Below are 57671 nucleotides of genomic sequence, written 5' to 3'. Positions count from 1 at the left end.
CAGGGCCTCATGCAGGAGTCGGCAGAGGTCGCGCGGATTCTTCAGCGACATCCGATGACGGTACAGTCCACTGCGCTCACGGCCCGGGTATGCACTCTTGCATCGTTTGCGCTCCAGGGATGTGGCGAGCTTACCGAAGCAGTAGCCCTCGCGCGGAGTGCGGCCGAATATTCGGCGAAGGTGCCCGGGCAGCCGGACCTGCAGATCGAAGCCCAGAACGCCCTCATCGCGGCGCTGGCGGACAGTGATCAGCTCGAAATCGCGTGGACAGAATGTATGGTGCTCGCCGAATTGCTTCAGCAGGGCGTGAGCACCCAGACCCGAGGCATGAGCTACTGGGCCATCGGAAATGTCGCCTACATGATGAAGCAGGTCGACGAGGGCACCAAATACCACCGCCTGGCAGCCGAAAATCTTTCCCCAACGAACGACTTGGATCTTTGGGCTCGCTTCAACCGCGCGTCGGCAGAACGCCGGCTCGCTGCGGGCGTCGTCGGCCCCGAAACACTTGAATGCATCGACCGGGCCGAGATGGCGAGCTCGATCGTCGGCGGCAGCGAACGGGACCGGGTCGAGTTGGCGCTCACACGCGCACACTGGCTCGTACTTACCGGACAGTTCGATGCAGCGATCGAGCGGCTCAAAGCCGTGACAACGCGCGAGTCCCTTATAGCAACCCATACGGCGGCAGAGGCCCGGTACCTTCTGGGACGGGCGCTCAGTGCAAGAAACAGCGAGCTGGAAGCCCTTCTCAACCTCGAAGCAAGCGAGCAGCTGTTCGATCGATCGGGCGCTCACGACCGCGCAGCAGCAGCACGCGACCTGATCCACGAGGTACAAGGCAGGTAGGCGAAGCGGCCTCCGGCTTCATACGGCGTCATGTAGCGTGCCCAAAAGCTAAGCCGGCTTGCATGATGCGGTGCTCGGTCTTGTAGAGTCGTTCCTAGGCTCTGGCCGGGCTGGGCGTTTTCCCCCATTACTCCCACCCCGGTCAGGGCCGCCTTCATTTGGCACAGGCACGCTGAGGCCAGGCGGATTGTGCGGCCGGAGTTCCTCGGTACACCGGCCTATTGGACTTTCCGGGTTTGGCCCTCCCCCGTTCCACTTCCGCCCGGTTTCCTTCCAGTCGCGCCGCGTTGCCGAGGCGGATGAAGCGTTCCGAGCCCGGTCCCGACTGCACCCCATGAGAAATAGTCTCCAACTCGAATTCCCGCCCCAATTCAAGTTGCCAATTAGGTGCTGAAGCCTCGGACATTTGAGCACTTTCGGTGCTAACGTTTCCCCCATCACACGGTGGCCATGATGTGGCTCCTGACTGTGCAGCAACCGATTGCCACTGAGTGCCGGCAATTGCCCGCGCCAGCGGCCAGTTGCTGAAAAGGCGGAGCATGGAGCAGCCGCCGTATTGATGCTGGGGGAGCATATGTATAAATCCATCGCGGTGAAGCGACCCGACGCAGTTGCCAGCCACCCGGCCTCGCACCTCCGGCGACGGCTCGCAGCAGCATCACCGCCCGTTCGGATCTCCGCGGCACCGGAACGTTCCGCCGTCCCTGCGGGGCTGACGCCCCGGGCGCAGCGTTTCGCCGCTCCGCGGCCCGGTCCCCCGGAGGCGCAGCTCAAGCCGCGGGCGTAGACGATGGGTAACGGGTTGGGGAACCGAAAGCAGCGGAGATGGTAATGACTACATTGACGGACGACGACGGCCTCGTCGCGTCGCAGGCGGATCAGCGGGCGCAGGTGGCTCCGGCTTCAGCAGCGGACCGGGATGGGATCACTGTGCTTGTCTTTCCACCGGGTGAACGGATCTCGAAGGAACTCGCCTCGGCGAAGGCAGCGCAGGCACGCGTTCTTGCGGCTGGAGTGCCGCGGCCGGTGCTCATCGACATCAGCGGGGTTACTTCGATCGACAGGGATGCCCGCGCGGTCCTCAGTGGAGCGCGTATGGCCCGGGCCATTGCCCTGGTGGGCTCGAGTCCGGTGGACCGCGTTCTCGCGGCGTTCCTCATGGGCGCCCGGACACCGGGCTGCCCTGTGGATGTGTTCGGCTCACAGGCCGAGGCACTTGCGTGGCTGCGGCCATTTCGGACTGTAACCTGAGATTGATGAGCGCACACAAAGATCCACGTCTCAGCCTCCTCGTGGATAGCATTGTTCGTCTTTCGCGTGGCGAGCTGAGCAGCCGCATCGAGCCGTCGGATGCCCGCGACGAGGTTGATGCGGTTATCACCGGCTTCAATCTCCTCGCCGAGGAGCTCGAGCAGGTGTACGACCAGTTCGAGAAGCGGGTTGAAAGCCGCACCGCAATGCTGCGCCAGGCCCACTACGACATGAAGAAAATGGCGATGTCCGATGCGCTCACCGGGCTAGCAAACCGGGTAGCCCTGATGGAAGCCTGTGAAGCCGCGCTCGTCCGCGCGGAAAACGGTGACGCACCGCCGGCCCTGATCCTCCTTGACCTTGACTCGTTCAAGAACGTCAACGACCGCTTCGGACACGACGCGGGCGACCGTGTGCTGCAGGAGGTCGCGGCGAGGCTTAACAAGGTGGTGAGGTCCAGCGACCTCGTGGCCCGCCTCGGCGGCGACGAGTTCGCCATCCTGATCCCGGCCGCGACGATGGAGGTCGCGATGCGCGTGGCGCGCAGGGCGCTTGAAGTGCTCGGGGAGATCATGGAACTTGAGGATCTTCGGGTGCACTCACGGGCGAGCATCGGGGTACGCCTCGGGGAAGCCCACCAAACCGCGGACGACATCCTGCTCGACGCCGACACCGCCATGTACGCGGCAAAGCGCGAGGGAAGAAACATCATCAAGGTCTTCGAACCGATGATGCAGTACTCGAGGCAGCTGCGCAGCCAGATGGCTTCGGAGCTGCGAGGTGCGATCGGGCGCGACGAGCTGATCCTGCACTACCAGCCGCTCGTTGAGCTTGCCACCAACCGCATCCTCGGCGTCGAGGTGCTCGTGCGGTGGCAGCACCCCGTGCGCGGACTGATCCCGCCGGATGTCTTCATTCCACTGGCCGAGGAAATCGGGGCAATCCACGACCTCGACCGCTGGGTCATGACGATGTCCCTGAACCACCTTGCCGCGTGGCGGCGTGAACTGACGCTCGACGACGACTTCCAGGTGCAGGTCAACCTCTCTGCCGTCGAGCTCAAGCAGCTCGACCTCGTCGACTTCGTGAGGTCGCTCCTGCGCGACACCGGTGTTCCCGCCGGGAGCCTCGTGATTGAGATCACCGAGACGGCGATCGTGACCCGTGGCGAGGTGGAGATGTACTCCCTCCTGAGCCTCCAGCAGCTTGGCGTGGGAATTGAGATCGACGATTTTGGAACCGGCTACTCCTCGATCAGCTACCTGCGGGAGCTTCCCGTGAGCATGGTCAAGGTTGACCGGTCCCTGCTCGTTGACCTCGACACCAAGCCCGGGCAGCTTGAGTTTGTTGCGGCAATCCTTCAACTGATCCGCGCAGCGGGGCTTGAAGCCGTTTTCGAAGGTATTGAAACCAAAGAGCAGGCCGACCAGTTGAGCGCCATCGGATGCTCAAGCGGCCAGGGCTACTACTTCAGCAAGCCCCTCCCGTACGACGAGATCACTCAGCTCCTCGCGGACCGGAAGATCCTCAACCCGGCGTCCTGAGCCTCCGGGCGCTGTTCCCCCGTTGCCGGCGGACCGCGCCCCGTGGAACGGCCGGGCCGGAGGGCCCGGCCGTCCGGATCAGACCAGGCGGGTAAGCCAGCCGTGAACGTCCTCGGCAACACCGGTCTGGATGCCGAGCAGCTGGCGCCGGATGGACATCGTTACCTCTCCGGCCTCGGAGTCGGGGGCCCCGATGATTTCCTCGCCGTCCTTGAGCAGTCCGATCGGAGTGATCACGGCGGCCGTACCGCAGGCGAAGACCTCGGCAATTTCGCCCGAAGCAATGCCATCCCGCCACTCGTCAAGGGTGATCTTGCGCTCGACGACGTTCATCCCGCGGTCACGGCCGAGCTGGATGATCGACGAACGGGTGACACCTTCAAGAATGGTTCCAGAGAGCGCGGGGGTTACGAGCGATCCATCCCGAAGGACGAAGAAGACGTTCATGCCGCCAAGCTCTTCAACCGCGTTGTCGTTGAACTGGTCGAGGAACAGAACCTGCTTGCAGCCGTTTGCCTCAGCTTCCAGCTGGGCGGCAAGGGATGCGGCGTAGTTTCCGCCGCACTTCGCGGCACCGGTCCCGCCACGCCCTGCGCGTGCGAAGTTCCGGGAAACCCAGATGGAGACGGGCTTGACCTCGCCGCCGAAGTAGTTCCCTGCGGGCGATGCGATGACGCGGAACGATACCTCCCTGGCCGGGCGCACTCCAAGGAACGCCTCGGTGGCGATCATGAAGGGGCGCAGGTAAAGGCTTTCGCCGTCGCCGGTGGGTATCCAGTCCTGGTCCGCCGCAACGAGCTGACGCAGCGACTCGAGGAAGATGTTTTCGGGAAGCTGGGGCAGCGCGAGGCGCGCGGCCGAGCGGTTGAGCCGCGCAGCGTTGGCGTCGGCCCGGAAGGTCCAGACGGAACCGTCCGCATGGCGGTACGCCTTCATTCCCTCAAAGATCTCCTGCCCGTAGTGCAGGACCGCCGCGGCGGGATCGAGCGAGATGGGTCCGTACGGTTCCAGCCGTGCATTGCTCCAGCTGCCGGTCCCTGACTCGTCGACCGAGTAGTCGACCACGGCGGTGTGGTCGGTGAAGTGGTTCCCAAAGCCGGGGTTGGCGAGGATTGCGGCGCGCTGCTCGGCGGTCTTGGGGCTTGTCGAGAGATGCTGGGCGAACTCCAGATCCGTGGCTGTCATCATTCCTCCGCGATGGCCTGCTGCTGTTCCAGGGCGTGGGTGCGTGAAACAGCTGCAGTCAGTGGTCAGCTCCGGCCGACAGCCGATGCTGGGTTAATAATTCCTAACCAGCTTAGGACACGGCGGCCGCAATAGCATCGCCCACCTCCGGCGTCGTGCGTGCCCTTCCGGCACGCCCGGCGACATCCGCTTCGACGGCCTGGTCGATGCGGTCGGCGGCTTCGTCGAAGCCAAGATGGCGCAGGAGCAATGCCGCCGAGAGGATCGCCGCTGTGGGATCGGCTTTTTGCTGGCCAGCGATGTCCGGCGCGGACCCATGGACCGGCTCGAACATCGACGGCGCAGTGCGGTCCATGTTGAGGTTGCCCGAGGCCGCCAGGCCGATCCCGCCTGTCACTGCGGCGGCGAGGTCCGTGAGGATGTCGCCGAAAAGGTTGTCAGTGACGATGACGTCGAACCGCGATGGATCAGTGACGAGGAAGATCATCGCCGCGTCGACGTGTAGATAGTCGTGGGTGACCTCGGGGTACTCGGCGGCTACGGCTTCCACCGTCCGCTTCCACAAGTGGCCGGCGTAGACGAGCACGTTGTGTTTGTGCACCAGGGTGACCTTCTTGCGCTTCCGCCCGTTCGCCCTGCGGAAGGCATCCCGCACCACCCGCTCCACGCCATGTGCCGTATTGAGGGAAACTTCGGTGGCGATCTCGTGCGGAGTGCCGGAGCGGAGGGTTCCACCGTTGCCTGCATAGGGGCCCTCGGTGCCTTCCCTGACCACCACGAAATCTATGGGTCCTGGATTCGCAAGCGGGCTTTCCACGCCGGAGTAGAGCACGGAGGGGCGAAGGTTGACGTAGTGGTCGAGCGAGAACCTCAGTTTAAGGAGAAGCTCGCGCTCGATGAGGCCCGATGGAATGCGGGAGTCGCCGGGGGCTGCACCGACGGCGCCGAAGAGGATCGCATCGTGGGTCCGCAGACGGGCGAGCGTCTCGTCCGGCAGGGTCTCCCCCGTCTTGAGCCAATGTTGGGCGCCAAGCTTGTAGTGGGTGAACTGCAGGTCAGCCGAGCCCTTGAGAACTGCCGAAAGCACCTTCACAGCTTCCGCAGTGACTTCCGGGCCAATGCCGTCACCAGGGATGACGGCGAGATCGATGCGTGGATTAGTGACAGCCATTGCATCAGGTTAGGGACGGTGCTCGGTGGCTGGACAATCAGTCTCAGCTTTTGAGACAACGTCCACCCCTTCCAGAATCGGTCAGTGCCCGCTTCGGGATGGGAAGAGCGAAACAGGTGCCGCACCGGAGCGCGGCACCTGTTTCGCTTCTCATTCTCAGGTGTTTGAAGTGCGGATTCGTTGCATCGAGCGGCCCGCGACGATCGCTGCCCCGGTCAACGCGGTGACTGCCAGTCCACCGAGCCAGGCCTGCCCTGGATCGTCGGAGGGTGCGCTCGCCGCCGTCTGGACGTTGTAGCCGGCGTTTGAGCGTACAGCTCCGGTTCCGGAAGCGGGGACAGCGGTGACTGGAACATTCGCCCTCGGTGCTACGACCGTTGGAGCGTTGACCCCGGGGGTGCCTGGTGCCCCTGGTGCTCCGGGCGCCCCCGGTGCTCCCGGCATTCCTGGTGCCCCCGGTGCTCCTGGTGCCCCCGGTGCTCCGGGTGCTCCGGGTGCCCCTGGCTCTCCGGGTGCCCCCGGTGCTCCGGGTGCCCCGGGTGCCCCCGGTGCCCCTGGCTCTCCGGGTGCCCCTGGCTCTCCGGGTGCCCCTGGCTCTCCCGGCGTCCCTGGTGAGCCCGGCGTCCCTGGTGAGCCCGGCGTCCCTGGTGAGCCCGGCGTCCCTGGTGAGCCCGGCGTCCCCGGGTGCTCGGGGTGCTCCGGGTGCTCCGGGTGCTCGGGGTGCTCGGGGTGCTCCGGGTGCTCCGGGTGCTCCGGGTGCTCCGGGTGCTCCGGGTGCTCCGGGTGCTCCGGGTGCTCCGGGTGCTCCGGGTGCTCCGGGTGCTCCGGGTGCTCCGGGTGCTCCGGGTGCTCTCCACCGGGGCAATCCGTCGTGGTACTGACCGTCGCGATGCCCATCGAGATGCCGCTCTTGTCCTTACCGTTGCCGTTGCCGTTGTTGCCGTTGCCGTTGCCGTTGTTGCCGTTGCCGTTGCCGTTGTTGCCGTTGCCGTTGCCGTTGTTGCCGTTATTGCCGTTGCCGTTGCCGTTGCCGTCCTCGCTCGGCACGGAAGGGTTCGTCACAGTGGGTTGGCACCCGGGATTGGCGGGATCCGTTGCGAAGGCGGGGGCTGCCGTCGAGGCGAGCGCGTAGCCCAGAAGCCCGACAGTTGTTAGAACACGTTTCATTGTGGTTCTCCGTCCAGATGGGAGTCTCGACTGACCACTCTGGGGCGGGAACATGACGGCTTCACGGGGTCCTGAGGCAATTGTCCCCAGGGCCAAGGGCGCTGTCGTAAAGCTTGATGTTTCCCCAGCAGAATCATCAGTTGCTTACGTTTCTCAGGCTAGGAACGGCCGCAATGAGAAGCCCGAGTGATTGGTACTCGTCTCTTGGAAGGGGTACCAAGTAGGCAGTGCCGGGTTACTCGCCAAAGGGATGCCGGGCCATAAGTAGCGATGACGATAATGCTGCGCCTGCCCGCCGCGGTGCAGGCACACATGTCCCAGACAGGAGTCCCGTCGACGCCGCGGCATTGCGCCGTCGGCCGCCGCCCGTGCTGCCCGGGCGGCATCAGAAGCTGCCCTTTTCTCCGATGGGTGGACCAATCGGAGAAATCAGCAGGACAACGGTGTCCGAACGGCCTGACACGACCCACCCCGTCGGATAGGGTGAGCGAAAGTATGGAGTGCGGAAGGGACGCCGTGAGTAGGGAAGACACAAGCTGGGCCGGGTTCGGCGGCACCGCTCTCGTAGCCGCGCCTCCGGGCAATGACATTGACGAGCTGTGCGCGATCCTTCGCGATGCCGGCTACGCGGCGGTGGTTGTTGCATCAACGACGGCGCTCCTTGGCACCCTTCGCCAAACCACGCCGGATGTCATCTTCCTCGATGCGGCCCTTGCGCCGGAGTGCGGCAGGGATCTCGCGGGAGCGGTTGAGTCCGATCACCGGCTTGCTGGCCTTCCCGTCATCCTGCTGCTCCCCGATACCGGCCTGGCGGATCCGACCGGCCCCCTGGAACAACCGGTGACCGATTTCGTTTTCCGGCCGTTCGACCGCCGCGACATCGTCCAACGTGCGGGTTCCGCCATCGCCCGTCGCCGCAATCACCGGGTGCAGCGCGAAGCAGCCTCCCTGCTGCGAGAACAGATGCGTGAAATTTCGGCAGGTATCCGGGCCACCAACAGTCCGGTCGCGATGGTGGAAAACTTCCTCCGCGGGCTCGGGCTCGCCTTGGGATCCGACTTCGTGGTCCTCCAGATTTTCGCTGACGAACGCGTTCCCGATCTGAGCTCCTCTTGGGCGCACCCATCAGCCGGACGCCTCCAGGTTCCCGCACTGGCCCGCAGTGGCCGCGCGCGGTCCCTTGCGGTGAGGCTGTGGGAGGACTCCGCTGGTGAACGGCTGCCTCTGGCCGCCAATGCCCCCGATGATTTTGACGAGGTCGATGACGAGACCGGTGCCGACACGGACGGCGACGCCATCGTATCCGGCGTCGTGCTGGCCGTCGGCGAGGGAGTAACGCCCTTCGGTCTCGTGTGGCTGATTAACAACCGGAAACCGCTCGAGTGGACGCCGGTCGAGAACTCGCTCACCCAGCACGTTCTCGGCAACTTCGCCCACGGCCTGATCCAGGGACAACTGATCACCCGGCAGCAGCAGGCCGTCGAAAAACTGCGCAGGCTCAACAAGGCCAAAAGCGACTTCGTGGGCACGGTCAACCACGAATTGCGCACTCCCCTCGCTTCGATGGCCGGCTACCTCGAGATGATCCTCGATGGATCGGGCGGGCAGCTGCCCGACGCCGCCCGCAACATGCTTGAGGCAGTGGAGCGCAACACCACACGGCTCCGCAGTCTGATCGAAAACATCACCGCACTAACGCCGACTAATGACGACGCCCTTGCGCAGTTCCCCGTCGATATCTACGGGGCCGTGTCCGACGCCGTGGCAGCCTCGCGCGCCGCAGCGGCCGCAAAGGGCCTCGAACTCTACTTCTCGGTGCCGGAGGAGAAGATCACCGTTGCCGGCAACAGGGACCAACTGCAGGAGGCGCTGGGAATCATCGTTTCGAACGCCGTGAAGTTCACTTCATCGGGCGGCCGTGTTGAGGTCAATGCCGGAAGCCGGGCCGACCGGGGCATGGTTGAGGTCGAAGTGCGCGATACCGGCATAGGCATTCCCGACGACGACCTCCCGCGGCTTTTCGACAGCTTCTACCGCGGCTCCAATGCGAATGAGACAGCAATTCCTGGTGTCGGTGTTGGGTTGGCCATCGCGAAGCGCACGCTCGAAGCACACTCCGGTTCCATATCGATCGAGTCGGCCGTCGGCCAAGGGACGAAGGTATCGGTGCTCCTGCCGGTTGGCGCAGGACCCGAACCAGCTCGGGGATGATGCCCGTTATCGACCACTGCGCATTCAGGGCAGGCTTTACATCACACCGAGCACTGGGAAGGATCGACATATGGACGTGAACGCGCAGGCATTGGAAACAACCACGACGACAGGCGGTGGCCTCGATCTGGGGACCCTCACCGGTTATCTCGATACCCACCTGCTCGGTGCGACGAACGGTGTGCGGCTCTTCAAGTCCGTCGGGCAGTCCTGGGCCGGGACGGAGCATGGGAAGGTGCTCACCGCGCTGGGGCGGGACGTCGCGAAGGAACGCGCGGGCTTGAAGAAACTCATTAAGCGGCTCGGCCACCGGCCGGGGAAGATCAAGATGGTCCTCGCCCACGCAGGTGCGCGGGTGGCGGCCGTCAATCCGCTCAACGTCCTGCGCAGCCCGTCCGGGGAAGGCGCCCAGCTTGAGCTTGAGGCCCTGCAGTCCCTGCTCCGCGGCAAGGAAGCGCTGTGGGACACCCTCCTTGTCCTCGCGGAAACTCCCGCCGGCCGCAGGGAACCGGCGCTCGATCCAGAGGCATTGAAACACCTGCTGGAGAAGGCCCGGGACCAGCAGGAGGCGGTGGCCGCGATCATGCGGCAGACCGCAGGGAAGCGTTTCCTGCTTCACTGAACGCGTTCCTCAGGGCATGAACCAACCCAGCACTGCTGCTGGCACCGTCGCTGGCCGGCCGCTGCTGCGCCCGGCGCCCGCGGTCAGTCCTCCGCGGGCTCCTCGTACTTGGGGAACACGGGAACCGGCGCGGGAAGCTCGATGCCGGCGTCGATGCGGCGTTCGATCGCGGCGAAGGTCCGCCGCTCGTCGCCGTCCTGCGTTCCCTGACCGAGGGAGGTGAGCATGCGCGCTGTGCTCCCGGGCATTACGGGCTGCGCGAGTATCGAGACGATCCGCAGCACTTCGAGGGTCACGTATAGCACGGTGTTCATGCGCTCGACGTCGGTCTTTCGCAGCACCCAGGGCTGTTGATCGGCGAAGTAGGCGTTGGTGTCGCCCAGCACGTTCCAGACAGCTTCGAGGGCACGGGAGAACTCCTGCCGGTCGAAGGCCGCGCGGCAGGTCTCGAGGAGGGACTCCGCACTTTCAAGCATTGCCGTATCTGCGGCGCTGAATTCGGCAGGCTGGGGAACCCGCCCCGCGCAGTTCTTTGCCACCATTGACAGTGAACGCTGGGCGAGGTTGCCGAAGTTGTTCGCGAGGTCGGCGTTCTTCCGCCCCACGACAGCTTCGTGGCTGTAGGAGCCGTCAGCGCCGAAAGGCACCTCCCGCAGCAGGAAGAAGCGAACGGCGTCCAGCCCGTACTGGTCGACCCAGTCCTGCGGAGCAACAACGTTGCCGAGGGACTTCGACATCTTGATGCCCTTGTTGTGCAGATGCCCGTGGATCATGATGCGCGCGGGCAGCTCGAGCCCGGCCGACATGAGGAAGGCTGGCCAGTACACCGCGTGGAACCTCGAAATGTCCTTGCCGATGATGTGGACGTCGGCCGGCCAGTACTTGCGGAAGGACTCGGAATCGGTGTCGGGGAATCCGGCGCCGGTGAGGTAGTTTGTCAGCGCATCGACCCAGACGTACATAACGTGCTTCGGGTCGCCCGGGACCGGGACACCCCAGTCAAAGGTGGTGCGGCTGATCGACAGGTCTTCGAGGCCCCGCTTGACGAAACTGATCACCTCGTTGAACCTCGGCTGCGGCGCTCCGAATTCGGGGTTCCGGGCGTAGTGGTCAAGCAGGCGGTCCTGGTAGGAGGAGAGCCGGAAGAAGTAGCTCTCCTCTTCCGTCCACGTCACTTCGGTGTCGGTCTCCTTGGCGTACCGGATCCCGTCGTCGCGCAGTTCGGTCTCGTCCTCGCCCCAGAAGGCTTCATCGCGGACGGAGTACCATCCGGCGTACTTGTCGAGGTAGATGTCGCCGTTGGCTTCCATCCGGCGCCAGATCTCGGAAGCGGCAGCGTAATGGTCGGCGTCCGTGGTGCGGATGAAACGGCTGTAGGAGGATCCGACGGCGTCGTTCATGTCCTTGAACGCCTGAGCATTGCGAGTGGCAAGCTCCCGTACGGGGATGCCCTCCTTGTCGGCGGTCTGCTGCATCTTCAACCCGTGTTCGTCGGTTCCCGTGAGGAACCGAACGTCGTATCCGTCGAGCCGCTTGAAGCGGGCGAGGGCGTCGGCTGCGATCGCCTCGTAGGCGTGGCCGATGTGCGGGACGCCGTTCGGGTAGGATATCGCGGTCGTGAGGTAGAAGGGCAGCTGCGAGGAGGTCACTGTATGAAATTACCCTGTCTGAAGTGGTTTGCCGATTTCGTCCGCCCGGCGGGCAGTCCGAGTACCACGCCCGGCCGGCCCGGACGCACGACATTCCGGGGAGCAGGACGCCTCCCCGCCGTCGGTGGACGGCGGGGAGGCGCGGCCCCGGGGACCGGCATCAGGGCTGCAGGTCTACCTCGCGAGCCACCGTCGCACCGATTTCGGCCTTGATGGCGTCGAGCACGGCCTGGGGCACTGAACTGTCGACGGTCAGGAGGGAAAGCGCCTGGCCTCCCTCCTGGTTGCGGGCAACCTGCATTCCCGCGATGTTGATGTCCTTCTCCCCCAGCAGGCGTCCGAGGGCGCCGATCACTCCGGGGCGGTCGGCATACATGATCACGAGGAGGTGCTCGCTGATGGGAATCTCGAGGTCGTAGCCGTTGACGCCCACGAGCTTCTCGATCTGCTTCGGCCCGGTGAGTGTTCCCGCAACGGAGATCTGGGAGCCGTCCGAGAGCGCACCGCGGATCCGCAGCACGTTCCGGTACTCCTCGGATTCCCCGGTGGTGATCAGCCGGGTGGCGATCCCGCGCTGCTCTGCGAGCACCGGCGCGTTCACATAGGACACCTGCTCGGAGACAACGTCGGTGAACACGCCCTTGAGGGCCGCGAGTTCAAGCGACTTCACATCGAGGGAGGCGATTTCTCCGGCCACCTCAATCTCGATGTGCGTCGGCGAGTCATGGGTCAGTGCCGTGAAGATCCGCCCCAGTTTCTCCATCAATGGAATGCCGGGGCGCACCGCCGGGTCGATCACTCCCCCGGCCACGTTGACGGCGTCGGGCACGATCTCACCGGCCAGCGCGAGGCGCACTGACTTCGCCACCGACACACCCGCCTTTTCCTGCGCCTCGACCGTTGAGGCCCCAAGGTGCGGGGTGACGATGACGTTGTCGAGTGCGAAGAAGGGAAGGTCGGTGCTCGGCTCCGCGACGAAGACGTCGACACCGGCTCCTGCGATCTGGCCCTCGGTCAGCGCGGTGAAGAGGGCTTCCTCATCGATCAGCCCGCCGCGGGCCACATTGACGACGCAGGCGGAGTTCTTCATCTTCGAGAAGGCGGCCGCACCGAGCATCCCGACGGTCTCCGGCGTCTTCGGCATGTGGATCGTGACGAAGTCCGCCTCTTCGAGAAGCTGGTCGAGGGTGACAAGCTGCACGTTGAGCTGAGCGGCGCGCGCCGAGGTCACATACGGGTCATAGGCCAGGATCTCGGTGCCGAAGCCCTGGAGCCGTGCCGCGACCAGCGCGCCGATGCGTCCAAGGCCGATGATCCCGATCTTCTTCTCATACAGCTCGGTCCCTGAGTACTTCGAGCGCTTCCACTCCCCGCCCTTGAGCGCGGCGCTTGCCTGCGGGATGTGGCGGGCGAGGCTGAGGATATGGCCAACGGTCAGTTCGGCCGCCGAGATGATGTTCGAGGTCGGCGCGTTCACCACCATGACGCCCGCCTGCGTGGCCGCGGGGATATCGACGTTGTCGAGCCCCACGCCGGCCCGGGCGATGACCTTCAGCTTGGGTGCTGCCGCGATCGCCTCGGCATCCACCCGGGTTGCGGAACGCACCAGGATCGCGTCGACGTCGGTGATCGCCGCAAGGAGCTGCGCGCGGTCGGAGCCGTCGGTGATGCGGATCTCGAAGTCCGGTCCGAGGGCGTCAACTGTTGCTGGTGAGAGCTCTTCGGCAAGGAGAACTACGGGCTTTTCCACAAGGTTCCTTCACTGCTGGGCGGGCTTGTACTTGGGCGGCGGTGGCGGATCATTGGGAATCGCTCCGCGGATGGGGGCCCGACACGCAAGGAAAGGCCGGGCTTCCACGGGACCGCATCGCTGATGCAGCCACGCTGGAAGTCCGGCCTCCCTTGGCCGAGCCGTTCAGGAGAGTTGACGCTAGCGCGCGACCGAGCCTTCGGTGTAGTCGTCGTTCGTCTTGATCCAGGAGAAGAGCTTGCGCAGTTCCCGGCCGGTCTTTTCGATCGGGTGGTCCTCGCCCTTCTTGCGCAGCGCCGCGAACTCCGGTGCTCCGGCGTCCTGGTCGTCGATGAACCGCTTGGCGAAGGCGCCGTTCTGGATGTCGGCGAGCACCGCCTTCATGTTCTCCTTGACCGACGGATCGATGACGCGCGGGCCCGAGACGTAGTCGCCGTACTCGGCGGTGTCGGAGACGCTCCACCGCTGCTTGGCGATGCCGCCTTCGACCATGAGGTCGACAATGAGCTTCAGTTCGTGGAGCACCTCGAAGTAGGCGACCTCTGGCTTGTAGCCGGCCTCGGTGAGGGTCTCGAAGCCGTACATGATCAGCTGCGAGGCACCGCCGCAGAGAACGGCCTGCTCACCGAAGAGGTCGGTTTCGGTCTCTTCGGTGAAGGTGGTTTCGATGACGCCGGCGCGGGTTCCGCCGATGGCCTTCGCGTAGGAGAGGGCAAGCTCACGGGCCTTGCCTGAAGGGTTCTGCTCGACGGCAATAAGGTCGGGCACGCCGCGGCCGGCCTCGAATTCACGCCGCACGATGTGGCCGGGCCCCTTCGGGGCCACAAGGGCGACGTCGACGTCTGCCGGCGGCTTGATGTAGCCGTAGCGGATGTTGAAGCCGTGCCCGAAGAACAGGGCGTCGCCGGCCTGGAGGTTGGGGGCGATGTCATCGGCATAGACGTGTCGCTGGACCTGGTCGGGGGTGAGGATCATGATCAGGTCCGCTTCCGCCGTGGCCTCGGCCACGGAGAGCACCCGCAGGCCCTCGGCCTCGGCCTTTGCACGTGACTTCGACCCTTCCTTAAGGCCGACGCGGACGTCGACGCCGGAGTCGCGGAGGCTGAGTGCGTGGGCGTGGCCCTGGCTGCCATAGCCGATGACGGCAACGGTGCGGCCCTGGATGATTGAAAGGTCTGCATCGTCGTCGTAGAACAACTCGGTCACGTGGATGTCTCCTCTAGTGGTGATAATCGAAAACGCTTAGTGGGAAAGACTGGCCGGTCAGGCGCTGCGAAGGGCTCGATCGCTCATTGATTTCGCACCGCGGCTGACGGCAAGGGTTCCGGATTGGACGATCTCCCGGACACCGAACGGCTCCAGCACCGACAACAGCGCCGAAAGCTTCTCCTGGGTGCCCGTCGCCTCAATGATCAACGAATCGGTTGAAACGTCCACCACGGAGGCCCGAAAAAGGTCGGCTGCCTGGGTTACCTGCAGCCTCGTTGAGGCATCAGCGCGCACCTTGACCAGGATGTGGTCACGCTGCACTGAGGATTCGGGAACGAGCTCAACAATCTTGATGACGTTGATGAGCTTGTTGAGCTGTTTGGTGACCTGCTCCAGCAGGTCACCCTCCGCCTCGACCACGACCGTCATCCGGGACATTCCCGGAATCTCGGTGGGGCCGACGGCAAGAGAATTGATGTTGAAGGCGCGGCGGGCGAAAAGGCTCGCAACCCGGGTGAGGACACCCGGAACGTCTTCGACGAGGACGGAAAGTGTATGACGCGCCATGGTTAGTCCTCCTGCTCCCACTCGGGGGTCAGATTGCGGGCGATCTGGATGAGGTCGTTGCTGACGCCGGAGGGGACCATCGGCCAGACCATCGAATCGCGGCTGACGACGAAGTCAACAACCACGGGCCGGTCGTTGATCGCAAGGGCCTGCTGGATGGTGGCGTCGATGTCCTCGTCGCGTTCGCAGCGCAGCCCCGCACACCCGTAGGCGTCGGCGAGCTTCACGAAGTCGGGAACGCGGACGGTGTTGTGTCCGGTGTTCAGGTCGGTGTTGGAGTAACGGCCCTCGTAGAACAGCGTCTGCCACTGGCGGACCATGCCCAGGGAGGAGTTGTTAATGACCGCGACCTTGATCGGAATATTGTTGATGACGCAGGTGGCCAGTTCCTGGTTGGTCATCTGGAAACAGCCGTCACCGTCGATCGCCCAGACAACGCGGTCGGGGTTGCCGACCTTCGCGCCCATGGCTGCGGGCACCGAGTAGCCCATGGTGCCCAGGCCGCCGGAGTTCAGCCAGGCGTGGGGCCGTTCGTACTTGATGAACTGCGCCGCCCACATCTGGTGCTGGCCGACGCCGGCCACGAAGACGCCCTCGGGTCCGGTGAGTTCACCGATGCGCTTGATGACCTGCTGCGGCGCGGAGTGGCCGTCGTCCGGCTGGGTGAAGCCGATCGGGTAGGTCTCGCGGAGCCGGTTGATGGTGTTCCACCAAGTGGAGATATCCGGCGCACCGGCACTGGCGTGGTGCTCCCGGACCGCCTGGATGAGTTCGGGGATGATCTCCTTGACGGAACCGACGATCGGCACGTCGGCCGTGCGGTTCTTGGAGATTTCAGCCGGGTCGATGTCGGCGTGGATGACCTTGGCGCCGGGAGCGAAGCTCGAGAGGACGCCGGTGACGCGGTCGTCGAAGCGGGCGCCGAGCGTGATCAGCAGGTCCGACTGCTGCAGGGCCGTCACGGCAGATACGGAGCCGTGCATGCCGGGCATTCCGACGTGCTGGGGGTGGGAGTCGGGGAACACGCCCCGGGCCATCAGCGTGGTCACTACCGGCGCGCCGACGAGTTCGGCGAGTTCCTTCAGCTCGGCCGAGGCGTGGGCCTTGACCACTCCGCCGCCGACATAGAACACCGGGCGCCGTGATTCAGAGATCAGACGCGCGGCCTCGCGGACCTGCTTGGCATGCCCGCGGACGACGGTGCGGTAGCCGGGGATGTCGATTTTCGGGGGCCAGGAGAAAGTCATCTTGCCCTGCTGGGCGTCCTTGGCGATATCGACAAGCACCGGACCGGGCCGGCCGGTCGAGGCGATGTGGAACGCTTCGGCGAGGACGCGGGGGATGTCGTTCGCGTTGGTGACCAGGTAGGAGTGCTTGGTGATCGGCATCGTGATGCCCACGATGTCCGCTTCCTGGAAGGCATCGGAGCCGATGACCGCGCTCGCGACCTGCCCGGTGATCGCAACGAGGGGAACCGAGTCCATGTGGGCGTCGGCGATTGCCGTGACGAGGTTTGTCGCACCCGGGCCGGAGGTCGCGATGCAGACGCCGGGGCGCCCTGTGACCATCGCGTAGCCCTGGGCGGCGTGGCCCGCACCCTGTTCGTGACGCACGAGGATGTGGCGCAGCTTCGAGGACGCCATCAGCGGATCGTACGTCGGCAGGATCGCCCCGCCGGGCAGTCCGAAAATGTCCTCGACGCCAAGCTCTTCAAGTGCCCGCACAATTGCCGCTGATCCAAGCATCTCGGTGGGCGGCACGACGTTGTTCGGTCCCCGGACGGGACTCGGCTGAGGTGCCGGCTGGCCCAGGTCCCGGCTCGGGCTTGGGGCAGCGGGCGCGGCTGGTCTTGCTGCCATCAGCGCCGGGCTGATTGGCGATCCCTTGGACATCTGCAAACTTCCTTTGGAACGGTAGTGCACTGACTTGCTCGAACAGTTGCGCGCTCTGTCTTGTGGAAACAAAAAAACCCCTCAGCCTGGTTGGCTCCGTGAGGGGTTGCGCGTGACGTTGGAATTACCAGACGGGCTTTAGGCCACGCGCTTGATAAGGACGACTCCGACGTTCACTGGCTGCATGCTTGAAGTCTCCCTTTAGAGGTGATGCAGTGTCAACAGCACCTCTTCCTGTCTCACATACTGGACACGGAAGTCCAGTTAGTGGACATTAACTGATGTGCTTCGAACGGTTCGGGCGATCGGTGCGTCGAATCCTGCGGCTTTGGTCCGGCGGAGCGCAAAGGCGCCGCGCGTTGCGGCCGACACGCCGGAACCTGCCCTCAAAGCAGCAGGATTCCGCACGGTCGGGCAGGTCCCAAGGGTGCCATGCGCCTCAGCGCGTGGCACCCTTGGGAAGTTCTAGCCGCAGTACGCCCCTTCGGAGGCCGAGTGGACGAGCTTGGCGTACTTCGCCAGGACGCCCTTGGTGTAGCGGGCGGGCAGCGGCTCCCAGCCGACCTTGCGCGCCTCGAGCTCGGCCTCGTCGACAAGCAGGTCGAAGCTCTTGTTCGGAATGTCCACACGGATGTGGTCGCCGTCGCGGATGAAGGCGATCGGTCCGCCGTCGACCGCTTCGGGGGCCACGTGCCCGATGCACAGGCCTGTGGTTCCGCCGGAGAAGCGGCCGTCGGTCACCAGGAGCACGTCCTTGCCGAGCCCGGCGCCCTTGATGGCGCCGGTGATGGCGAGCATCTCGCGCATTCCCGGGCCGCCCTTGGGGCCTTCGTAGCGGATGACGACGACATCGCCGGCCTTGATGGCGCCTTCGGCGAGCGCCGCGAGGGCTCCCTGCTCCCGCTCGAATACGCGGGCGGTCCCCTCGAAGATCGAGGCGTCGAACCCTGCGGTCTTCACGACGGCCCCTTCAGGGGCCATTGTCCCCTTGAGGATGCTGATGCCGCCGGTCTTGTGGACGGGATTGTCCATGGCGCGCAGGATCTTGCCGTCGAGGTCCGGCGGGTTGATCTCCGCGAGGTTCTCAGCGACCGTCTTGCCGGTCACCGTGAGGGCGTCGCCGTGGATGAGGCCGGCGTCGAGCAGTGCGCGCATGATGACGGGGACGCCGCCGACCTTGTCGACGTCGGTCATCACGTAACGTCCGAAGGGCTTGAGGTCGCCCAGGTGGGGAATGCGGTCGCCGATGCGGTTGAAGTCGTCAAGGGTGAGGTCGACCTCCGCTTCGCGCGCGATGGCGAGAAGGTGCAGGACGGCGTTGGTCGAGCCACCGAAGGCCATTGTGACGGCAATGGCGTTTTCGAACGCCTTGCGGGTCATGATGTCGCGGGCCGTGATGCCAAGGCGCAGCAGGTTCACCACGGCCTCGCCGGACTGGCGGGCGAAGTGGTCGCGGCGGCGGTCCGCGGAGGGCGGTGCGGCCGATCCGGGAAGGGACATGCCGAGGGCCTCGCCGATGCAGGCCATGGTGTTCGCCGTGTACATGCCGCCGCAGGCGCCTTCTCCGGGGCAGATTGCCTTTTCGATGCGCGTGAGGTCGCCGACCGACATCTTTCCGGCGGCGCAGGCTCCGACGGCCTCGAAGGCGTCGATGAGGGTGACTTCCTTCTCGGTGCCGTCTTCGAGCTTGACCCAGCCGGGCATGATCGTTCCGGCGTAAAGGAAGACGCTGGCGAGGTCGAGCCGGGCTGCTGCCATAAGCATCCCGGGCAGGGACTTGTCGCAGCCGGCCAGGAGGACTGAGCCGTCGATGCGCTCGGCCTCCATGACCGTCTCAACCGAGTCGGCAATCACTTCACGGGAGACAAGGGAGAAATGCATTCCTTCGTGGCCCATTGAGATGCCGTCGGAGACGGAGATGGTGCCGAACTGCATGGGGAACCCGCCGCCTGCGTGCACGCCCTCCTTGGCCCCCTGGGCGAGGCGGTTGAGGGAGAGGTTGCAGGGGGTGATTTCGTTCCACGAACTTGCAACGCCGATCTGCGGCTTGACGAAATCGTCATCGCCCATGCCCACGGCCCGGAGCATCCCCCGGGCGGGGGCCCGTTCGATTCCATCGGTAACTGCACGGCTTCTTGGCTTGATATCAGGGGTCGACACGCTCATGCCTGAAAGTCTATGGGTATTTCTCTTGCCGCGAAGACTTATATGACCCACCTGTTACCCAGGGGTGCCACAGGCTCGCGCTGCCCCGCACCCCCTCCGGTACAGTGGAAAACGGTGTGGCTGTTACTGCCCGCCAAGCCGTAGACCAGCGTTGGGGACCGCCTTTCTGCTGACTTCCCTATTTTTTGGCGTGATATGACTTTCGAGCCCACGAACTCCTCCGAGTACCTCCAGGGCGGTCAGGGGTTGAAAAATGCCCTGCGCCGGATCTTCGACTCGCAGATCCCCAACTACGGGGACTACAACCTCGTGTTCGCCGCGTACGAGCCGCGGTCAACAGGATCCGCCGGTGGCCCTGCCGCCGCCGGATCCTACGTGGTGGGGTACCGCTGGAAGCCCGCGGAGCTCATGGTGGCGCCGGTCCTTGTCTCGAGCATCAGCGCCGCAGGTGTTCCCGTCGAGATCAACATGACCAACCTCTCGCACGCCCGACGCCGCGCCGATTCGAGCTATGAGGTGGGAACGAGCACGGGCAGGGTGTTCCGCTTCGGCGTCAAAGACCGTCCGGTGCTTGACGTGGGGCCAGGAAACGCCATTGTCCTTGAGCAGGATGTGGACCGGGTGGACTTCGACGCTTTCATGAAGGCCTTCATCCGTATGGCCTGAGGCCGCCGCTGAGGCGCACCGCGTTACTGGCCGACCCTCCCGGCCCATGGCCCGGCTTGGACGAGGTTGGCGGGCGGCGTACCGTCCGCAAGCAGCTGCAGCTGGCGGTCCAGCAGCCGGATGATCCGAGGCCAGAACGCACCCGAGTTGCCTCCGACGTGGGGCGTGATGATGGCGCCCGGGTGCGACCACAGCGGATGCCCGGGTGGAAGAGGTTCCGGGTCTACAACGTCGAGCGCTGCCCGAAGCCTCCCGGCTTCCACTTCCCGCGTGAGTGCCGCGGTGTCAACAACCGCGCCCCGGGCGACGTTCACCACGAGGGCGCCGTCGGGAAGGGCGGCAAGGAACTCCGTGCTGATGAGCCCGCGGGTTTCCTCAGTGAGCGGCGTGATGACGATGACCACGTCATGGTGGGGTGCGAGGCGGACGAGCTCGGAGGCCGCGTGAACATGGCCCCGCTCGTCGTCGCGTGCCGACGAACCGACCCTCGTCAGGGAAAGCTCAAACGGTTCAAGGCGCCTTTCGATCTCCTGCCCGATTCCGCCGACGCCGACGAGCAGCACCCGGCGGTCGGCGAGCCCGGGGTAGCGCCGCGACTCCCACAACCCCTTCTGCTGGTTGCGCACCGCCTCGTCGATCCCGCGCAGCGAGGCGAGGGCCAGGCCCACGGCGAGTTCGGCGGTCGCCGCGGCGTGAACGCCGGCGGCGGTGGCGATGGCGACGTCGGGCCCGACGAGCCCTGCTACCCCGTCGAAGCCGGTGGTCTGGGTCTGCACAAGGCGCACCGAGGGCACCAGCGGCAGAGCCGCCCGGAGATCCGCGTTCCCGGTATACGGAAGCACGACGGCGTCGACATCCGTGAGGTCGTCAGGGTGGTGCTCGAGGTCCCACACCCTGAGCCGGAGCTGGCCGGGTGCGGGACTCAGTGCGTCGAGCAGCTCCTGGGATGGCACTGTCACCGTCCTGATCGTGGTGTCCGATGCGGTGCGGGTCTCGTTCATTCGGTCAGCCTACTGCCGGTTGGCGCGTGGATCACGAGGCCCGGAGGGCGACGCGCCTGCCGGGCCCGCAAGTTCGGGTGTGTGATCATACAGAGGGAAGCTGCCGCACCTCGCCGGCGCCCGCCACCGTTCATTGATTTGGGGAGCCGAAGCGTGGACCGCGCCATCTCGTACCTGACGTTCAATCCTGAGCAGTTCCAGAGGCTCTCGCGCCGTCGGCGGGTGCTGCTCAGTCAGCTTCCGTTGACCATGACGGCGGTGGTCCTGCTCATCGCCGGCGGGCTCCTGCGCCCGGAACTGGTTCAGGAACCGCTGCTCCAGCTCAGCATGCTGATGCATGCGGTGCTACTGGTCCTCTGCGCGGTGCTGCCGTGGAAGCGGCTTCCCGAGGCAGCGCCGCTTGCAATCCCGGTGCTGGAATTCGTTCCGATCGCGCTGATGCGCGAGGGAGCCGGCAGCGAATTCACGGCGCTCGGTTTCCTAGCCGTCTTCCCGATCATCTGGCTTGCCTCCTCGAGACTCCGGCAGGTCACCGTGATCCTCATCGGGGCTCTTGCCTCACTGGCCGTCGTGTGGGTTCCGCTCTTCGTCTCCGGCAGGCCGGTCACCGCCGAGGAGCTCACCCGGCCCATGCTGCTGCCCATCATGATCGTTGCCATCGGAATCACGGTCAGCGCCATCACTTCGGTCCTCTTCAGCCAGCAGGTGACCCTCAGGAGCAAGGATGCAGAACTGCGGGCACTGCTTGAGGCAAGCGCACTGCGCGAGCGCCTGCTTCACACGGTGGTCAACGCAGTCGACGTCGGGGTATTGGCGCTCGACCCGTCCGGAAATGAGATCCTGGCCAACAACAAGCACCGAAGCAATGCACCGACGGGAAGCGCAATAACGGCCGAAGCAGGTCTTACGATGTTCCACAAGGACGGCGTCACCGCCCTCGAACCATCCCAGGGGCCGGTCCACCGCGCCGTGGCCGGCGAGACCTTCACCGACGAAATCATCCGGGTTGCGAGCGCACCGTCGCAGAAGACCCTTTCCGTTTCGGCGTCGCGCATGACATCCGACGACGGGCGGGACGACGGCGCCGTTGTCACCTTCAGCGACGTGACTGAGCTGATGGCCGCACTCAATGCCAAACAGGCATTCATCGCCAACATCTCCCACGAGCTGAGGACACCGCTGACCTCGATTGTTGGCTATGTCGAGATGCTCGCCGGCACTAGCGGGGCGAGCCCCCAGATCACCTCCGGGCTCAACGTGGTTTCCCGTAACGCGCACCGCCTGCTCGGACTGGTTGAGGATCTGCTCGGCACGGCCAGCGGCCCAACCGAACTCGAGCCCGCGCCCACCGAGTTCATCCAGATCGTGCTCCAGAGCATGGCATCCGCCGTGCCCCGGGCAATCGAGGCAGGCATCGTCCTCGACAGCGACGTCGAGGAGGACCTCAAGGTCGTCTGCGATCCGGGGAAGATCGGCCAGGTTCTGGACAACCTCATCTCGAACGCCATCAAGTACTCCCCCGGCGGCGGAAACATCACCGTTCGAGCTTGGAAGGACGGTGAGAACGTCCACTGCAGCGTCAGCGACACCGGGATGGGCATGAACAGCGAGGACTCCTCGAACGTCTTCAGCCGGTTCTTCCGCAGCTCCGCCGCCGTCAGGGCTGCCATTCCGGGCGTCGGACTCGGGCTCGCTATCGTTCAGGAGATCATCGAGCAGCACTCGGGCCGCATCGAGTGCCGGAGCGTCCTCGGCGAGGGAACAACTTTCACCTTCTCACTCCCTCTGGCGCAGCCGTCCGACGGCGGACGGTGAGGGCCGGCCCGCCGATTTCCGGTTTGCGCGGAAATGCTGGTAGAGTTTCATGCTGTTGCGGATGACGCGGCCAAGGAAAATCGGCCGGGAAAACGCTACGCACCTCTAGCTCAATTGGCAGAGCAATTGACTCTTAATCAATGGGTTCCGGGTTCAAGTCCCGGGGGGTGCACCCACAGGAAAGCGGCTCCAACTAGGCGAAACGCCCGGTCGGAGCCGCTTTTCTTTGGCCGGGGACACAACAGCCCTGGAATATGGGTGCCGGACGCCTCCACTCCTGCTGGACCTTGACGAATGCAGGTCCGCCGCCGAACAGTTGAGAGTTCCGGTCGGGCTTTACGCCTGCCCGCGGCGCTCCCTGCTTCCCGAGGTCTCGCGCTCAGAAGGATTCCTGCCCGAGCCTTCATTCGGCCAGAGCCGCGCGGCGCTGAGGGCGCCCGCCAGGGCAAGGCCGCAGAGAACGAAGGCAGCCGCTGGCTGTCCGGCTGATGCTCCGATCCATCCCGCAATCGGGTAGGTGAGCATGAAGCAGGCGTGGGAAAGGGAGAACTGCGCGGTGAACAGATAGGAGCGGGTGCTGTCGGTGGCGGTCCTGCGCAGCAACCGGGATGACGGCGTGCTGATCATCGAGGTCCCAATACCGAGCAGCACCCACAGGCCCAGCAGGATGATCCAGAACCGGCCCTCCAGCGGGCCGGAGGTCCGCTCGGCCGAGGCGATGAGCGCCGCGCTGAAAAGCCCAACGGGCAGGATGGCACCGCCGATGAGCATGAAGGTGCGGTCGGGCATGCGTTCCAAGACCCTCGGCGCAAGGAACGCGACAAGCATTGAGCCGGCACCGTAACACGCCAGTGCGAGCGCGACATCGGTGTTTGCGCCCCCAAACAGGTCGCGGGCATACACAACGGTGTTCACCAGCACCAACGCCGTGGCCGACGCTACGACCAGGTTGAGGGCCATCAATCCGCGCAGGGTCGGCTCCCCCAGGAAGACCCTCGCCCCCAGCGTGGTGCGGTGAAGCAGCGAGCCCTGGTCCGCGGCCGCGGGAATGTGGGGAAGCCGGGTCGAGGCCACCATGCCCGCCGAGACCAGGAAGCCGGCCATAGTGCCGATGAACAAATTCGAGTAGGACGTCACCGCCAGCAGCGCTGCTGCCAACAGCGGGCTGAGAAGCGATTCAAGGTCGTAGGCAAGCCGTGACAGGGACAGGGCACGCGTGTAGTCCTTCTCGTTGGGCAGGACAACCGGGATGAGGGCCTGGAACGCGGGCGTGAACGTCGCTGAAGCGGACTGCAGGATGAACACCAGCACGTAGATCTGCCATACCTGATCAATGAACGGCAGGCCCACGGCGATGGCCGCGCGCACGAGATCGGCGCCGACCAGTACTGCCTTGCGGGGCAGGCGTTCGACAAGGGCGGCCATCACCGGAGCGACGAACACATAGGCGATCATCTTGATCAGCAAAGCGGTGCCCAGCACCGCGCCGGCCCGGCCTGCGGCAAGATCGAAAGCCAACAGGCCCAGGGCGACAGTGAGCAGTCCGGTCCCCAGAAGCGCCACGACCTGGGCGGTGAAGAGGTTGCGGTACGCGGTGGCCCGCAGGACAGAAAGCACGATCAGTTCACCGATCTGGCGCCGGAATGAATTCACCATTGTAGGCGAATGCTCTTGCACCAGTCAGTGGAGTGGACCCGGGGTGGACCCGGCGGACGCCTAGCCGCCGCTGGACTGGGCGACAACCGGAACGAACTGGTCGAGGACCGGGACGACGTACCGAATAAACAGGATGGTGCCGGATATCAGCAGGCCAAGGAGCACGCTGATTCCGATGATAATAAACGAGGAGTGCTCGGACTTGGCAAGCCGAAACAGGGGGTTCTTCATGGCGGGCTCCTATCGATATGTTGCTCCAGAGTCCGCCTCGAACTCGCTCTCCACTCTACGGGCGCCTCGCTCCTGGCACAGCGGGGCAGCCGGGGGCACAAAGAAAGTTGACAGCCGACGGCGACCGGCGGGACCATGACCCGCGCGCCAGCCAGCACCCGAACCTGCCGCCGGTTCGCCGTCCCCGTCTCCGACGACGGCAAGCACAGACAACGCCCCTAGGCAAGGGCTCTCCGCCCTCGAAAACGGTGGAAGCTCACACGGTTGCCAGGTCCTACCCTTTTCGGCATGGAAGCGATACGCCTGCAATCCGCCATAAGGGTGTGCGCCGATTGCCAATGCGCCACCCACCACGTGGTGGAGTTCGTGGATAGGTTCTCTTCGGCAGGATGGCAGTGCAGGGAACTCACGAGTGAGTGCACCCGCTGCTCGGCGCGATCGGAAGGCCGATGAACAGCAGCGCCGGAATGCGCGACAGCCCACCCTGCCGGTGCCAGCGCCGGCGTCAGTGCTAGGTGGGGTTGGTTGCACGAAGCTACCGGGAACAGTTTCCTCGTCGCGCTTCCGGCCGGACCAGCGGAAATTCCGTCATGGGCAGCCACAGCGCTGCCGCCCGAGTGCTCCCCCGGTTCGAGGAGACCGCTCAGGCGGCAGCTGAGCGGAGCCTCAGGTGATCCTTGCGGTGGATGCCGAGTCGACGCTCCTTGTCGTGTAGCCGGTCTTGGAGCCGGTGACCCGAACCTTGAGCGTGTCGTCCCGGTCGGCGCTCCAGGTGGTGTAAGTCTTCCCGGTTGCCCCCGAGATGGCCACGCCTGACCGGTACCACTGGTACTTGAGGGTGGTTCCCGAGGTCCAGGTCCCGGGATTGGCTGTAAGGGTGGATCCTGCCTTGAGGGTGCCGGTGATGGTCGGCGTGGGACCCGTGAGCGTCCCGGGAGCAACCGCGGCCGTGGCTGCCGAATACCTGCCGGTGGCCGTGTAGCCCGGCTTCGATCCCGTGACGCGGACAGTGATTGTCTTGCCGAGGTCGGCGGCGGTGAGCGTGTACTTTGCGGACGAGGCCCCGCTGATTGCAACACCGGAGCGGAACCACCTGTAGGTCAGCGTGACCGGAGCAGGACCCCACGTGCCAGGCAGGGCCGTCAGGGCAGCACCAACCTTCGCTGTTCCACTGATAGCCGGAGCACCTGCGGTGAGCGACCCGGGAGCAACCGCTGCAGTGGCTGCCGAATACCTCCCGGCTGCCATATAGCCGGGTTTCGATCCGGTGACGCGCACGGTGATTGTCTTTCCGAGGTCGGCGGCGTTGAGTGTGTACCTGGAAGCCGATGCCCCGCTGATCGCGACACCGGAGCGGTACCACCTGTAAGTCAGCGTGACCGGTGCCGGACCCCAAGTTCCGGGCAGGGCCGTCAGGGCAGCGCCGACCTTCGCGGTTCCATCGACCGACGGGGTGCCTGGGGCCAGGGTGCCCAGTTCCACGGCTGCACCTGCGTCAACGAGGCCGGTTCCGCAGCCTTGCGGGCACGAGGCGGTGAGGGGCCGCACTGTCGCCTTGAGCTTGGCTTCAATCTGGTCTGGAGTGAGCGGAACGTTCGGGTGGAGCTTATTGTTCCAACTGTGCATGAGGGCGACGACGCCTGCCACGTGCGGTGCTGCCATCGACGTGCCATCCATGAAGGCGTACTCCTCAGCACCAGGCGCTTTGGAGCCAAAGTTGTGTGTGGAGAGGACTCCGCCCCAGTATTCTCCGTTGCTCAGTCGTCTAGTCTGTCCTCCGGGCGCCGTCACATCGACTTCGGGACCGAAATTGGAGTACGGTGCCCGCGCCCCCGTGGGGCCGCTCGCGCCCACAGTAATTACGCGGTCACAGTTTCCGGGAGCGGAGCCCGCAGCGGGCCTGTTCTCGTTGCCCGCCGCCGCAATCACCGAGATGCCCCTGCTGTGAGCGAAGTCGAGGGCAGCCTGAGCAGTAGCGGGGCATGCCGTTTCCCCGCCAAGGCTCATGTTGATCACCTCGACCGGATTCGCAAGGATGGGGACGCCGGGGACATTTCCCCCCGCTGCGTAAATGACCGAATCGAAAATGTCGGACAAACGCCCGCCGCAGGGTCCGATGGCCCGGATCGGTCGAACCTTGCTTGCATAAGCCACGCCTGCGATGCCAGCCCTGTTATTGCCGAGCGCAGCTATCGTCCCCGCAACGTGGGTTCCGTGCCAAGAGGAATCCGCTTCTCCGGGGTATCCCTCGCACTGATACGCCTCGTACCAGTCGCCCTCGTCTCTAGGGTTCGGATCGCGCCCGGTACCGTCACGGGGGTCCACAGGATCCCCAGGTGATGCCGGCATGGAAATCATGTCGTACCCGGGAAGCACATTCGTGCTGAGCTCGGAGTGCGCCGTGATTCCGGTATCGATGACGGCGACGACGGCTTCGCTGCCCTGAGTGACCTTCCATGCCGACGGCGCCCGGACGCCGGTATCGCCATCGTAGAGGTTCCACTGCAGGTGGGAGTAGGTGTCGTTCAATTCCGCCCGCTGAAACAGGATGTCCGGCTCGACATAGGCAACGCCGTCCTGCGCCGTCAGGTGGTCCATCAGCTTGTCGGCCTCGGCACCTGAAAGGTTTTCCCCGGTCGTGACGATCTGGGCCCCGGTGCCGGTTGTGCGCAGTTCGCGGACACTGACGCCGAGTTCCTTCGCCGTCCGCCCGTAGGCAAGGGCCCGGCCGGGCTTGTCCTTCTTCGCATCGAACTTGACGATGAAGCGGTCGTACTTCTGGCGTTCCGGCGAGCTCTCGGAGCGCGGTGGGGATGGAACGGTAAGGGGGGTCTCGTCAGCGGCGGCCGCAGGGACGAACGCAAACGCTGAAACCAGCGCCGCGATGGTGGCAGCCGTCAGGCCGGCCAATAAACGGGGTGGGTTGCTCAAGGCGTATCCTCGGGTTCGGGCCCGATCCGGGCGGAACGAAGGGGTTGCACCGATCCGCAATCCCCCTCGCGGAGCCTACGGCAGAACCTTCACTTGTGAAACCCCTGTCACAAAATTCACAGGGGTTGCACTTTTCATCCGGCCGTGACAGTTGACCGGACCGCCTAACTCCCGAGCGGCCAGTCCAGGGCCGCGTGGAACCGCTTCTCGAACGCTGGAACCATCGTCCTAACGTAGTCGGCCGTCAGGTGGTTGTGGTCGAGATACACATAGACGTTGCCGATGACGGGCCGGCACGTTCCCTCCGGGCAGATCAGGTCGGTCATGTCGAGCAGCGGAACCTCCGCCCCGGCCTTCTTTTCGTCGAGGCGGGGGGCGTCAGCGGCAAGCTTGGACTCGAGCGGTGCGGAGCACTCGGGCGAGTCTTCCCCGTTGCGCTCCGCGCACTCCATCACGTTGAAGGGGAACCGCGGATTGTCACGCATGGTAATCAGTGGAACACCGGCATCGCGCAGGAGCCGGGCAGCCTCATCGAGGCCGGTGGTGGCGCGCTCGTCAGGCGTTTCGTATTCGGAGGTAGTGCCGAGGGTGAGTACGACGTCGGGCTTGGTCTCGACTGCGTACGCCGTTGCGGCGGCATTGAACTCGTTGCACGCGGCCGGAACACCTTCGACTTCGAGTCCGTACCGGCAACCGCCAAACACCAGCGTCCGAACCTCGTAGTTGCGCTTTTCGGCCATCGGGAGGATTGCTCCGAGCCACTGTTCGGCCTTGGAGTCGCCAATCACCAGGATCGTCTTATCGGGCGTCCCAGAGGTGAGCGCAGCCCGGCAGGCACCGGCTGTCGCCTTGCTTTGGGTGGGCCGGATCTCTTCGGGACATTTTTCGTTGAGGACGCGCCAGTCCTTGCTGCGGGTGACATCGGGGATGAGGGCCGCGTCCTCCGAGGAGCGGTCGACGAATCCCGGCAGCAGGGACATGGCACCGGGATTGTCCTTGTCGGCCTGGGCCGCCAGCCGCTGCGCCTCAAGGGTGAGCCCGCCCTGCAGTGCTGCCACTGGGGCGGCGACGATCGCGAGGGATACGAGGACTCCGAGCAGGCTCCGCAGCCGCCGTTCACCGGGTTTCGACCGGTTCCGGACCGGCGTCTCGATGAACCGGGTCGTCACGTAGGCCAGGACCAGCGAGAGCGCGATGATCGCGGCTCCACCCAGCGGACCTACCGCCTCCCGCTCGCGGTAGACGAGGAAGATCACCAGGACGGGCCAATGCCAGAGGTACAGGGCGTAGGAAATGTCGCCCAGCTTCACGAGGGGCTTGGCGGAGAGGAACCTGTCGGCACCGAACCGGCTTTCCGTGTCACCCGCCACGATGACCAGGGCCGCGGCAAGGAGCGGCCAGAGCGCGATGTAGCCCGGGAATCCGCGTTCGACGTCGAGAGCGAACCCGACCGAGAGCATCGCGGCGACTCCGAGCCATCCTGCCGCGATGCGGGCTCCGCGGGGCAGCCGCAGGTAGGGCAGCGCCAGTGCCAGGAGCGTCCCAAGAGCGAACTCCCACAACCGGGCCCGGGTGTCGAAGTAGGCGAAGGCCTGGTTGGTGTTCGTTTCGTAGATGGAGAACGCGAGGGAGAGCACGAACACCAGCCCGAACAGCAGGGCTGTCAGGCGCCGAAATCCGATTCCCGAGAGCCGGGAGAGGAGGGCGGCAGCGGCGAAGAGGAGCGGCCAGAGGAGAAACACCTGGCCCTGGATGGACAGCGACCAGAAGTGCTGGAGCGGGCTCGCCGTACTTTGATTGAAGGCACTGTAATCGACGGCCTGAGCGCCGAGCAGCCAGTTCTGGAAGTAGAAGAGCGAGGCCCACATCTGTTCCAGGATCGGGGACCACCTCGAGCGTGGGACGAACGCCACGGTGGCGGCAAGGGTGCCAAGGAGAACCACAACAACCGCCGGAAGAAGCCGCTTGAACAACCGCACCCAGTGCCGCCTCAGGCCCAGCGGTGCTCCCGACTCGACCTTCCGGACGAAGGTCAGGGTCATGAGGAACGCCGAGATGAGCAGGAAGACGTCCACGCCGCCGGAGACCTTGTCGAACCACACGTGGTAGGTCACGACCATCAGCACGGCGACTGCACGCAGGCCCTGCACCTCGGGCCGGTACGTCCGGTTCGCTGACGCGGGAGCCGAGCCCCGGCGCGCCGGCAAGGGCCTGTCTGACACCCCGCCTTCGGCGTGGTTCAACAGGTTGCTGCTCACATCGGATCCTCGGGAGTCGGAAATAGCCGGGTTGGCTGGACTCCGTCCCGATTGTCCCGTCCCCGGAAAGGCAGGGGGTGTGGGCCGGGCGTCCTTCGCCAGCACCCCAGCATAGATGACCAGCACCCTGATCAGTTACCGCATCGTTACGTGATTCCCGACACCGCCCGGCTCCTCCCCCGTGTTATTCAAGCACTGTCGGCCGTGCTGACGGCACCAAGGCATGCAGCCCCGCTGCCGAGACGTCGAGTGTTTTCGGCAGGCGGGCTGGAGGACGACCGCGCATTCCCGACCATGCCGCGGCGCTCAGCCCGACAGCCCGACAGCCCGACAGCCCGACAGCCCGACAGGCCATCAAAGCATCAGTTCGATGCTTCCTTATTGACGTCGGTCGGGGAATCGTACTCCCGGTCCGGCAGCCCCTTCAGCGTCTTCAACACTTCGTCGCCCGCCCCTGACTTCTCGGCGTGCTTGACGAGGTTCTCCTTCGAAACGGGGTAGTCGATTCCCCCGAGCGCCTTCTGGATGTCGATGGGACTTGGATTCGCCATTGATTCTTCCTTTCCTTGTGCCGGCACGGGCCGGCTGTGGTGTTGTGCTTGGCGTGTTCCTCACTGCCGGAGAACCACCGCTGCGGCGTCGACCTCCGGATCGGCCAAGCGGTGGGAAACCGACCATGACCCCGACCATCGGCGGTTCATTGAACGCCCCCGGCGGCGGGGCCGGGTGTGGCACGGATCCTGCGCACCACCGCCGACGTCGAGTGCTCGGGCACGTAGTCGAGGATCCGCACCACCCCTCCGCAGGCTTCAACGACGGCCGTCTCGGCGAGCATCTCGGGAGAATAGTCCCCGCCTTTTGCGTAAACATCCGGGCGCAGCGCTTCGATGAGCGGCACGGGGGTCTCCGTGCCGAACACCGTGACGTAATCGACGCAGCTCAGTGCGGCAATCACTCCGGCACGGTCCGCCACGGGGTTGATCGGGCGGTCCGGGCCCTTGAGCCGCCGCACTCCGGCGTCGTCATTGACCGCCACAACAAGCACGTCCCCCAGCTGCTTGGCCTGGTTCAGGTAGCCGGTGTGTCCGCGGTGCAGCACATCGAAACAGCCGTTGGTGAGCACGATCCGCTTTCCATCCGCCCTGTCCTTCCGGACCCGGCGTAGAAGTTCCCCGGCATCGAGCGCCGTGGCACCGAAGCTCCCCAGGTGCGCGGCGAGGTCGTCGGTGGAGCAGACGGAGGTGCCCGGGCGGCGCACCACCACATCGGCGCCCGCCTGCGCCAGGTCGAGCGAGGTTGTGAGCGGCAGCCCTGCCGCACGGGCCGCCGTCAGACACGCGACGAAGGTGTCCCCCGCCCCCGATGCCTGCCGTTCGGTCTCCGGCCGGGCCCAGGTGCGGTGCTCCTCTCCGTCACCGGCCACCAACACCGTACCGTCGCGGTCGAGGGTCACGACGACGGCGGCGGCTCCCGTCGCCTCAAGGAGCTGGTCGGCGTGCCTGAGGACGTCGTCCGCCCGGTCGCCGCGTGGGTCGAGCCTCACATCGAGGAGGCGGGCGGCCTCCTGCGCGTTGGGGGTGACGATGTCGGGGTGCAGCCCGGACCACGCCGCGGGGTCGTGTGCGTCGATGACCGTGAGCCGGTCCTGCCGCGAGGCGGCGAGTGCCTCCCGCACGCCGGCACGAAGCAGCCCGGTTCCGTAGTCGCAGACGAGGATCGCATCGCTTCCGGCCGCTGCTTCAGCCACGACCGCCGCCAACCGGGCGGCCGCCGCCGCGGGAATGAAGCGGGGGGTGTCATCGAGCCGCAACAGCACCTGGTCCCCACCCAGGATCCGGTACTTGGTGGTGGTGCCCACGCTTTCGTCGTCAAGGAGGAAGCGGACGTCGACCCCCGACCCGGCGAGGAGCCCGCGCAGGCGGTCGCCCGCTTCGTCGGAGCCCGTGAGACCGCAGAGGCGCACCCGTGCCCCAAGCGCCGCGAGGTTGACTGCGGTATTGGCTGCTCCGCCGGGGGCGTAGGTGCGGGTCTCGAGGTCAACCACAGGGGCGGGGGCTTCCCGGCAGAAGCGTTCGATGGTTCCGCTCCACCACCCGTCGAGCATCACGTCGCCCACGATGGTGATCGAGGGAGAGGCGTCGGCGATGGCCTGCGGAACCCAGGCCGCGAGCCCGCGGACATCGTTGAGGTGGTTCACGCGCTTCTCGTCGTTGGGGGCGCACCCATGTGAACGACCTTGACCAGGGTGAACTCATCGAGGAGCTCCGGACCGTATCCGAACCCACTGCCGCTGCGGCCGCGGGGCTGGGCCGAGCCTCCCGGCGCTCCGCCGAACACGGCGTTGACCTTCACTGTTCCAACGGGGAGCGCGGCGACGGCGCGCTGGGCGTTGGCGATTGTCGAGGTGAGCACCGTGGCGGCGAGTCCGTAGCTGCCGGCCGCGGCACGCTCCAGCCCCTCCGCGAAGCTTTCGACGACGCACACCGGGGCAACAGGGCCGAAGGTTTCCTGGCTCATGACCGTCATGTCGTCGGTGCACCCCACGAGCACTGTTGCGGGATAGTGGGCTCCGGGACCGGCCGGCACCTCACCGCCCTCGGCGACGAGCGCCCCGCGTGAGAGAGCCTCGGAAACCTGGCCGTGGACCTCGCTCCTGAGCTCCGCATCGACAAGCGGGGCGAGGGTTCCGCCGGCGTTGCGCGTGCGCGCCTGCTCCACGAGGGCCTCGGTGAAGGGCTTGGCGATGTCCGTGTGGACGTAGATGCGCTCGACGGCGGTGCAGATCTGGCCGCTGTTGCTGAACGCGCCGGTCGCTGCCTGCTCGGCCGCCCACACCGGATCGACGTCGGCGTCGACCAGCAGGGGGTCGTTGCCGCCGTTCTCGCGCACCACGTGGCACCCCGTCAGCGAAGCGGCGCGCGCAATCCGCTCCCCAGCGGCGCTCGAACCGACGTGGGCAATAACGTCGACCTCCGCCTGGGTGGTGAGCAGGGCACCAAGCCCGGCGCCGCCGGTCAGGGTGATCAGCACACCGTTGGGGAAGGACGGCGCCAGCAGTTCGCCGAGCCGGACGCCAAGGTGCGGGCAGCGCTCGCTCGGTTTGTGGACCACGGTGTTCCCGGTGACCAGGGCGGCGCCGAGCAGTCCGGCAGCCACCGCCACTGGGTCGTTCCATGGGGTCAGCACCACCGCGACGCCGCGCGGCTCGGCCACCGTGTAGTCCGAGGCGAGCACCGAACCCCGCAGGCTGTGGCCGCGGTGCAGCGGCCCCAGCTCCGCATACTGTTCGAGGGTCGACACCGCGGCGCCGATGCCTGCCAGCGCCTCCGGCACCGGCCGCCCCGTCTCGCGGGCGTTCAACTCGGCCAGGTCGTCCGCCCCGGCGGCGAGCGCGGCGGCGGCGTTCCGCAGCATCCGTCCCCGTGCCGCAGGGTCCGCCGCCGCCCACTCGGGCTGCACCGCCCGGGCCAGCGACGAGGCGATTGACGCCTGCTCCCGTGTGGAGGACGGCAGCGTCCCGACCTCGCTGCCGTCCCGCGGGTCGCTGATCGAGATTGCCGGAAAGTCTTCGAGGGAACTGGCCCGGAAGGTGGCGGTGGAGTGTGTGCTCATTGCGCTCCTCGACGTCGTCCGACCGCGGCGGCACCCCGCCCGGTTGCTACTCCAATACCCCGACATCGCGCATTTACACGGCTGAATCGGACCTGATTAAGAAATTGTGGCCCGGCCTGCCTGACCCTATGGTTTCCATCAGCGGCAAGGGAGGAGACGCGAATGGACCAGATGACGCAGGCGTCCTTTGGAGGGATGCACGAGGAGGCACGGCTTGTGGGGCCCGTGCTGCCGGGTTTCGACAACGTTGAGCGCATCGCCGTGCTGCGGGGAGGCGGGCTCGGTGACGTGTTGTTCGCCCTGCCCGGGATCGACGCGCTGCAGGGGCGCTATCCAAACGCCGAAATCACCCTGCTCGGAACCCCGCTTCACCACGCGCTCTTCACGGGAAGGCCCGGGCCGATCGCCAGGGTCGAAATCCTGCCGGTTTCCCAGGGCGTGCGTCCAGGACCCGCCGACCCGGCAGCGGTTGATGACTTCTTCGAAAGGATGAAGGCGGAGCATTTCGACCTTGCCGTGCAGATGCATGGCGGAGGCCGCAATTCGAATCCGTTCCTGCTGCGCCTTGGGGCGCGTCACACCGTGGGAACCCGCACCGATGACGCGGCAGCGCTTGAACGGACCATCCCCTACGTGTACTACCAGCACGAGGTGTTCCGGGGCCTCGAGGTGGCCGGGCTTGCCGGAGCGGCGCCGCGCTCGCTCGAGCCGCGGCTGAGCGTGAGTCGGGAGGAACTGGCTGCATCCGGCCGGTGGGTGGACGGCGATGCGCCGCTCGTAACGATCCACCCGGGGGCAACCGATCCGCGCAGGCGCTGGCCGGCGTCGTCCTTCGCGGAACTGGCTGCCCTCGTGGCTGCCGACGGAAGCCAGGTCCTGGTTGTCGGGGATGACAGCGACGTCGAAGCGGCCGAGGAGATCGTCCAGCTGAGCCTCGCGCAGGTGCCAGGCGGATCGATCCGTTCAGCTGCCGGATCCCTCCGGCTGGACGAGCTCGCTGCCGTGCTGAAGGCGAGCGCCGTGATGGTGGGAAATGACAGCGGCCCACGCCACCTCGCCCAGGCCGTCGGCACTCCGACCGTCGGTATCTACTGGATTGGCAATGTCATCAACGCGGGGGCGATGGGCCGGACCCTGCACCGGCTCCACTTCTCCTGGGTGACGAGCTGCCCTGAATGCGGACGGGACGTCACCCAGGTCGGCTGGACCGCTGAACGGTGCGAGCACGACGACTCGTTCGTCGCGTCGGTCAAGCCCGATGCGGTCCACGCCGACGTGCGGGACCTTACGGCCACGAGCCTTCTTCTTCGTGGCAGATGAGCATCTGACGCACCTCGCATCCCCGCGGCTGCGAGAGCGCAAAGAGGACCGCCTCCGCCACCCGTTCGGGATCGTTGAGCCGGGAATCGTCCTGAGGCTTGTACTGCTCGTCGCGGTCATCAAAGAACCGGGTCTTCATCCCACCGGGGATGATCGTCGTCACACCGATCTCTCCCGCGGTTTCCGCGGCGAGCGCTGAGGAGAACCCCATGACGCCGAACTTCGAGGCGCAGTAGGCCGTAGCATCGCCCACCGCCCGGATTCCCAGGGTGGAGGCGATGGTGACTACCCGTCCGTGGCTGGGCCTGAGGTACTCAAGCGCGGCGCGCACTGTGGAGACGGTGCCCAGCAGGTTGACCCCGATCACCTTCTCCCACTGCTCGGCGGGGACGTCCCCGAGTTTGCCGCAGCGGTCGATTCCGGCTGCCGTGACGACGGCGTCGAGGCCGCCGAGGGCTTCACCGGCCTGGCGGACGGCCGCGGTGACCGCGCCGCGGTCGGCCACATCCACCTCGAACGCCTTGGCCCCCTCAACCCGGCTGATGTCGAGGTCGAGGACGACCGGGGTGCCGCCCGCGTTAAGGACGGCCTGCACGACGGCCGCACCAAGTCCCGATCCGCCTCCCGTGACGAGCACCCTGCCGGGGTTGTACGGGGCCGCCGGTGGTGCGGCGTTACCGGGCCGGGCGCCTGGGACTGCTTTGTCTGTTGTTTCCTCCATGCTGTGTTTCCTTTCGGGTCAGCCGACCTTCGCGAGCGCGGCCGCGAGCTTGGTGGTGGAGCGGGCCGGATAGTAGGGAACTGTGACGGTTCTTCCGCCCCAGGTGCTCATGAGCCGCGCCTCGGGAAGGTCCGCGGCTGCGTAGTCGCCTCCCTTGACCCAGATGTCGGGCTGGAGGCGGGCAAGGGCTTCTTCGGGGGTTGATTCATCGAAGATGAAGACGGCATCGACGCATTCCAGCGCCAGCAGCAGTTCTGCCCGGTCCTCCTGCTGCATGATTGGCCGGGATTCCCCCTTGAGCCGGCGCACCGAGGCATCGGAGTTGAGGCAGACGATGAGGCAGTCGCCGAGCCCGCGGGCGGCGGCCAGGGTGCGGGCATGCCCGGCGTGAAGCAGGTCGAAGCACCCGCCAGTGGCAACCACGGTGCCGCCGGCCTCACGGGTGCGGCGGGCGGCGGTGAGCGCGTCGAGGCCGGAGACCCTCAACGGCTCCGGCGCCCTTCCGGCGAGGAGCGAACCGACACCGCCGGCGCCCAGGAAGCCCGCTGCTGCGGCGACTGCTGCCTGCACGGCCACATCGATCCCCTGCCCCTGCGCGAGTGCCACAGCGAGCGCTGCGGCGAAGCGGTCCCCTGCCCCGCACGGGTCGGCCCCGGAGATTTTCGGGGCGGGAACCACCTGCGGCAGCGCATCACCGGCTGAAACGAGTGCCCCCTGCTCCCCCATCGTTACGACAACGGCACTGGCCCGCCACCGCGTCCGCAGCCGCTCCGCCGCCTCGGCCGCGGCGCCGGTGCGGTCGCCGGCGACCGGCTCGAAACGCAGCGCTTCGGCGAAGTTCGGCGTCACCGCGGTGGTGCCCGCGATGGGTTCGGCACCGGAAGGGTGGGGATCCCACACGATCGGCACCCTGCCCACCTGGCGCGAGAGTGCCGTGCGCAGGTCTTCGTTGTGAAGGAGCCCGCGCCCGTAATCGGCGACGACGATGGCCTCGGCGCGGTCGAGGGAGGCGGCCATCGCTTCGGTGCAGGCGGGAACCTTCACCTCGCCGCATCCCTCGTCGAACCGGACGACCGGGTGGTCGGCGGCGCGCACCCGGGTCTTCACCGGAGTCGGCACGCCCGAGTCACCCGACGTCACCCGGATACCGGCGAGCTCGGCACGCAGCCTGGCAGCGGCGTCGTCGTTGGAGAGGACCGTGACCAGCTCGGTGTCGTGCCCGTCCATGTGGAGCATGCGCGCAACAAGCCCGGCGCCTCCCGGACGGCGCCGGACCGCGTCGATGTCGACGACGGGAACCGGCGCATCGGGCGAGAGGCGGCTGGCGTCACCGAAAAGGTCGACGTCGAGAAGCACGTCCCCGACCACGAGAATCTTCACTGCGCACCTCCTCGGCAGCGGCGGACCTCCGAGTCGAAGGCCCTGCAGATCGCGTGGAGGGCGATCAGATGGCCCTCCTGGGCGTTGGCCGCCCGGGCCTCGATGGCTATTGAGTCGTCGGCACACGCGGCCAGCGGGTTCGGTGCCCCACCGGTCAGCGCCCACGTGGTGATGCCCGACTGCCGGGCCGCGTTGACGGCATTGAGCAGGTTGGGGCTTTTCCCGCTGGTGCTCAGAAGCACCAGAACGTCTCCGGGCCTGCCGTGCGCGCGTACCTGGCGTGCGAAGAGCTGGTCGAACCCGTAATCGTTGGCGATGGCGGTCACTGCTGAGCTTTCGGCATGCAGCGAGATCGCCGAGAACGGTTCGCGCTCGCCGTCGAAGCGCCCAACGAGTTCCGCGGTGAGGTGCTGAGCCTCCGCGGCTGAACCTCCGTTCCCTGCCGCAAGGAGCCGGCTTCCCCCGAGGAGACGCTGAGCCAGTTCCACTCCCCACTGCGCGAGGTGCCCGGCTTCCGCGACAAGCGAATCGATCGCCGGTACCACCGCCCAAAGGTGGTCCATCACCGCCTCCAGCGGCGCGGCCGACGCCGGATCTCCGATTGGCCCCTCCCACAGCGAGGTGGCGAGGGCTTCCGTCGGGCTCACCGAATCCGCACTCATAACGCCCGCCCTCCCGTACTCTCGAGGGACCGCGCCGGGGACCGGTCGGCCTCCGCCTGGCGGCGCCTCCGCCCTGCCGTCGAACCCGCGGCCTCGCCGGGCTGTTCCACCTCCCGCAGGGCGAGGTGGTAGGCCCTTTCCGTTTCGGCAGCGACGCGGGCCCACGAGTAGCGTGCACTGACCCGCCGGTGACCGTTCCTTCCCAGCTCCAATGCCCATTCCGGCTCGGCGAGCAGCTCCATCACGGCGCCGGCTATGGCCGCCGGATCCTGAGCGGGAACGTGGAGCCCGGTGCGCCCGTCGACCACCGTGTCGACGAGGCCGCCGACCGCCGCGGCCACCACGGGGACGCCGCACGCCATGGCCTCGAGGGGAACGATTCCGAACGGCTCATACCAGGGCGCACACACGACGACGTCTGCGCTGCGCAGCACGGACGGCATCTCCTCGCGGCCCACCTGGCCGCGCAGGATCACCTGCTTCGAAATTCCAAGTTCCGCGGCAAGGGAGCGCAGACGCTGGGCCTCGGGGTCTTCGTCGAGGCGCTCGGAGTTGCCCGCACCGCCCACCAGCACAAGCTCGATGTCGGTGATGCCGCTGTCTCCGAGCATCCGCAATGCCCGAATCACAAGGTCCATCCCCTTGCGCGGGACGAGGCGGCCGACCGACACGATGCGGTGCCTCCGGCCCCGGGCCTCACTTGGCCCCGCGGGGGTGAAGAGGTCTAGGTCCACACCGCAGGGGGCGACCGAGACACGACCGCCGGGGATGCCCAGTGCCCTGAGCTCGAAGACTTCGTCGCTGCAGGTCGCCACGATGCGGTCGGCGCTCTGACCAATCCGGGTCTCGAGGCGGATGCGCTCGGCCGGGCTTGTGTCAACTGCCCCCTGGTGGCGGCGCTTCACCGCACCGAGCGCGTGGAAGGTCGAAACAACGGCAACCGGCCGTCCTGCCGTGCGGCTCCGGGCCGCCGCCTCGAGGGCGGCGAGGCCCGACATCCAAAAGTGGCTGTGGACCACGGCCGGGGGCTCCTTTCCCCAGTCCTTGAGGATTCCCTCCGAAAGCTCGCCCATGAAGGGCAGCAGGTCGTCTTTCGGGACCGGCCGCGCCGGGCCGGCGTCGATGTGCACCACCTCAAGCCCCGGCCCCGTCCGCACCCGGGCAGGAAGTCCGGGGTCGTCGCGCCGTGTATAGACGGTGACGTCGTGGCCGCGCCGCGCCAGTGCCCGGGAAAGTTCGGCAACATGGACATTCTGCCCGCCGGCATCAACTCCCCCGAGCGCCGCCAGCGGACTCGCGTGTTCCGACACCATGGATATCTTCACTGCGCTCTCCTTTCGGTACCTGCCATGGCGCTGGTGCGCCCTGCCGTCCGGGCCAGGACCTCGTCCCAGTCCTTCAGGAAGCGCCCCAGGCCGTATCGCTCAAGGGCGGCCGCCCTTGCCGCCCTTCCCCTGGAACGCGCTTCGTCCGGGTCCGCAAGCAGCCGGACGGCCATTGTGCGGAGATCCTCAATGTTGGTCGAGACGGCGCCGGCCTCGGGTGGAACCGCCCGGGCGGCTTCGGTTGTGCCGAGGGCCAGCACCGGCATGCCCAGGTGCATCGCCTCAAGCAGTGCAAGTCCCAGGGACGTCCACCGGAGTGGATGAAGATAGACCCGCGAACGCGCAAGCCGGGCGTGGAGGGCTGCGGTGGGAAGGTCGCCGCCGATCCGGAGAACGTCGGGGCGAAGACCGAGAACGCGCGGCAGGTCCGCCGTGCCCATCCCGAAGACCTCAAGGGGCGCGAGGTCGGCGAAGCGGGGCAGCAGGTCGGTCCCCGTCACCCTTCCTCTGCGGACCGGTTCGTTAACCACTACCGCTAGCTGCTCGAGCTCTCCGGTATAGAGGGGGCCGGGGTCGACGATTCCGTGTTCGATCACCGTGGTCGGTGCAACCCCGTTGTCCCAGAAGAGTTCGTTGAAGTAGCTGACGTGGACAACCGGAATGTCGTCGCGTCCGCCCAGGGGGTGGCAGGTGTTGGGGACGTCCCCCTTGGGGGTGTTGTGTTCAAGGAAAACGGCAGGCAGGTCCCGGCCCGGAGCACGGCCCAGCAGGCGCTCGCACTCGGCGATCTCCTCGGTGCGCTGGAGCACAACGACGTCGACGTCGTGGTCCGCCAGCTCCTCCGGCGCCGCTTCAATGACAGTCGCAGGCCAGTCGCGGCCGGCCCGGCCGAGACCCCACGGGCCCCGGTCCGGCGTCGTTGGCAGGATGTAGGTGTGGGGGCCGCGCACGAATGCGTCGGTCCAGCCCCCGTGGACATGCCAGAGGAGGATCCTCATTCCCGCTCCATTCCCCGCACCCGTGGCGCGGCGCTTGTGGCCCGGCCCAGGCTGCGGCGGGAGACCAACGAGGAGACGCCCGCCGTCAGCCGCTGCACCGCCTCAACGACCTCGGCCGGAGCAACCTCCGAAAGACAGGGGTGGCCGGGCACCGGGCACGCCCTGGCCCGTGTGTGCGCACAGGGCGCACCCTGATTGCCGAGCAGTTCGACAGGCACCCGGTAGGGCGCCCAGCGGACCGCCGGGACGACCGGGGAGAAGAGGCTTACAACCGGCGTGCCGACGGCGGCAGCGAGATGGGCCGGACCGGTATTGCCGGTGATCACCGCCGATGCCCCCTTCACAATTGCGCCGAGTGTTGCGAGGTCGGTCCGGCCGCCAAGGTCGAGCGCCTCGGGCCCCGCGACGGTCGCGGTGAGGTCCGTTTCGCCTGGCCCGCCGGTGACCACCACCCGGTAGCCGGCGGCTGTGAGCAGCTCGACCGCTGCCGCGTGGTGAAGCGGCGGCCAGGCCCGTGAGGGCACCGCGGCTCCGGGATGCACAACGACGTAGGGGCCGTGCCCCACTTCGGCGGGGACCGCGGGAAGGCCGGTGACCTGGAGCCGTCCGTCGTCGCCGGGAGGTAGCCGATAGCCGGCGGCGGCGGCGATCCCCAGGGCGCGTTCGGCTTCGGGCTGGTCCTCGGGGAAGTCCTCACCCGGCTTCAGCCGGACGTCGAGCAGCGACCCCGCGTAGTCGACGGAGGCGGCAGTGATCCGGGAGATCCCGGCAAAGCGCAGCAGCAGTGCGAGCGGCAGCGGTGACTGGTGGAAGGACGTGAGGATGACCGCTTCATCGGCTCCGGATCCGGCGGCGTAGGCGGTAAGGGCCGCCGCGTGCCCGGGGGTGGCGCTCGGAGGAGGATCAACGATCCACGGCGCTTCCCAGGTGAACACGTCGGCCACACCGGGAAGCAGGCGTGCGGCCGGTGTCCCCTGTCTGCTGCACACCATCACCACTTCGGTGGAACGCCCTCCGGTGCCCGCGGCCACCGCCCGGACCGCCGGCCCGGCGAGCAGGACATCCCCGGCGCTGTCGAGCCGGGCCACAAGCACGCGCCGGCTCACTGCGCCCGCCAGAGAAGTTCGACCGCCCCGGCCAGGGTGCCGGCGACCCGCGGCGCGGCACGGACCTCTTCGGGACGCGTGTGGATCGTCGGGACGAGGACCCCTACGGCTCCTGCGGCGTGGGCCGCTTCGACGTCCGCCCCGATGTCGCCGATCAGGGCCACCTCGGACGGATCGAGTCCCAGGCGGGCGCAGGCGCTGAGCACCATTCCGGGCTGCGGTTTCCGGCAGGCGCAGGCATCCGATGCGTCGTGCGGGCAGACCTCCCACACCGCGAACGGCCCGAGGAGCTGTTCAACGCGCGCGTTGACGGCGTCGACCTGCTCGCGGTCGAGGAGGCCGCGCGCAATTCCCGACTGGTTGGTCACAACACCCACCGCGATCCCCTTGAGGCGCAGGGCGTCGAGTACGGCACGTGCCCCGCTCATCGAGCGGACCTTGTCGGGGTCGCCGTTGTAGGGCACGTCGACGACGATCGTCCCGTCCCGGTCAAAGAGGACCGCTTTCGGCGCGGTTCCTCCCTCGGCATCCGTGGTGGTCATACTGGCACTGTTCCCGAGAAGCACCGGTGCTAAACACCTCCGGGGGAACTTCTTCTTCTCTTCAGGTACTCCGGGACGCCGTCCGGGGACCTCTGGCAAGATGTTGGAATGCTTCAAGACGCCGCCTCCCCGCACCGGCCCGCACCGCATGGCCGGCCGGAGTTGCTGGTCCTGCGCGCATTGAAGCTCGGTGACCTCCTCGTCGCCGTCCCCGCGCTGCGGGGGCTGCGCCGCGCGTTTCCCGACCACCACATCCGCTACGCGGCGCAGGCCTGGCTCACCCCGATCGTGGCCTTGACCGGGTGCGTGGACGAGCTGCTGCCGACCCATGGCCTCGACGAACCGCTCGCGGTCGCACCGGGATCGGTCCACATCGCCGTCAACCTTCACGGAAACGGCAGGGAGAGCCGGAGCCGGATCGAGGAGATCCGGCCCGCCCGCCGGATCGGTCACAGGGCCCCCGGGTGGCATGGGCCGCGGTGGCGCCACGGCGTCCATGAACGCGCCAGGTGGGCCGGCCTCGTCTCGTGGCACGGGATTCCGGCCGACCCCCTGGACAACCGCCTCGAGGTTCCCGCGGCCGCGAGCCCCGCCCCCGGCGCCGTCGTCATCCATGTGGGGGCCGCCTACGGCAGCCGGCTCTGGCCGGTTGAGAGGTTCGCCGCCGTGGCCCGCACACTGACAGGAGCCGGCCACCGCGTCCTGCTGACCGGAAGCACCGCCGAGCGCCCGCGGGCCCTCGCGGTCGCGGCAGCGGCGGGACTGCCGGAGGGCTCGGTGGCGGCCGGTGAACTTCCTCTTGACCGCTTCGCCGCCCTGATCGCCTCGGCCGCCCTGGTCATCTCGGCAGACACCGGAGCGGCGCACCTCGCGTCCGCCTACGGGACGCCCTCCGTTGTCTTGTTCGGTCCTGCGCCGGTCGAGGAATGGGGCCCGCCTCCGGGGCCCCACATCGTACTGACCGACGAGTCGCTGCGGCTTGGCCACACCTTCTCCGCGGAACCTGACCCTGCCCTGCTGGCGGTGACGGTCGAGCAGGTGCTCGCGGCGTCCCACCGCCTCGGCGTGTCCTGAGGGTCCGTTCAGGCGATGCGCGCGTCGCTTTCCACTTCGCCCCGTGACCGTGCGGCGGCCAAGGACGAAGCCGTGCCGGGCGCGGCTCCGAGGAGCTGCTGCTGCAGCAGGACGAGGATGCGTGCGAGCCTCCGGGAAACCTGCATCTGCGTCATGCCGAGATGCTCGCCGATCTGCTGCTGTGTCTCCTCCTTGAAATACCGCCGGTACAGCAGTTCCTTTTCTGCCGACGTCAGCGCGTTCACCGCGGCACGCAGGGAAAGGATTTCGTCGGTGCGTTCGATGCGGTCGTCATCGCTTTGCAGCGTGTCCCCCCAGCTGCGGCCCTCGAACGGCACATCGAGGGATTCCGGGCGCCGGCTGGTGCGGCAGGTGAGGGCTTCGCTCACCGCCGATTCCTCGGCGCCCAGCTCGCGTGCGAGTTCGGCGGGGTTCGGCTCCCGGCCCAGCCGCTGGGCCATGGCCGGGGCGGCGCGGGCAAGTTCAGTGCCGAGGTCCTGGAGATGGCGCGGCGGGCGGATCACCCAGCAGCAGTCCCTGAGGTACCGCTTGATCTCACCCGTGATCGTGGGGACGGCGAACGAGGCGAACGGCACACCCCGGCTCGGATTGAACCGCTGCACCGCCTTGATCAGGCCGAGGTAGGCAACCTGCCGGATATCGGCCGCGTCGGGCCCGAAGGAGGAGAAGGACCGCGCAACCGACTCGGCAATCCCAAGATGCCGCAGGGCGATGTCGTCCTGCAGGGCGTTCCGAAGCGGTCTGTCGGAGCGAGGAGCGTGCTGGTTCGGCTGCGGAAGGTGGCCCGTGGCGCGGGGTTTCGACATGCTGATCTCCGGGTCGCTGGGATTCGCCTGACTTCCTCAAGGAACCATGAGCCCGGTGACCTCGCAACGACTTTTAGGAAATCCCTACCCCAAAAAATCTTCTATTTTCTTTTCCAATGGAGTATGCGTTCTCCTGCCCGCCACAGTGCGGGTCGGCGCCGTCCGAAGGGCCGCCCGTAAGCCGCGAGGCCCCGTCCGGCGGCGCGGAAAGGGCCTGACCGAAGGCGGCCAGGGCACGCCGAAGAAACCCTTCCGGGTTCCTGACGGTGAGCGCCCTAGTTTGTGACCGATGCCGCAGGCCCTGCTGATTCGGGGCCCGTGACGGCGTCCTCGGGCAGCACCGCAGCCACCGCGGGCGAGGCCGCAGCAGCGGCCCAGTTCCAGCGGGGAGCGCCAAGTTCCTTGATGACGCTCTGCAGGTGGGTGCGGAGCTCGTCGGAAACCAGGCCGCCTCCGGCGACGAGGGTGCGCTCGATGTCGTCGGCCCGCTCAAGCACCTCGCGGCCGGCAGCGGTGATCGAAACGAGGTGGGAGCGCCGGTCAAGATCGTTGCGCACTCGGGCAACGTGGCCGCGCGCTTCAAGCCGCGAGAGGGTTTTGCCCATTGTCTGCGCCTGCACGCGGACAATCTGGGCGAGGTTCGCCTGGGTCATCGCGCCCTGGGATGCCAGGACACCCAAGGCGATGACTCCGGCGTGCGTGACCCCAATGTCCACCAACCGCTCGTTCCACGCGTGCTCAACAAGGCGAGCCGCCGTCGTCAGCAGTCGGCCGGTTGGCCATTGCTCCAGATCCGGCATGAAACAGTGCACTCCCTCTCGCTAAGCTGGTCAACGCGCCGGGATGGCGTGGACCCGTCCCCATATGATAACTAGGCGTACTGGTAGTTTTCAGTGAACCGATAGCGGACCCCAAATAAGAGGAACTTAATGACACAACGACTGTCGGCTGGAGATCATGCTCCCGACTTTACGCTCACTGACGCGTTTGGCAACTCGATGTCGCTCTCGGCGATGAAGGGGCAGAAGGTTGTCGTGTACTTTTACCCGGCCGCCGCAACCCCCGGGTGCACCACCCAGGCGTGCGACTTCCGTGACAACCTCGCCTCCCTCGCCGGCGCCGGATACAAGGTGGTCGGCATCTCCCCCGACTCACCGGAGAAGCTGCGCGCATTCGCGGACGAGGAGCAGCTCAACTTCCCGCTGCTCTCGGACGAAGACCACGCCGTTGCCGACGCGTGGGGAGCCTGGGGCGAGAAGAAGAACTACGGCAAGACATATGAGGGCCTCGTGCGGTCAACGGTTGTCGTTGACGAGTCGGGCGACGTGGCGCTGGCGCAATACAACGTCAAGGCCACCGGCCATGTGGCGAAGCTGCGGCGGGACCTCGGCCTCGACTGATTCGCGTACACTTGAGCCTGACGTTTTGCTTCGGCAGGCGTCGGCGCGCGAGTGGCGAAATTGGCAGACGCGCTGGATTTAGGTTCCAGTGTCTTCGGACGTGGGGGTTCAAGTCCCCCCTTGCGCACTTCCGACTCATCATGCCAGGCACCCCGGTCTTAGGACCGGGGTGCTTTTGCGTATGCGGCCGTTCCGGAATGCAGGTTGGCTCCGCCGCACCGCGTTCGCCGTCGTGATTTTTTTCCCCAGCCGACCCATCCCGAGTTCCCCCGTGATCGAAGTACTTCCGAGACATCGACATGATGTGTTCCACACAGCGGCTAGCCCATCAGTGCACCCCAGCAGGTCTCGTGTATTAGGAGAAAAAGTCATGGAACTTACAAAGCGCAGGAATGTATCAGCACTCGGGATCGCAGCAATCGCGTTGCTCGGCCTGACGGCATGTGGCGGCGGCCAGGAAGCCTCCGGAGGCTCCGAAGCAGCACCCGCAGATGAGAGCATGAGCTCCGAAGCAGCACCGGAAGCCACAGATTCGATGTCCTCCGAGGCATCGGGCGAGGCAATGGATCCCGCAGCGAACCTCGTGGGACCCGGCTGCGCCGACTACGCCGCGGAGGTGCCCGACGGAGCCGGATCGGTAGCCGGAATGGCGCTGGACCCCGTTGCGACCGCGGCATCGAACAACCCGATCCTGACCCAGCTCACCGCGGCTGTGTCGGGGAAGCTGAACCCCGACGTCGACCTCGTTGACACGCTCAACGGCGGCGAGTTCACCGTCTTCGCACCGGTCGACGAGGCCTTCAAGGCGCTGCCCGCCGAGACCGTCGAGACCCTCAAGACCGACGAGAAGATGCTCTCCAGCATCCTGACGTACCACGTCGTTGAGGGCCGGATGCTTCCCGCCGACCTCGAAGGCACCACCCAGACCTCGGTCCAGGGCGGCGACGTGGAGATCACCGGTTCGGGCGACGACCTGATGGTCAACGGCGCCAAGGTGATCTGCGGCGGCGTGCAGACGGCCAACGCCACCGTTTACCTGATCGACGGAGTCCTTACCCCTCCGGCGAACTAAGTACCTCCCTGGTTCAACTCCTCTAACTTGCTCCAGGGAAACCCGGAACGGGCTCCCGCACTCTCGGTGCGGGAGCCCGTTCTGATGAAGCGGCACCCGCCCTTCCGCCTCGGGCCAGGGAAGGCCGGTTCAGGGAAATCGCCTAGACTAAACTCCCAATCATCTACACGGGCCGCTGGGTCCTTCTGGAGAATCTGGCTGTGAAGATTACCGCGGGGCGTGAGCTGAGCCGCCGCGCCGCCCTGGCAATGACCGCGGCGGCGACGGCGCTGACCTTCACCGCCTGCACAGCTGCCCAGCCCTCCCCGACTCCGGCTCCGGCTCCCAGCGGCTCCGCATCGCCGACGGCGTCGGCGGCGCAGTACGACACCACCTTCACCTTTGGGGCCGCGGCGGATCCCATCGGCCTGGATCCCGCGGTGGTGAACGACACCGAGTCGTACCGTGTCACGCAGCAGGTCCTCGAAGGCCTCGTCGGCGTGGACCCGGTAACCTCCGAACCCGCACCGCTCCTTGCGCGTTCCTGGGAGGAGCGCGACGACGGGCGGGCCTACGCCTTCGAGCTGAGGAACGACGCCGTCTTCCACGACGGCGAACCCTTCGACGCGCAGGCCGTCTGCGCCAACTTCGACCGCTGGTACAACCTGCCCAAGGCGGCGAGGACCTACGCCTCGGGGCTTCCCTTCCAGACGGTGTTCAAGGCGTTCTCCGACACTCCCGAGAAGTCGTTGTACAAGTCGTGCCAGCCGCTCGGCCAGCATGAAGTCCTCATCCAGTTGACCGGCAGGATGACAGCGTTCATCCCTTCCCTCGCGCAGCCCGCCTTCGCGATGTCCTCCCCGAAAGCCCTTCAGGTCCTTGCCGCGGACGAGCCGACCGAGCCCCGCGGTTCAACCCGGGTGTCCCGGTACGCGCTCCAACCGGTCGGGACCGGCCCCTTCCGGTTCACCGGGTGGGAAGAGGGAAGGGTGGAACTCGATGCCTTCGGGAACTACTGGGGCGAACCTGGAGAAGTCGGGAAAGCCGTCTTCACCACCATCCCGCACGCCGATGCGCGCCTCCGCGCCCTGACGGCCGGGCGCATCGACGGCTACGACTTCGTGACCGTCGACAACGCCGCCCGCATCGCCCGGGAGGGGCTGCAGCTGCTGCAGCGCGATCCCTACTCCGTGCTCTACCTCGGCCTCAACCAGGACTTCCCCGGGGTCGACAACCTCAAGTTCCGCCAGGCGGTCGCCCATGCCATCGATAAGAAAAGCCTCGTCACCGGGCGATTCCTCAACGGAACCAAACCCGCCTCCCACTTCCTGCCCTCCAAGCTGGGCATCGACGGCGACGCGGTCGACGCCTACCCGCCCGACCCGGCGAAGGCCAAGGAACTCCTCAAGGAGTCTGGGTACGACGGCGCTCCGCTGCCGTTCTACTACCCGGTGAAGATCTCCCGGCCCTACCTTCCCTCGCCCGAAAAGACCTACGCGGAGCTCAGCAGGCAGTTGACGGCCGCCGGGTTCAATATCAAGCCGATGCCTGTCGAATGGAATGACGGATACCTGGACCAGGCCCGGACCAGCAAGGACCGCGCCTTCCATCTGCTTGGCTGGAGCGGAAGCTACCAGGATGCCGACAACTTCGCCGGCGCCCTCTTCGGTGGCCCCAGCGAGGAATTCGCCTTCAGGGACCACCAGCTGTTCAGCAAGGTCGCGCGGGCGAGCACCCTTCCCAACGGCGAGGAGCGCAATGCGGCCTACCTCGACATCAGCAACCAGGTGGCCGCCCGTGTCCCCGCCGTCCCCCTCGCCTTTCCCATCTCGGGGCTCGCCATGTCCCCGCGCGTCGCGGCCTATCCGGTGAGCCCGGTGATGAACGAGGTCTTCAACCGCATCGACCTCGAAGACGTTCCGAGCCCCGAGAAACCCACTGCCGAAAACTGATTTAAATAAGCATCTCCTAGCCGATAGTCTTCTAAGGCTAGGATCACGCGACTGGAGACTACGTTGACTGCACACAGCCAGGCTGAATCATCCGCAACAACAACCGACGTCGTCCTGATCGGCGGCGGAATCATGAGCGCAACCCTCGGGGCGTTCTTCAAGCAGCTCCAGCCGGACTGGGACATCTCCCTGTTCGAGCGGCTGGACCGTGCGGGCATGGAGAGCTCCGACCCGTGGAACAACGCCGGCACCGGGCACTCGGCACTCTGCGAGCTGAACTACTCCCCCGCAGCCAAGGACGGTTCGGTGGACCCTGCCAAGGCAGTGGCGATCAACGAGCAGTTCCAGGTGTCCCGCCAGTTCTGGGCCCACATGGTCTCCAACGGCCACCTCGGCGATCCGCGCAACTTCATCAACCCCGTCCCCCACATGAGCTTCGTGTGGGGCACCGCCAACGCGCAGTACCTCCGGCGCCGCTATGAGGCCCTGAGTTCCCAGCCGCTCTTTCGCACCATGGAGCACACGGAGGACCCTGCGACACTGGCCGAGTGGACGCCCCTGATCATGAAGGGCCGCAACCCGAGCCAGCCGGTCGCCGCCTCCCGGGTAGTCGGTGGCACCGACGTCGACTTCGGGTCCCTGACACGCGGACTCACGACCTACCTCGACGACAACGGCGTCGACCTCAACTACAACCACGACGTCCAGGACGTTTCCCGGGCCTCGAACGGCCGCTGGGAAGTAAAGGTCAAGAACCGCGGCACCGGGCAGTCCCGCACCATTTCCACGCGCTTCGTCTTCATCGGGGCGGGCGGTGGAGCACTCCACCTGCTGCAGCGCAGCGGCATCCCCGAAGGCAAGGGCTTCGCGGGCTTCCCCGTCTCGGGGCAGTTCCTGCGGTGCACCGATGCCGGCGTCGTCAGCCAGCACAACGCGAAGGTCTACGGGCAGGCGTCGGTTGGAGCCCCGCCCATGTCGGTACCCCACCTCGACACCCGGTACGTCAACGGCGAACGTTCCCTCCTGTTCGGCCCGTACGCCGGGTTCTCCACGAAATTCCTGAAGCGGGGCTCGTTCCTCGACCTTCCCGGCTCGATCCGCCCGTCCAACCTGGTGCCGATGCTCGCCGTGGCCAAGGACAACGTTCCCCTGACGAAGTACCTGATTTCCGAGGTGCTCAAGAACCGCGAGGACAAGAACGCGGCCCTCAACGAGTTCGTTCCTTCGGCCGACGGCGGCGCCTGGGAACTCATCACGGCCGGCCAGCGTGTACAGGTCATCAAGAAGGCCCCCAAGACGGGTGGAATTCTGCAGTTCGGAACCGAAGTCATCACCTCGGCCGACGGATCGGTGGGCGCCCTCCTCGGGGCCTCCCCCGGAGCGTCAACCGCCGCACCGATCATGGTGGAGCTCCTCAAGCGCTGCTTCCCTGAACGGATCGCGCAGTGGGAGCCGAAGCTGAAGGAGATGCTTCCCGGATACGGCGTGAAGCTCAACGAGAATGAATCGCTTGCGGAGGAAGTTCAGTCGATGACGGACCGGGTCTTGAAACTTCAGTAACGCGCGGCTGCTCCACCCGGCACCGTCAGGACCGAAAGCAGGCCCATGTTCCGACTGGCGCAGCTCTCCCTGGGCAACCGGGCGCTGATCGCCCTCATCACGATCTTCGCCGCGGTGTTCGGGGTCATCACGATGGGTTCGCTCAAGCAGGAACTCATCCCCTCACTCGAATTCCCGCGCATCACGGTCATCTCGTCGCTGCCGGGGGCCTCCCCCGAATACCTCGACAAGCAGGTCAGCAGCCCGCTCGAGAGTGCCCTCAGCGGCGTCGAGGGCCTTGAGTCGTCCTCGGCGGTCTCGCGCACCGGTGTCTCGACGGTGAACCTTGTCTTCGTCTACGGCACGAACCTCGACCGCGCCCGGGCGCAGGTGGACCGGGCCATCGCCACCGTGCGCCCGGTGCTGCCCGAGGACGTCGAGCCGCAGGCCCTGGCCGGAAGCATCAACGACCTGCCGATTGTGTTCATGGCCGTCTCCTCCGACCGCACGCTGAGCGAGTTGAACTCCGAGTTGGAGCGGCTGACAGTGCCGCGCCTACAGAAGCTCGAGGATGTCCGCTCGGCGGCCATCACCGGAGGTTCAAACCAGCACATCTCGGTCATCCCGCGCGACGGTAAACTGGAAAAAGCCGGCCTTGGCGTTGCGGACATCGTCGACACCTTCGACAGCAACGGATCCCTCTTCCCCGTCGGAACCCTCGAGGAGGACGAACGGTCCCTGAACATCCAGGCGGGATCCCCCGTCGAGGCACTCGAGGACATCCGCAGGCTGCCGGTCCTCCCCTCGGCCGACCCTGCTCCAGCCCAGGAGGGCCCCGCCCCCGCCCCGGGTGAGGCCCCGCTTCCGGGCCTTCCCGGAGGAGCGCCCCAGCTTCCCGGAGCGGTGCCGGAGATCCCTGAGGCTCCCGCGCAGCCCCCGGCCCCGCCTGCTCCCGCCGGTCCTCCCGCGACGGTGGGCGACGTGGCCGAGGTGAGCCTCACTGACGACGCCGCAACCTCGATCACCCGGACCAACGGCGTCGAGACCCTCGCGCTGACCGTCACCAAGGTGCCGGACGGAGACACGGTGCGGATCTCGCAGGCCGTCACCGAGCTCATCCCCAGCCTCGAAGCGGAGCTCGGGGACGGAGCGGACATCACCGTGGTCTTCGACCAGGCTCCGTTCATCGAGCGCTCGATCAAGGACCTCACGACCGAGGGCCTGCTCGGCCTCGCCTTCGCCGTCCTGATCATCCTCGTGTTCCTGCTCTCGGTGAGGTCAACCCTGGTCACGGCCATCTCCATCCCGCTGTCGCTACTGGTGACGTTCATTGGGCTGTATGCCTCGGGGTACTCATTGAACATCCTGACGCTTGGCGCACTCACCATCGCCATTGGCCGGGTTGTCGACGACTCGATCGTGGTCATCGAGAACATCAAGCGGCACCTGGCGTACGGCGAGGAAAAGCGCTCGGCGATCCTCACCGCCGTGCGGGAGGTCGCCGGAGCGATCACCGCGTCGACGCTGACAACCGTGGCGGTCTTCGCGCCGATCGCCTTTGTCGGCGGCCTGGCCGGCGAACTGTTCAGGCCCTTCGCCATGACCACCGGCATCGCGCTTCTTGCCTCCCTGGCGGTCTCCCTGACGATCATCCCCGTGCTCGCCTACTGGTTCCTTCCCCGGTCCTCCGGCGGGCGGAGGGGCGCGGCGGCTCCTCCCGGCCCGGCCGGTGCGTCCCTCCTCGACGAGGCCCACCGCCGGGAGCGCCGCTCCTGGCTCCAGCGCGGCTACCTTCCCGTGCTCCGCGGCACCCAGCGCCACCCCGTGTGGACCCTCACCGCGGGCGTGGTCATCCTCGCCGCCACCGCGGCAATGGTCCCGCTGCTTCAGACCAACCTGCTGGGCAACACCGGCCAGAACAGTTTCAGTGTCACGCAGACTCTCGCGCCCGGCTCGAGCCTTGAAACGACGGCCGCGGCGGCCGCCCGCACCGAAAAGGTGCTGGCGGCCAATCCCGAGGTCCGCGACGTCCAGCTGACTGTTGGAAATGCCGAAAGCGCCTTCGCGGCGCAGTTCTCGGCGGGCGCCTCCGTCGCCAGCTTCACGGTAATCACGCAGGAGGACGCCGACCAGGAGGCCCTGCAGAACTCCATCCGCGCCCAGCTGGAAAAGCTCAAGGACGCGGGGAGCTTCTCGCTCTCAAGCCAGCAGGGGGGTTTTGGAACCTCAAGCACCATCGACATCAACATCACCGCCCCCGGCTCCGCGGACCTGCAGGCAGCCAGCGACGCCGTCGAGCGCCGTCTGGCGGGCCTCGACGGCGCTGGGGAGGTAACAAGCAACCTATCCGCCGCCCAGCCGCAGATTCAGATCGCCGTGGACCGGGCAGCCGCAGTCGCCGCGGGCCTGACCGAAGGCCAGATCGCCGGGCTGCTGGGCGGCAGCATCAGTCCCATTCCCGCCGGATCGGTGCGCCTCGACGTGACCGACTACCCGGTGCTCGTGGGCGAGGGAACGAAGATCACGAGCCTTGACCAGCTGCGCGGGCTTACCATCCCGGCGGCGGCGCGGGAGATTCCGATCACCGAAGTGGCCTCGGTCGAGGAGATCCAGGTTCCGCTCACCGTGACAAGCTCCAACGGCGAGCGCACCGCCCAGGTGTCGATCACGCCTTCCGGCGACGACCTTGGTGCCCTGACCGCCGAAGTGACCGAACGCCTTGAGTCGGTGCGGCTGCCGGCCGGCGCGACGGCGACAGTCGGCGGAGCCGCTGCCGAGCAGACGGAGTCCTTCGACCAGCTCTTCCTCGCATTGTGGGCAGCGGTCGCCATCGTCTACGTCATCATGGTGGCCACCTTCAAGAGCCTGCTCCAGCCCCTGATCCTCCTTGTGTCGGTCCCGTTCGCCGCGACGGGCGCCGTGGCGCTGCTGGTGCTCACACGCATACCGCTCGGGCTGCCGTCCCTGATCGGCATGCTGATGCTTGTGGGAATCGTGGTGACGAACGCGATCGTCCTCATCGACCTCATCAACCAATACCGCCGCCCCCGGGACGGTGCGCCCGGGCTGAGCGTGGAGGAAGCCATTATCCAGGGAGCCCGGCAGCGGCTGCGCCCGATCCTGATGACCGCCCTTGCCACGATCTTCGCGCTGACCCCCATGGCGCTCGGGCTGACCGGCGAGGGCGGTTTCATCTCCCGCCCCCTCGCTGTCGTTGTGATCGGCGGCCTTGTCTCATCGACCGCCCTTACGCTCATCCTCGTTCCAGTCCTGTACCGGCTCGTGGAGGGGCGGCGGGAGCGCCGGGCCCTGCGGCGGTTGGCCGAGACCAGGCAGGAGCCCGCCTTGGATGCGGCGGCAGTGCACTGAGGCCGACGGCCGCGGCCGGTCCGGGCGCGGGAGCCCGCCGGCCGCACAAGGCGGTACAATAGATGCAAACGCATACACTTACCCGCAGCAAGTCAAGCCTCAAGGAGAACCCGTGCAGATCGGCATTTTCAGCGTTGGCGACGTGACGCCGGATCCGACAAACGGAACCGAGCCCACCGAGCACGAGCGCATCAAGGCGATGGCGGCCATCGCCAAGCATGCCGAAGAAGTTGGCCTCGACGTCTTCGCCACGGGCGAGCACCATAACCGCCCCTTCGTCCCGAGCTCCCCCACCACGCTGCTGGGGTATGTCGCGGCCCAGACCGAGCGCATCATTCTCTCGACGTCAACCACCCTGATCACCACGAACGATCCGGTGAAGATCGCCGAGGACTTCGCCATGCTCCAGCACCTCGCCGACGGCCGGGTCGACCTGATCCTGGGCCGCGGCAACACGGCGCCGGTCTACCCCTGGTTCGGCAAGAACCAGCACGACAGCGTCGAGCTGACTGTTGAGAACTACCACCTGCTGCGCCAGCTGTGGGACAACGACGTCGTGAACTGGGAAGGCAAGTTCCGCACCCCCCTGCGCAACTTCACCTCGACCCCGCGCCCCCTCGACGGCGTCGCACCCTTCGTCTGGCACGGCTCGATCCGCACCCCCCAGGTCGCCGAGATCGCCGCGTATTACGGCGACGGATTCTTCGCGAACAACATCTTCTGGCCGAAGGAGCACTACCAGCAGCTCATCGGGCTCTACCGGGAGCGCTACGCCCACTACGGCCACGGCGCGGCCGACGAGGCGATCGTGGGCCTGGGCGGGCAGTTCTACATTTCCCGCAACTCCCAGGACGCCGTCCGCAAGTTCCGGCCCTACTTCGACAACGCGCCGGTGTACGGCCACGGACCCTCCCTGGAGGAGTTCACATCGCAGACGCCGCTGACCGTGGGAAGCCCGCAGGAACTGATCGAGAAGACGCTCACCTTCCGCGAGTTCTTCGGCGACTACCAGCGCCAGCTGTTCCTGATCGACCACGCCGGCCTGCCGCTGAAGGCTGTCCTTGAGCAGCTCGACCTCTTCGGATCCGAGGTGCTTCCCACGCTGCGTGCCGAGTTCGCCAAGCGCACCCCGGCCCACGTGCCGGCCCCGCCGACTTTCGAGAACCGGCGCGCTGCGGCTGCCGGACACGTGGCGGCACACCATGGCTGAGCAGTCGGAGGTGCCCCCGATCCGCCTGACTGCCGAGGCCTGGGAGTCGTTGTTCCGTGCGCAGGTGGCGGTGATGCGGCAGATCCGCACGGATCCGGCGTTCCGGGAGCTTGGGATCAGCGAGTACGACGTGCTGTTCAACCTCAGCAGGTGCGAGTCGGGCTGGACCCGCCTCAATGAACTCAACGCGCGCCTGCTCATCAGCCAGCCCAGCCTGAGCCGCATGGTTGACCGCCTCGAGGCCAAGGGGCTGGTCAAGCGCCGGCCCGCCCAGACGGACCACCGGGGCGTCGAACTGGCCTTGACGGAGAAGGGGCGGGCGCAGCAGCGGAGCATTGGAACATCCCACGTCCGCAGGATCCACGAGACCCTTGGCCCGCTGCTCGACAGCGCCGAGCTCGAGCAGCTTCGTCAGCTGACCGACAAGATCTGCAAGGGGCTGGAGATCAACTAGCTCGCCGGGTCGTACCCGAACTCGCGGAGCTCCTGCGCGCAACGGCAGGCCACTGCGATCTTCCTCGCCCACTCGATATTGCCCGCGGATGGGCCGGACAGCAACGGTTGTGGATTGGTAAAGGCATCCGGGCGCCGCAGGGGCGGGAGACCTTACCGGGACTCTGTTCGTTAGGAGATGATGTAGATTCCGGGTACCGCGTACCGGCTGGTCCGTGATGCCCGGCAAGCAGCTGCCCCAACCGGAAGGCCCGCCAGATGCCCCCGTTCACCGCAGACGCGATCGGCAACCTCACCGGCCGCACAGCAATTATCACCGGAGCCAACAGCGGCATCGGTCTTCAGGTTGCAGCAGCCCTCGCACGGAAGGGCGCGTCCGTCGCACTCGCCTGCCGTGATGGCGGCCGGGGACGGGATGCCGAGAAGCGGGTGCGGGCGCTAAGTGGCAACAACAGCGTCGAACTGCGCCTGCTTGATCTTTCGCGGCTTGAGTCGATCCGCCGTTTCGCAGCCGAGTGGACATCACCGCTTGACCTGCTCATCAACAATGCGGGGGTGATGGCCACTCCGCGGACCCTCACCGAGGACGGCTTCGAGCAGCAGCTTGGCGTCAACCATCTTGGACATTTCGCGCTCACCGGGTTGCTGCTCGACCGCCTTCGGGAAGCCGAGCGGCCCCGGGTGGTGTCGGTCTCGAGCCTTGCGCATAAGCGCGGACGCATCAATTTCGACGACCTGCAGTCCGAACGGAAGTACCGCCGGTGGGCGGCCTACAACCAGAGCAAGCTGGCGAATCTTTACTTCACCGTTGAACTGGACAGGCGGGCACGTGCGGCAGGGTGGCCCCTGGCTGCGGTCGCCGCGCATCCCGGACTGGCCCGCACCAACCTCACGGCCGGGATGCAGCCGACGCCCGTCCTCGACATGTTCGGCGCGTTCCTGAGCCTGTTGAGCCAGTCCGACGGCGCGGGCGCACTTCCGGTCCTTTACGCAGCCACCGCGGCGGACGTTGAGGGCGGGGACTACTACGGGCCGGACGGGCCCGGCGAAACACGGGGCAATGTCCGCCTTGTTGCTCCCTCGCCGCGGGTGCTCGACCGCGGCGTCGCCGAGCGGCTCTGGAACCGCAGCGTTGAACTGACCGGTGTCGACTACGCGCCGCTGCGTCAGCCGGCCTGAGCCCCAAGCGCCGAGACGTTCCGAAAAGCCGCAACGACCGCCCGGGCGGCTGTTTCCAGCTGGTCCGTCGTCGTGGAGGAGGCCCAGGACAGCCGCAGGGCGCTCTGGGCCATCTCCGGATCGATGCCAATCGCCAGGAGCACAGCCGAGGGTTCGTCCGAGCCCGCGGCGCAGGCCGACCCGCTGGATGAGACGACGCCGAGCCGCTCGAGCTCCAGCAGCACCGCTTCTCCGCTCACGCCGGGGAAACAGAATGAGGCAAGGTTCGGCAGCCGCAGCCGTGGGTGGCCGGTCAGGCGGGCGGAGGGAATGTTCGCGCGGATGTACGTGACCAGCGAATCCCGCCGCGCCGCGGAGGTGTCGGCCGCTCCGGGCAGGTCCGCCTGGGCCAGCCGCAGGGCGGTGGCGAGACCGACGGCCCCCGCAACGTTTTCGGTGCCCGAGCGGCGCCCGCGTTCCTGGCCTCCACCGTGGAGCAGCGGCTCAAGGGGCACCCGGCCGCGCAGGTAGAGAACGCCCGAGCCCTTCGGGGCGCCGAGTTTATGGCCCGAGATGCTCAGGGCGTCGACCCCCAGCTCCCGAACGCGCAGCGGCAGCCAGCCGGCGGCCTGCACGGCGTCGGTATGGAAGTACACTCCGGCATTCCGGCAGATTTCCGCCGCCTCGGTGATGGGCTGCACCGTACCGACCTCGTTGTTCGCATACATGATCGTGCAGAGCGTGGTTTCCGGTGTCAGCAGTTCCCGCAGTGCCTCAAGTGCCACGACGCCCTCCTCGTCCACCGGCAGCAGGTCGATGCGGAAGCCATGGAACCGCCGCAGGTAGTCAAGCACCTGCCGCACCGAGGAGTGCTCCACCGCGCTTGCCACGATGTGCCGGCCCCGGGGCGCCGCGAGCGCGATGCCCTTCAGCGCGAGGTTGTTCGACTCGGTGCCGCCGGAGGTGAAGATGATCTCGGAGCTCCGGCAGCCAAGGACGCCCGCGACGTTCTTCCGGGCCGCCTCAAGCGCCTGGGCGGCCGTCTCCCCAGGCACGTGGTGGCTTGAGGGATTTCCGAAGTGCGTTGTGAGCAGCGGCGCCATTGCCTCGAGCACCTCGTGCCGGACGGGCGCGGTGGCTGCGGCGTCGAGGTAGATCATGCGGCACCTCCCGGTGCGGCAGGCTCGAGGTCGAGGCCGAGGTCGAGGGCGCGCACGCTGTGGGTCAGGGCTCCCGAAGAGATGAGGTCGACGCCGGTGCGTGCAATGCCGGCGACGGTGTCGAGCCGGACGTTTCCGCTCGCTTCAACCAGCGCGCGCCCGGCCACCTGCTGCACCCCCTCGGCGAGGTCGTGTAGCGAGAAGTTGTCGAGCAGGATCGTCTGCGCCCCCGCGGCAAGCACCGGTTCGATCTGGTCAAGCCGGTCAACCTCCACCTCGAAGTGGACAGTATGGGGAAGCCGAGCCCGGGCCGCCGCCAGCGCGCGGGTAAGCCCGGCGGGCCCGTCCTGCGACAGCAGGGCGAGATGGTTGTCCTTCGCCATCACTGCATCCGAGAGGCTGAATCGGTGGTTGGATCCCCCGCCGCACCGCACGGCGTAGCGTTCAAGGTGCCGCAGCCCCGGCGTCGTCTTGCGGGTGTCAACGATGCGCGCCGCGGTGCCGTCCACCGCCTCGACGAAGCGCCTGGTCATCGTTGCGATGCCGCTGAGGCGCTGTGCCAGGTTCAGGGCAGTCCGCTCCCCTGTGAGGATTCCCGCCGCGGGCCCGGAGACCCGTGCAAGGACGGCCCCGGCCGGAAATTCCGTGCCGTCGGCAACCTCGATATCTACGCCGATCCGTGGATCGCTCAGCCGCATTGCCGCCTCGATGACCGCGGCACCGCAGAACACTCCGCCTTCGCGGGCACGAATAGTGCCGCGTGCCACGGCTCCTTCGGGCACAAGCACCTGGCAGGTGATGTCGCCCCAGGGTGCGTCCTCGGCGAGGGACGCCGCGACGACGCGGTCAACCTCCCCTGGCACCGGCGGGGCAATCCGCGCTGCGGTCGTCGGCAGTGAATTCGATGGTGCGGTCATGGCGTTCCTTCCGCAGCGCTGCGGAATCCGCGGCTGCTGGTGAGGGGGCTGGTGGTGTCCGGCGGAACCGGCTCCTGCGGGTAGTCCGCCCGGTAGTGGGCGCC

46 protein-coding genes, 2 tRNA genes and 1 pseudogene (2 of these 49 cut by a window edge) are annotated in these 57671 nt (G+C 66.7%); 19 read left to right on the top strand and 30 right to left on the bottom strand.

Annotated elements, in window-relative coordinates:
• The 3 genes from AC4D14_RS02085 to AC4D14_RS02075 form a co-directional block, all read left to right on the top strand.
• A protein-coding gene (locus AC4D14_RS02085; RefSeq protein ID WP_490899927.1) for a hypothetical protein crosses the window boundary here: on the top strand, nucleotides 1-849 show its 3' portion. Its footprint begins 186 nt before the window's first position; 849 of the gene's 1035 nt are visible here — the last part of the coding sequence; its start codon lies off the left edge, out of view; its stop codon occupies nucleotides 847-849.
• Nucleotides 850-1680: 831 nt separating this feature from the next.
• A complete protein-coding gene (locus AC4D14_RS02080; RefSeq protein WP_490899926.1) occupies nucleotides 1681-2100 on the top strand; it encodes a DUF7793 family protein in 420 nt (139 codons plus the stop codon).
• A 5-nt stretch (nucleotides 2101-2105) separates the two neighbouring features.
• Nucleotides 2106-3644: a putative bifunctional diguanylate cyclase/phosphodiesterase gene (locus AC4D14_RS02075; protein WP_490899925.1), complete on the top strand. Its 1539-nt coding sequence runs from the start codon at nucleotides 2106-2108 to the stop codon at nucleotides 3642-3644.
• 78 nt (nucleotides 3645-3722) lie between these two features.
• On the opposite strand, the gene AC4D14_RS02070 is transcribed toward AC4D14_RS02075, so the two are convergent.
• From AC4D14_RS02070 to AC4D14_RS02060, 3 genes are all read right to left on the bottom strand, one after another.
• Nucleotides 3723-4829 (bottom strand): branched-chain amino acid aminotransferase, encoded by a 1107-nt coding sequence (locus AC4D14_RS02070; RefSeq protein ID WP_490899924.1) that lies wholly within the window; start codon nucleotides 4827-4829, stop codon nucleotides 3723-3725.
• Nucleotides 4830-4941: 112 nt separating this feature from the next.
• The gene (locus AC4D14_RS02065; protein WP_490899923.1) at nucleotides 4942-6000 is read right to left on the bottom strand and encodes a 3-isopropylmalate dehydrogenase; all 1059 of its coding nucleotides are present in this window, start codon (nucleotides 5998-6000) and stop codon (nucleotides 4942-4944) included.
• A 156-nt stretch (nucleotides 6001-6156) separates the two neighbouring features.
• Nucleotides 6157-7167 carry a hypothetical protein gene (locus tag AC4D14_RS02060; protein ID WP_490899922.1) on the bottom strand — a complete coding sequence of 337 codons (1011 nt, stop codon included), beginning with the start codon at nucleotides 7165-7167 and terminating at the stop codon, nucleotides 6157-6159.
• A 516-nt stretch (nucleotides 7168-7683) separates the two neighbouring features.
• Between AC4D14_RS02060 and AC4D14_RS02055 the strand changes: the two genes are divergently transcribed.
• Nucleotides 7684-9378: an ATP-binding response regulator gene (locus AC4D14_RS02055; protein WP_490899921.1), complete on the top strand. Its 1695-nt coding sequence runs from the start codon at nucleotides 7684-7686 to the stop codon at nucleotides 9376-9378.
• A gap of 70 nt (nucleotides 9379-9448) precedes the next feature.
• On the top strand, nucleotides 9449-10000 hold the full coding sequence (locus AC4D14_RS02050) for a hypothetical protein (protein ID WP_490899920.1): 552 nt from the start codon (nucleotides 9449-9451) through the stop codon (nucleotides 9998-10000).
• A gap of 83 nt (nucleotides 10001-10083) precedes the next feature.
• Here the strand turns inward: AC4D14_RS02050 and metG are convergent, their stop codons facing one another.
• From metG to ilvD, 6 genes are all read right to left on the bottom strand, one after another.
• Entirely contained in the window at nucleotides 10084-11649 is a 1566-nt protein-coding gene (gene metG, locus AC4D14_RS02045) for a methionine--tRNA ligase (protein WP_490899919.1), read from the bottom strand.
• A 160-nt stretch (nucleotides 11650-11809) separates the two neighbouring features.
• Nucleotides 11810-13399, bottom strand: coding sequence for a phosphoglycerate dehydrogenase (serA, locus tag AC4D14_RS02040; RefSeq protein WP_490899918.1), 1590 nt, complete (start codon nucleotides 13397-13399; stop codon nucleotides 11810-11812).
• Nucleotides 13400-13579: 180 nt separating this feature from the next.
• Nucleotides 13580-14605: a ketol-acid reductoisomerase gene (gene ilvC / locus AC4D14_RS02035; RefSeq protein ID WP_490899917.1), complete on the bottom strand. Its 1026-nt coding sequence runs from the start codon at nucleotides 14603-14605 to the stop codon at nucleotides 13580-13582.
• A gap of 57 nt (nucleotides 14606-14662) precedes the next feature.
• Nucleotides 14663-15175: an acetolactate synthase small subunit gene (ilvN, locus tag AC4D14_RS02030; RefSeq protein WP_490899916.1), complete on the bottom strand. Its 513-nt coding sequence runs from the start codon at nucleotides 15173-15175 to the stop codon at nucleotides 14663-14665.
• Nucleotides 15176-15177: 2 nt separating this feature from the next.
• Nucleotides 15178-17067, bottom strand: a complete 1890-nt coding sequence (locus tag AC4D14_RS02025; RefSeq protein WP_490899915.1) for an acetolactate synthase large subunit — start codon at nucleotides 17065-17067, stop codon at nucleotides 15178-15180.
• A 465-nt stretch (nucleotides 17068-17532) separates the two neighbouring features.
• Nucleotides 17533-19233 (bottom strand): dihydroxy-acid dehydratase, encoded by a 1701-nt coding sequence (gene ilvD / locus AC4D14_RS02020; RefSeq protein ID WP_490899914.1) that lies wholly within the window; start codon nucleotides 19231-19233, stop codon nucleotides 17533-17535.
• A 195-nt stretch (nucleotides 19234-19428) separates the two neighbouring features.
• Between ilvD and AC4D14_RS02015 the strand changes: the two genes are divergently transcribed.
• Nucleotides 19429-19899 (top strand): hypothetical protein, encoded by a 471-nt coding sequence (locus AC4D14_RS02015; protein WP_490899913.1) that lies wholly within the window; start codon nucleotides 19429-19431, stop codon nucleotides 19897-19899.
• Nucleotides 19900-19922: 23 nt separating this feature from the next.
• Here AC4D14_RS02015 and AC4D14_RS02010 read toward each other — a convergent pair whose 3' ends face one another.
• Nucleotides 19923-20900, bottom strand: coding sequence for a 2-hydroxyacid dehydrogenase (locus tag AC4D14_RS02010; RefSeq protein WP_490899912.1), 978 nt, complete (start codon nucleotides 20898-20900; stop codon nucleotides 19923-19925).
• A 153-nt stretch (nucleotides 20901-21053) separates the two neighbouring features.
• Here AC4D14_RS02010 and AC4D14_RS02005 point away from each other — a divergent pair, with 153 nt between their 5' ends.
• Both AC4D14_RS02005 and AC4D14_RS02000 read left to right on the top strand, forming a co-directional pair.
• The gene (locus tag AC4D14_RS02005; RefSeq protein WP_490899911.1) at nucleotides 21054-22715 is read left to right on the top strand and encodes a sensor histidine kinase; all 1662 of its coding nucleotides are present in this window, start codon (nucleotides 21054-21056) and stop codon (nucleotides 22713-22715) included.
• Nucleotides 22716-22814: 99 nt separating this feature from the next.
• Nucleotides 22815-22887: transfer RNA gene (locus tag AC4D14_RS02000), tRNA-Lys, on the top strand.
• 164 nt (nucleotides 22888-23051) lie between these two features.
• Here AC4D14_RS02000 and AC4D14_RS01995 read toward each other — a convergent pair.
• The 7 genes from AC4D14_RS01995 to AC4D14_RS01965 all read right to left on the bottom strand — a co-directional run bounded on the left by AC4D14_RS01995 (nucleotide 23052) and on the right by AC4D14_RS01965 (nucleotide 33403).
• Nucleotides 23052-24332, bottom strand: coding sequence for an MFS transporter (locus tag AC4D14_RS01995; RefSeq protein WP_490900471.1), 1281 nt, complete (start codon nucleotides 24330-24332; stop codon nucleotides 23052-23054).
• 99 nt (nucleotides 24333-24431) lie between these two features.
• Nucleotides 24432-24602 (bottom strand): hypothetical protein, encoded by a 171-nt coding sequence (locus AC4D14_RS01990; RefSeq protein ID WP_490899910.1) that lies wholly within the window; start codon nucleotides 24600-24602, stop codon nucleotides 24432-24434.
• Nucleotides 24603-25268: 666 nt separating this feature from the next.
• Nucleotides 25269-27533 (bottom strand): S8 family serine peptidase, encoded by a 2265-nt coding sequence (locus tag AC4D14_RS01985; protein ID WP_490899909.1) that lies wholly within the window; start codon nucleotides 27531-27533, stop codon nucleotides 25269-25271.
• A 164-nt stretch (nucleotides 27534-27697) separates the two neighbouring features.
• Nucleotides 27698-29791, bottom strand: a complete 2094-nt coding sequence (locus tag AC4D14_RS01980; protein ID WP_490899908.1) for an acyltransferase family protein — start codon at nucleotides 29789-29791, stop codon at nucleotides 27698-27700.
• A gap of 362 nt (nucleotides 29792-30153) precedes the next feature.
• The gene (locus AC4D14_RS01975) at nucleotides 30154-30342 is read right to left on the bottom strand and encodes a DUF2795 domain-containing protein (RefSeq protein ID WP_490899907.1); all 189 of its coding nucleotides are present in this window, start codon (nucleotides 30340-30342) and stop codon (nucleotides 30154-30156) included.
• A gap of 146 nt (nucleotides 30343-30488) precedes the next feature.
• Entirely contained in the window at nucleotides 30489-31988 is a 1500-nt protein-coding gene (rfaE2, locus tag AC4D14_RS01970) for a D-glycero-beta-D-manno-heptose 1-phosphate adenylyltransferase (RefSeq protein WP_490899906.1), read from the bottom strand.
• Nucleotides 31985-33403, bottom strand: a complete 1419-nt coding sequence (locus AC4D14_RS01965; protein WP_490899905.1) for an aldehyde dehydrogenase family protein — start codon at nucleotides 33401-33403, stop codon at nucleotides 31985-31987. The genes rfaE2 and AC4D14_RS01965 overlap by 4 nt, the downstream gene beginning before the upstream one ends.
• Before the next feature lie 162 nt (nucleotides 33404-33565).
• Here AC4D14_RS01965 and AC4D14_RS01960 point away from each other — a divergent pair, with 162 nt between their 5' ends.
• Nucleotides 33566-34723, top strand: a complete 1158-nt coding sequence (locus AC4D14_RS01960; RefSeq protein ID WP_490899904.1) for a glycosyltransferase family 9 protein — start codon at nucleotides 33566-33568, stop codon at nucleotides 34721-34723.
• Here the strand turns inward: AC4D14_RS01960 and AC4D14_RS01955 are convergent.
• The 7 genes from AC4D14_RS01955 to AC4D14_RS01925 form a co-directional block, all read right to left on the bottom strand.
• Nucleotides 34689-35444 carry an SDR family oxidoreductase gene (locus AC4D14_RS01955; RefSeq protein ID WP_490899903.1) on the bottom strand — a complete coding sequence of 252 codons (756 nt, stop codon included), beginning with the start codon at nucleotides 35442-35444 and terminating at the stop codon, nucleotides 34689-34691. The genes AC4D14_RS01960 and AC4D14_RS01955 overlap by 35 nt on opposite strands.
• Nucleotides 35445-35462: 18 nt before the next feature.
• Nucleotides 35463-36824, bottom strand: a complete 1362-nt coding sequence (locus AC4D14_RS01950; RefSeq protein WP_490899902.1) for a PfkB family carbohydrate kinase — start codon at nucleotides 36822-36824, stop codon at nucleotides 35463-35465.
• Nucleotides 36821-37387 carry a D-sedoheptulose-7-phosphate isomerase gene (locus AC4D14_RS01945; RefSeq protein WP_490900470.1) on the bottom strand — a complete coding sequence of 189 codons (567 nt, stop codon included), beginning with the start codon at nucleotides 37385-37387 and terminating at the stop codon, nucleotides 36821-36823. Before AC4D14_RS01945 ends, AC4D14_RS01950 begins: the two co-directional genes overlap by 4 nt.
• Before the next feature lie 95 nt (nucleotides 37388-37482).
• Nucleotides 37483-38811: a glycosyltransferase gene (locus AC4D14_RS01940; RefSeq protein ID WP_490899901.1), complete on the bottom strand. Its 1329-nt coding sequence runs from the start codon at nucleotides 38809-38811 to the stop codon at nucleotides 37483-37485.
• The gene (locus AC4D14_RS01935) at nucleotides 38808-39809 is read right to left on the bottom strand and encodes a glycosyltransferase (RefSeq protein WP_490899900.1); all 1002 of its coding nucleotides are present in this window, start codon (nucleotides 39807-39809) and stop codon (nucleotides 38808-38810) included. Before AC4D14_RS01935 ends, AC4D14_RS01940 begins: the two co-directional genes overlap by 4 nt.
• Nucleotides 39806-40915, bottom strand: coding sequence for a glycosyltransferase family 9 protein (locus AC4D14_RS01930; RefSeq protein WP_490899899.1), 1110 nt, complete (start codon nucleotides 40913-40915; stop codon nucleotides 39806-39808). The genes AC4D14_RS01935 and AC4D14_RS01930 overlap by 4 nt, the downstream gene beginning before the upstream one ends.
• Nucleotides 40912-41457 carry a D-glycero-alpha-D-manno-heptose-1,7-bisphosphate 7-phosphatase gene (locus AC4D14_RS01925; protein ID WP_490899898.1) on the bottom strand — a complete coding sequence of 182 codons (546 nt, stop codon included), beginning with the start codon at nucleotides 41455-41457 and terminating at the stop codon, nucleotides 40912-40914. The genes AC4D14_RS01930 and AC4D14_RS01925 overlap by 4 nt, the downstream gene beginning before the upstream one ends.
• 108 nt (nucleotides 41458-41565) lie before the next feature.
• On the opposite strand from AC4D14_RS01925, the gene AC4D14_RS01920 reads away from it, so the two are divergent.
• Nucleotides 41566-42531, top strand: coding sequence for a glycosyltransferase family 9 protein (locus AC4D14_RS01920; RefSeq protein ID WP_490899897.1), 966 nt, complete (start codon nucleotides 41566-41568; stop codon nucleotides 42529-42531).
• Nucleotides 42532-42539: 8 nt separating this feature from the next.
• On the opposite strand, the gene AC4D14_RS01915 is transcribed toward AC4D14_RS01920, so the two are convergent.
• Nucleotides 42540-43358, bottom strand: coding sequence for a sigma-70 family RNA polymerase sigma factor (locus AC4D14_RS01915; protein ID WP_490899896.1), 819 nt, complete (start codon nucleotides 43356-43358; stop codon nucleotides 42540-42542).
• 275 nt (nucleotides 43359-43633) lie between these two features.
• Nucleotides 43634-44158 carry a MarR family winged helix-turn-helix transcriptional regulator gene (locus AC4D14_RS01910; RefSeq protein ID WP_490899895.1) on the bottom strand — a complete coding sequence of 175 codons (525 nt, stop codon included), beginning with the start codon at nucleotides 44156-44158 and terminating at the stop codon, nucleotides 43634-43636.
• A 129-nt stretch (nucleotides 44159-44287) separates the two neighbouring features.
• On the opposite strand from AC4D14_RS01910, the gene bcp reads away from it, so the two are divergent.
• From bcp to AC4D14_RS01870, 8 genes are all read left to right on the top strand, one after another.
• The gene (bcp, locus tag AC4D14_RS01905) at nucleotides 44288-44758 is read left to right on the top strand and encodes a thioredoxin-dependent thiol peroxidase (RefSeq protein WP_490899894.1); all 471 of its coding nucleotides are present in this window, start codon (nucleotides 44288-44290) and stop codon (nucleotides 44756-44758) included.
• A gap of 45 nt (nucleotides 44759-44803) precedes the next feature.
• Nucleotides 44804-44885: transfer RNA gene (locus AC4D14_RS01900), tRNA-Leu, on the top strand.
• Between the two features lie 243 nt (nucleotides 44886-45128).
• The gene (locus AC4D14_RS01895; RefSeq protein ID WP_490899893.1) at nucleotides 45129-45830 is read left to right on the top strand and encodes a fasciclin domain-containing protein; all 702 of its coding nucleotides are present in this window, start codon (nucleotides 45129-45131) and stop codon (nucleotides 45828-45830) included.
• 200 nt (nucleotides 45831-46030) lie between these two features.
• Nucleotides 46031-47761, top strand: a complete 1731-nt coding sequence (locus tag AC4D14_RS01890) for an ABC transporter substrate-binding protein (RefSeq protein ID WP_490899892.1) — start codon at nucleotides 46031-46033, stop codon at nucleotides 47759-47761.
• Between the two features lie 63 nt (nucleotides 47762-47824).
• Nucleotides 47825-49321 (top strand): malate:quinone oxidoreductase, encoded by a 1497-nt coding sequence (locus AC4D14_RS01885; RefSeq protein WP_490899891.1) that lies wholly within the window; start codon nucleotides 47825-47827, stop codon nucleotides 49319-49321.
• 45 nt (nucleotides 49322-49366) lie between these two features.
• Nucleotides 49367-52669 (top strand): efflux RND transporter permease subunit, encoded by a 3303-nt coding sequence (locus AC4D14_RS01880; protein WP_490899890.1) that lies wholly within the window; start codon nucleotides 49367-49369, stop codon nucleotides 52667-52669.
• Nucleotides 52670-52781: 112 nt separating this feature from the next.
• Nucleotides 52782-53879, top strand: a complete 1098-nt coding sequence (locus AC4D14_RS01875) for an LLM class flavin-dependent oxidoreductase (protein WP_490899889.1) — start codon at nucleotides 52782-52784, stop codon at nucleotides 53877-53879.
• Complete coding sequence (locus AC4D14_RS01870) at nucleotides 53872-54333, top strand: MarR family winged helix-turn-helix transcriptional regulator (protein WP_490899888.1); 462 nt, start codon at nucleotides 53872-53874, stop codon at nucleotides 54331-54333. Before AC4D14_RS01875 ends, AC4D14_RS01870 begins: the two co-directional genes overlap by 8 nt.
• Here AC4D14_RS01870 and AC4D14_RS01865 read toward each other — a convergent pair.
• Nucleotides 54330-54410: pseudogene (locus AC4D14_RS01865) on the bottom strand (transcription initiation protein); the annotation flags it as partial. The gene AC4D14_RS01870 and the pseudogene AC4D14_RS01865 sit on opposite strands and share 4 nt — an antisense overlap.
• Before the next feature lie 180 nt (nucleotides 54411-54590).
• Here AC4D14_RS01865 and AC4D14_RS01860 point away from each other — a divergent pair.
• Nucleotides 54591-55511 carry an oxidoreductase gene (locus AC4D14_RS01860; protein ID WP_490899887.1) on the top strand — a complete coding sequence of 307 codons (921 nt, stop codon included), beginning with the start codon at nucleotides 54591-54593 and terminating at the stop codon, nucleotides 55509-55511.
• Here AC4D14_RS01860 and AC4D14_RS01855 read toward each other — a convergent pair.
• The 3 genes in view from AC4D14_RS01855 to nadB are tightly spaced (each overlapping or abutting the next) and all read right to left on the bottom strand, a layout consistent with a single transcriptional unit that may run on beyond the window.
• Nucleotides 55499-56650 (bottom strand): cysteine desulfurase family protein, encoded by a 1152-nt coding sequence (locus AC4D14_RS01855; protein ID WP_490899886.1) that lies wholly within the window; start codon nucleotides 56648-56650, stop codon nucleotides 55499-55501. The two genes, AC4D14_RS01860 and AC4D14_RS01855, sit on opposite strands and share 13 nt — an antisense overlap.
• The gene (nadC, locus tag AC4D14_RS01850; RefSeq protein WP_490899885.1) at nucleotides 56647-57567 is read right to left on the bottom strand and encodes a carboxylating nicotinate-nucleotide diphosphorylase; all 921 of its coding nucleotides are present in this window, start codon (nucleotides 57565-57567) and stop codon (nucleotides 56647-56649) included. Before nadC ends, AC4D14_RS01855 begins: the two co-directional genes overlap by 4 nt.
• Nucleotides 57564-57671, bottom strand: partial view of an L-aspartate oxidase gene (gene nadB, locus AC4D14_RS01845; protein ID WP_490899884.1) — the 3' end only. Its footprint extends 1506 nt past the window's final position; the window shows 108 of its 1614 coding nt (coding positions 1507-1614); its start codon lies beyond the right edge, outside the window — the gene reads right to left on this strand; it ends in the stop codon at nucleotides 57564-57566. The genes nadC and nadB overlap by 4 nt, the downstream gene beginning before the upstream one ends.

The sequence above is a fragment of the Arthrobacter sp. TJ-254 genome (genome assembly GCF_058269175.1).
This window is presented reverse-complemented; position numbering and strand designations above follow the sequence as displayed.

What these genes read in the sequence shown, in the direction of transcription:
- AC4D14_RS01880 (WP_490899890.1), top strand. Translation starts at nt 49,367, where the DNA reads ATGTTCCGACTGGCGCAGCTCTCCCTGGGCAACCGGGCGCTGATCGCC.
- AC4D14_RS02080 (WP_490899926.1), top strand. Translation starts at nt 1,681, where the DNA reads ATGACTACATTGACGGACGACGACGGCCTCGTCGCGTCGCAGGCGGAT.
- AC4D14_RS01945 (WP_490900470.1), bottom strand. Translation starts at nt 37,387, where the DNA reads ATGGACCACCTTTGGGCGGTGGTACCGGCGATCGATTCGCTTGTCGCG.
- bcp (WP_490899894.1), top strand. Translation starts at nt 44,288, where the DNA reads ATGACACAACGACTGTCGGCTGGAGATCATGCTCCCGACTTTACGCTC.
- AC4D14_RS01965 (WP_490899905.1), bottom strand. Translation starts at nt 33,403, where the DNA reads ATGAGCACACACTCCACCGCCACCTTCCGGGCCAGTTCCCTCGAAGAC.
- AC4D14_RS01870 (WP_490899888.1), top strand. Translation starts at nt 53,872, where the DNA reads ATGGCTGAGCAGTCGGAGGTGCCCCCGATCCGCCTGACTGCCGAGGCC.
- AC4D14_RS01860 (WP_490899887.1), top strand. Translation starts at nt 54,591, where the DNA reads ATGCCCCCGTTCACCGCAGACGCGATCGGCAACCTCACCGGCCGCACA.
- AC4D14_RS02050 (WP_490899920.1), top strand. Translation starts at nt 9,449, where the DNA reads ATGGACGTGAACGCGCAGGCATTGGAAACAACCACGACGACAGGCGGT.
- AC4D14_RS01910 (WP_490899895.1), bottom strand. Translation starts at nt 44,158, where the DNA reads ATGCCGGATCTGGAGCAATGGCCAACCGGCCGACTGCTGACGACGGCG.
- AC4D14_RS01935 (WP_490899900.1), bottom strand. Translation starts at nt 39,809, where the DNA reads ATGAGGATCCTCCTCTGGCATGTCCACGGGGGCTGGACCGACGCATTC.
- AC4D14_RS01895 (WP_490899893.1), top strand. Translation starts at nt 45,129, where the DNA reads ATGGAACTTACAAAGCGCAGGAATGTATCAGCACTCGGGATCGCAGCA.
- AC4D14_RS02015 (WP_490899913.1), top strand. Translation starts at nt 19,429, where the DNA reads ATGACTTTCGAGCCCACGAACTCCTCCGAGTACCTCCAGGGCGGTCAG.
- AC4D14_RS02065 (WP_490899923.1), bottom strand. Translation starts at nt 6,000, where the DNA reads ATGGCTGTCACTAATCCACGCATCGATCTCGCCGTCATCCCTGGTGAC.
- AC4D14_RS01955 (WP_490899903.1), bottom strand. Translation starts at nt 35,444, where the DNA reads ATGGAGGAAACAACAGACAAAGCAGTCCCAGGCGCCCGGCCCGGTAAC.
- AC4D14_RS01960 (WP_490899904.1), top strand. Translation starts at nt 33,566, where the DNA reads ATGGACCAGATGACGCAGGCGTCCTTTGGAGGGATGCACGAGGAGGCA.
- AC4D14_RS01855 (WP_490899886.1), bottom strand. Translation starts at nt 56,650, where the DNA reads ATGATCTACCTCGACGCCGCAGCCACCGCGCCCGTCCGGCACGAGGTG.
- ilvD (WP_490899914.1), bottom strand. Translation starts at nt 19,233, where the DNA reads ATGAGCGTGTCGACCCCTGATATCAAGCCAAGAAGCCGTGCAGTTACC.
- AC4D14_RS01920 (WP_490899897.1), top strand. Translation starts at nt 41,566, where the DNA reads ATGCTTCAAGACGCCGCCTCCCCGCACCGGCCCGCACCGCATGGCCGG.
- AC4D14_RS01915 (WP_490899896.1), bottom strand. Translation starts at nt 43,358, where the DNA reads ATGTCGAAACCCCGCGCCACGGGCCACCTTCCGCAGCCGAACCAGCAC.
- AC4D14_RS02010 (WP_490899912.1), bottom strand. Translation starts at nt 20,900, where the DNA reads ATGAACGAGACCCGCACCGCATCGGACACCACGATCAGGACGGTGACA.
- AC4D14_RS02070 (WP_490899924.1), bottom strand. Translation starts at nt 4,829, where the DNA reads ATGACAGCCACGGATCTGGAGTTCGCCCAGCATCTCTCGACAAGCCCC.
- AC4D14_RS02060 (WP_490899922.1), bottom strand. Translation starts at nt 7,167, where the DNA reads ATGAAACGTGTTCTAACAACTGTCGGGCTTCTGGGCTACGCGCTCGCC.
- AC4D14_RS01990 (WP_490899910.1), bottom strand. Translation starts at nt 24,602, where the DNA reads ATGAAGAACCCCCTGTTTCGGCTTGCCAAGTCCGAGCACTCCTCGTTT.
- nadC (WP_490899885.1), bottom strand. Translation starts at nt 57,567, where the DNA reads ATGACCGCACCATCGAATTCACTGCCGACGACCGCAGCGCGGATTGCC.
- AC4D14_RS01975 (WP_490899907.1), bottom strand. Translation starts at nt 30,342, where the DNA reads ATGGCGAATCCAAGTCCCATCGACATCCAGAAGGCGCTCGGGGGAATC.
- ilvN (WP_490899916.1), bottom strand. Translation starts at nt 15,175, where the DNA reads ATGGCGCGTCATACACTTTCCGTCCTCGTCGAAGACGTTCCGGGTGTC.
- AC4D14_RS01925 (WP_490899898.1), bottom strand. Translation starts at nt 41,457, where the DNA reads ATGACCACCACGGATGCCGAGGGAGGAACCGCGCCGAAAGCGGTCCTC.
- AC4D14_RS02075 (WP_490899925.1), top strand. Translation starts at nt 2,106, where the DNA reads ATGAGCGCACACAAAGATCCACGTCTCAGCCTCCTCGTGGATAGCATT.
- AC4D14_RS02025 (WP_490899915.1), bottom strand. Translation starts at nt 17,067, where the DNA reads ATGTCCAAGGGATCGCCAATCAGCCCGGCGCTGATGGCAGCAAGACCA.